56 protein-coding genes (2 of these 56 running past the window's edge) are annotated in these 57,671 nt (G+C 38.1%); 47 read left to right on the top strand and 9 right to left on the bottom strand.

Translation table 11 applies throughout. From position 1 onward, the window contains the following. From MHI04_RS02700 to MHI04_RS02900, 41 genes are all read left to right on the top strand, one after another. Window positions 1-498, top strand: partial view of an ABC transporter ATP-binding protein gene (locus MHI04_RS02700; RefSeq protein ID WP_036123689.1) — the 3' portion only. Its footprint begins 297 nt before the window's first position; only the last 498 of its 795 coding nucleotides appear in the window; its start codon lies beyond the left edge, outside the window; it ends in the stop codon at window positions 496-498. 33 nt (window positions 499-531) lie between these two features. Then, on the top strand, window positions 532-1,584 hold the full coding sequence (locus tag MHI04_RS02705; RefSeq protein WP_036123687.1) for an iron ABC transporter permease: 1,053 nt from the start codon (window positions 532-534) through the stop codon (window positions 1,582-1,584). Next, the gene (locus MHI04_RS02710; protein WP_036123683.1) at window positions 1,581-2,615 is read left to right on the top strand and encodes an iron ABC transporter permease; all 1,035 of its coding nucleotides are present in this window, start codon (window positions 1,581-1,583) and stop codon (window positions 2,613-2,615) included. The genes MHI04_RS02705 and MHI04_RS02710 overlap by 4 nt, the downstream gene beginning before the upstream one ends. A 122-nt stretch (window positions 2,616-2,737) precedes the next feature. Continuing rightward, window positions 2,738-3,787 carry an NAD(P)/FAD-dependent oxidoreductase gene (locus MHI04_RS02715; RefSeq protein WP_036123680.1) on the top strand — a complete coding sequence of 350 codons (1,050 nt, stop codon included), beginning with the start codon at window positions 2,738-2,740 and terminating at the stop codon, window positions 3,785-3,787. 199 nt (window positions 3,788-3,986) lie between these two features. Further along, complete coding sequence (gene rpmE / locus MHI04_RS02720; RefSeq protein WP_004269457.1) at window positions 3,987-4,190, top strand: 50S ribosomal protein L31; 204 nt, start codon at window positions 3,987-3,989, stop codon at window positions 4,188-4,190. Window positions 4,191-4,306: 116 nt separating this feature from the next. Continuing rightward, a complete protein-coding gene (locus tag MHI04_RS02725; RefSeq protein ID WP_036123677.1) occupies window positions 4,307-4,879 on the top strand; it encodes a thymidine kinase in 573 nt (190 codons plus the stop codon). A 152-nt stretch (window positions 4,880-5,031) separates the two neighbouring features. Continuing rightward, complete coding sequence (prfA, locus tag MHI04_RS02730) at window positions 5,032-6,108, top strand: peptide chain release factor 1 (protein ID WP_036123674.1); 1,077 nt, start codon at window positions 5,032-5,034, stop codon at window positions 6,106-6,108. Continuing rightward, window positions 6,095-6,955 (top strand): peptide chain release factor N(5)-glutamine methyltransferase, encoded by an 861-nt coding sequence (gene prmC / locus MHI04_RS02735; protein WP_271912348.1) that lies wholly within the window; start codon window positions 6,095-6,097, stop codon window positions 6,953-6,955. The genes prfA and prmC overlap by 14 nt, the downstream gene beginning before the upstream one ends. 44 nt (window positions 6,956-6,999) lie before the next feature. Then, complete coding sequence (locus tag MHI04_RS02740; RefSeq protein ID WP_271912349.1) at window positions 7,000-7,590, top strand: stage II sporulation protein R; 591 nt, start codon at window positions 7,000-7,002, stop codon at window positions 7,588-7,590. A gap of 101 nt (window positions 7,591-7,691) precedes the next feature. Then, window positions 7,692-8,726, top strand: coding sequence for an L-threonylcarbamoyladenylate synthase (locus MHI04_RS02745; protein WP_036123693.1), 1,035 nt, complete (start codon window positions 7,692-7,694; stop codon window positions 8,724-8,726). Between the two features lie 172 nt (window positions 8,727-8,898). Beyond that, window positions 8,899-9,396 carry a manganese efflux pump gene (locus MHI04_RS02750; RefSeq protein WP_036123667.1) on the top strand — a complete coding sequence of 166 codons (498 nt, stop codon included), beginning with the start codon at window positions 8,899-8,901 and terminating at the stop codon, window positions 9,394-9,396. Between the two features lie 22 nt (window positions 9,397-9,418). Beyond that, window positions 9,419-9,859 carry a low molecular weight protein arginine phosphatase gene (locus tag MHI04_RS02755; protein WP_089933002.1) on the top strand — a complete coding sequence of 147 codons (441 nt, stop codon included), beginning with the start codon at window positions 9,419-9,421 and terminating at the stop codon, window positions 9,857-9,859. 8 nt (window positions 9,860-9,867) lie between these two features. After that, window positions 9,868-11,151: a HAMP domain-containing methyl-accepting chemotaxis protein gene (locus MHI04_RS02760; RefSeq protein WP_058843798.1), complete on the top strand. Its 1,284-nt coding sequence runs from the start codon at window positions 9,868-9,870 to the stop codon at window positions 11,149-11,151. Between the two features lie 357 nt (window positions 11,152-11,508). Beyond that, window positions 11,509-11,946, top strand: a complete 438-nt coding sequence (gene rpiB / locus MHI04_RS02765; protein ID WP_036123645.1) for a ribose 5-phosphate isomerase B — start codon at window positions 11,509-11,511, stop codon at window positions 11,944-11,946. An 86-nt stretch (window positions 11,947-12,032) separates the two neighbouring features. Next, a complete protein-coding gene (locus tag MHI04_RS02770) occupies window positions 12,033-12,575 on the top strand; it encodes a TIGR01440 family protein (RefSeq protein WP_058843800.1) in 543 nt (180 codons plus the stop codon). Between the two features lie 58 nt (window positions 12,576-12,633). Next, window positions 12,634-13,875 carry a serine hydroxymethyltransferase gene (glyA, locus tag MHI04_RS02775; protein WP_036123640.1) on the top strand — a complete coding sequence of 414 codons (1,242 nt, stop codon included), beginning with the start codon at window positions 12,634-12,636 and terminating at the stop codon, window positions 13,873-13,875. Window positions 13,876-14,159: 284 nt separating this feature from the next. Next, window positions 14,160-16,319, top strand: a complete 2,160-nt coding sequence (locus MHI04_RS02780; RefSeq protein ID WP_036123637.1) for an EAL domain-containing protein — start codon at window positions 14,160-14,162, stop codon at window positions 16,317-16,319. Window positions 16,320-16,443: 124 nt separating this feature from the next. Beyond that, window positions 16,444-17,073 carry a uracil phosphoribosyltransferase gene (gene upp / locus MHI04_RS02785; RefSeq protein WP_004269470.1) on the top strand — a complete coding sequence of 210 codons (630 nt, stop codon included), beginning with the start codon at window positions 16,444-16,446 and terminating at the stop codon, window positions 17,071-17,073. Window positions 17,074-17,240: 167 nt separating this feature from the next. Beyond that, the gene (wecB, locus tag MHI04_RS02790; RefSeq protein WP_036123633.1) at window positions 17,241-18,362 is read left to right on the top strand and encodes a UDP-N-acetylglucosamine 2-epimerase (non-hydrolyzing); all 1,122 of its coding nucleotides are present in this window, start codon (window positions 17,241-17,243) and stop codon (window positions 18,360-18,362) included. Window positions 18,363-18,898: 536 nt separating this feature from the next. Beyond that, window positions 18,899-19,270, top strand: a complete 372-nt coding sequence (locus MHI04_RS02795; RefSeq protein ID WP_036123631.1) for an ATP synthase subunit I — start codon at window positions 18,899-18,901, stop codon at window positions 19,268-19,270. Window positions 19,271-19,306: 36 nt separating this feature from the next. Next, window positions 19,307-20,017 (top strand): F0F1 ATP synthase subunit A, encoded by a 711-nt coding sequence (atpB, locus tag MHI04_RS02800; protein WP_036123628.1) that lies wholly within the window; start codon window positions 19,307-19,309, stop codon window positions 20,015-20,017. A gap of 65 nt (window positions 20,018-20,082) precedes the next feature. Continuing rightward, window positions 20,083-20,307 carry a F0F1 ATP synthase subunit C gene (gene atpE / locus MHI04_RS02805; RefSeq protein WP_004269474.1) on the top strand — a complete coding sequence of 75 codons (225 nt, stop codon included), beginning with the start codon at window positions 20,083-20,085 and terminating at the stop codon, window positions 20,305-20,307. Between the two features lie 173 nt (window positions 20,308-20,480). Further along, window positions 20,481-21,002 (top strand): F0F1 ATP synthase subunit B, encoded by a 522-nt coding sequence (gene atpF / locus MHI04_RS02810; protein WP_036123625.1) that lies wholly within the window; start codon window positions 20,481-20,483, stop codon window positions 21,000-21,002. Then, window positions 20,999-21,535 (top strand): F0F1 ATP synthase subunit delta, encoded by a 537-nt coding sequence (locus MHI04_RS02815; RefSeq protein WP_036123623.1) that lies wholly within the window; start codon window positions 20,999-21,001, stop codon window positions 21,533-21,535. Before atpF ends, MHI04_RS02815 begins: the two co-directional genes overlap by 4 nt. 28 nt (window positions 21,536-21,563) lie before the next feature. Further along, window positions 21,564-23,072 (top strand): F0F1 ATP synthase subunit alpha, encoded by a 1,509-nt coding sequence (atpA, locus tag MHI04_RS02820; RefSeq protein ID WP_036123620.1) that lies wholly within the window; start codon window positions 21,564-21,566, stop codon window positions 23,070-23,072. Window positions 23,073-23,119: 47 nt separating this feature from the next. Continuing rightward, entirely contained in the window at window positions 23,120-23,977 is an 858-nt protein-coding gene (atpG, locus tag MHI04_RS02825) for an ATP synthase F1 subunit gamma (RefSeq protein ID WP_036123615.1), read from the top strand. 49 nt (window positions 23,978-24,026) lie between these two features. Beyond that, window positions 24,027-25,442, top strand: coding sequence for a F0F1 ATP synthase subunit beta (gene atpD / locus MHI04_RS02830; RefSeq protein ID WP_089932989.1), 1,416 nt, complete (start codon window positions 24,027-24,029; stop codon window positions 25,440-25,442). Window positions 25,443-25,466: 24 nt separating this feature from the next. After that, a complete protein-coding gene (locus MHI04_RS02835) occupies window positions 25,467-25,874 on the top strand; it encodes a F0F1 ATP synthase subunit epsilon (protein WP_036123609.1) in 408 nt (135 codons plus the stop codon). A 69-nt stretch (window positions 25,875-25,943) separates the two neighbouring features. Continuing rightward, on the top strand, window positions 25,944-26,183 hold the full coding sequence (locus tag MHI04_RS02840) for a DUF1146 family protein (RefSeq protein ID WP_036123606.1): 240 nt from the start codon (window positions 25,944-25,946) through the stop codon (window positions 26,181-26,183). Between the two features lie 484 nt (window positions 26,184-26,667). Next, window positions 26,668-27,987, top strand: coding sequence for a UDP-N-acetylglucosamine 1-carboxyvinyltransferase (murA, locus tag MHI04_RS02845; protein ID WP_036123602.1), 1,320 nt, complete (start codon window positions 26,668-26,670; stop codon window positions 27,985-27,987). Between the two features lie 118 nt (window positions 27,988-28,105). After that, window positions 28,106-29,008 carry a stage II sporulation protein D gene (gene spoIID, locus MHI04_RS02850; RefSeq protein ID WP_230593853.1) on the top strand — a complete coding sequence of 301 codons (903 nt, stop codon included), beginning with the start codon at window positions 28,106-28,108 and terminating at the stop codon, window positions 29,006-29,008. A gap of 37 nt (window positions 29,009-29,045) precedes the next feature. Then, a complete protein-coding gene (locus MHI04_RS02855) occupies window positions 29,046-29,723 on the top strand; it encodes a M23 family metallopeptidase (RefSeq protein WP_036123599.1) in 678 nt (225 codons plus the stop codon). Between the two features lie 156 nt (window positions 29,724-29,879). Beyond that, window positions 29,880-30,140: a sporulation transcriptional regulator SpoIIID gene (locus tag MHI04_RS02860; protein ID WP_025114760.1), complete on the top strand. Its 261-nt coding sequence runs from the start codon at window positions 29,880-29,882 to the stop codon at window positions 30,138-30,140. Between the two features lie 209 nt (window positions 30,141-30,349). After that, window positions 30,350-31,345, top strand: coding sequence for a rod shape-determining protein (locus MHI04_RS02865; RefSeq protein WP_036123595.1), 996 nt, complete (start codon window positions 30,350-30,352; stop codon window positions 31,343-31,345). A 21-nt stretch (window positions 31,346-31,366) separates the two neighbouring features. Further along, window positions 31,367-32,200, top strand: a complete 834-nt coding sequence (locus MHI04_RS02870; protein WP_058843804.1) for a flagellar hook-basal body protein — start codon at window positions 31,367-31,369, stop codon at window positions 32,198-32,200. Window positions 32,201-32,225: 25 nt separating this feature from the next. Beyond that, a complete protein-coding gene (locus MHI04_RS02875; RefSeq protein WP_058843805.1) occupies window positions 32,226-33,065 on the top strand; it encodes a flagellar hook-basal body protein in 840 nt (279 codons plus the stop codon). 47 nt (window positions 33,066-33,112) lie between these two features. Further along, window positions 33,113-33,397 (top strand): DNA-directed RNA polymerase subunit beta, encoded by a 285-nt coding sequence (locus MHI04_RS02880; protein WP_089932984.1) that lies wholly within the window; start codon window positions 33,113-33,115, stop codon window positions 33,395-33,397. Between the two features lie 55 nt (window positions 33,398-33,452). Then, on the top strand, window positions 33,453-33,896 hold the full coding sequence (gene fabZ, locus MHI04_RS02885; RefSeq protein ID WP_036124465.1) for a 3-hydroxyacyl-ACP dehydratase FabZ: 444 nt from the start codon (window positions 33,453-33,455) through the stop codon (window positions 33,894-33,896). Between the two features lie 147 nt (window positions 33,897-34,043). After that, window positions 34,044-34,427: a hypothetical protein gene (locus tag MHI04_RS02890; protein WP_036124467.1), complete on the top strand. Its 384-nt coding sequence runs from the start codon at window positions 34,044-34,046 to the stop codon at window positions 34,425-34,427. Window positions 34,428-34,536: 109 nt separating this feature from the next. After that, window positions 34,537-34,947, top strand: a complete 411-nt coding sequence (locus MHI04_RS02895) for a hypothetical protein (RefSeq protein WP_036124468.1) — start codon at window positions 34,537-34,539, stop codon at window positions 34,945-34,947. A gap of 39 nt (window positions 34,948-34,986) precedes the next feature. Continuing rightward, entirely contained in the window at window positions 34,987-35,502 is a 516-nt protein-coding gene (locus tag MHI04_RS02900) for a hypothetical protein (RefSeq protein WP_342535328.1), read from the top strand. A 58-nt stretch (window positions 35,503-35,560) separates the two neighbouring features. On the opposite strand, the gene MHI04_RS02905 is transcribed toward MHI04_RS02900, so the two are convergent. Both MHI04_RS02905 and MHI04_RS02910 read right to left on the bottom strand, forming a co-directional pair. Next, complete coding sequence (locus tag MHI04_RS02905) at window positions 35,561-36,526, bottom strand: nuclease-related domain-containing protein (RefSeq protein WP_342504133.1); 966 nt, start codon at window positions 36,524-36,526, stop codon at window positions 35,561-35,563. An 80-nt stretch (window positions 36,527-36,606) separates the two neighbouring features. Then, a complete protein-coding gene (locus MHI04_RS02910; protein ID WP_036124472.1) occupies window positions 36,607-37,032 on the bottom strand; it encodes a YwpF family protein in 426 nt (141 codons plus the stop codon). A 297-nt stretch (window positions 37,033-37,329) separates the two neighbouring features. Between MHI04_RS02910 and ssb the strand changes: the two genes are divergently transcribed. Then, a complete protein-coding gene (ssb, locus tag MHI04_RS02915; RefSeq protein WP_036124475.1) occupies window positions 37,330-37,728 on the top strand; it encodes a single-stranded DNA-binding protein in 399 nt (132 codons plus the stop codon). Between the two features lie 248 nt (window positions 37,729-37,976). Here ssb and MHI04_RS02920 read toward each other — a convergent pair whose 3' ends face one another. Both MHI04_RS02920 and MHI04_RS02925 read right to left on the bottom strand, forming a co-directional pair. Beyond that, the gene (locus MHI04_RS02920) at window positions 37,977-40,739 is read right to left on the bottom strand and encodes a DEAD/DEAH box helicase (protein ID WP_271912368.1); all 2,763 of its coding nucleotides are present in this window, start codon (window positions 40,737-40,739) and stop codon (window positions 37,977-37,979) included. Then, window positions 40,736-42,310, bottom strand: coding sequence for a hypothetical protein (locus tag MHI04_RS02925; protein WP_036124323.1), 1,575 nt, complete (start codon window positions 42,308-42,310; stop codon window positions 40,736-40,738). The genes MHI04_RS02920 and MHI04_RS02925 overlap by 4 nt, the downstream gene beginning before the upstream one ends. A gap of 205 nt (window positions 42,311-42,515) precedes the next feature. Here MHI04_RS02925 and MHI04_RS02930 point away from each other — a divergent pair, with 205 nt between their 5' ends. Further along, on the top strand, window positions 42,516-42,992 hold the full coding sequence (locus MHI04_RS02930) for a transcriptional regulator (protein ID WP_036124322.1): 477 nt from the start codon (window positions 42,516-42,518) through the stop codon (window positions 42,990-42,992). A gap of 331 nt (window positions 42,993-43,323) precedes the next feature. Further along, window positions 43,324-44,154, top strand: a complete 831-nt coding sequence (locus tag MHI04_RS02935; RefSeq protein WP_036124319.1) for a flagellin — start codon at window positions 43,324-43,326, stop codon at window positions 44,152-44,154. Window positions 44,155-44,194: 40 nt separating this feature from the next. Here the strand turns inward: MHI04_RS02935 and csaB are convergent, their stop codons facing one another. From csaB to MHI04_RS02960, 5 genes are all read right to left on the bottom strand, one after another. Next, a complete protein-coding gene (csaB, locus tag MHI04_RS02940) occupies window positions 44,195-45,274 on the bottom strand; it encodes a polysaccharide pyruvyl transferase CsaB (RefSeq protein ID WP_036124317.1) in 1,080 nt (359 codons plus the stop codon). After that, on the bottom strand, window positions 45,274-47,187 hold the full coding sequence (locus tag MHI04_RS02945; protein WP_089932974.1) for a DUF5693 family protein: 1,914 nt from the start codon (window positions 47,185-47,187) through the stop codon (window positions 45,274-45,276). Before MHI04_RS02945 ends, csaB begins: the two co-directional genes overlap by 1 nt. A 20-nt stretch (window positions 47,188-47,207) precedes the next feature. Continuing rightward, a complete protein-coding gene (locus tag MHI04_RS02950) occupies window positions 47,208-48,764 on the bottom strand; it encodes a polysaccharide biosynthesis protein (protein ID WP_036124311.1) in 1,557 nt (518 codons plus the stop codon). Continuing rightward, a complete protein-coding gene (locus MHI04_RS02955) occupies window positions 48,761-49,501 on the bottom strand; it encodes a WecB/TagA/CpsF family glycosyltransferase (RefSeq protein ID WP_342535329.1) in 741 nt (246 codons plus the stop codon). Before MHI04_RS02955 ends, MHI04_RS02950 begins: the two co-directional genes overlap by 4 nt. Before the next feature lie 364 nt (window positions 49,502-49,865). Continuing rightward, entirely contained in the window at window positions 49,866-51,716 is a 1,851-nt protein-coding gene (locus MHI04_RS02960; protein ID WP_342535330.1) for an S-layer homology domain-containing protein, read from the bottom strand. 629 nt (window positions 51,717-52,345) lie between these two features. Between MHI04_RS02960 and MHI04_RS02965 the strand changes: the two genes are divergently transcribed. The 3 genes from MHI04_RS02965 to MHI04_RS02975 form a co-directional block, all read left to right on the top strand. Further along, window positions 52,346-55,753, top strand: a complete 3,408-nt coding sequence (locus MHI04_RS02965) for an S-layer homology domain-containing protein (RefSeq protein ID WP_342535331.1) — start codon at window positions 52,346-52,348, stop codon at window positions 55,751-55,753. Window positions 55,754-55,925: 172 nt separating this feature from the next. Continuing rightward, window positions 55,926-56,321, top strand: coding sequence for a hypothetical protein (locus MHI04_RS02970; RefSeq protein WP_340809930.1), 396 nt, complete (start codon window positions 55,926-55,928; stop codon window positions 56,319-56,321). A 615-nt stretch (window positions 56,322-56,936) separates the two neighbouring features. After that, on the top strand, window positions 56,937-57,671 hold the 5' portion of the coding sequence (locus MHI04_RS02975) for a hypothetical protein (RefSeq protein ID WP_340809931.1). The gene runs 246 nt beyond the window's last position; 735 of the gene's 981 nt are visible here — the first part of the coding sequence; the start codon lies at window positions 56,937-56,939; its stop codon lies beyond the right edge, outside the window.

Consider the following 57,671-nt stretch of genomic DNA (forward strand, 5'->3'; position numbering starts at 1 on the left):
TATGGTCGCTTTCCTCACCAAGTTGGGTTTGGTTCCTTGCAAAAGGAAGACTACGAATATATCCACTGGGCGATTGATGTAACGGGGCTAAGAGAATTTAGTGATCGACCAATTGAAGCATTATCAGGTGGCCAGCGTCAGAGAGTATGGATTGCTATGGCATTGGCGCAAGGCACGGATATTTTAGTACTGGATGAACCAACAACTTATTTAGATTTAGCGCACCAGCTAGATATATTATTGCTACTGCAAAAACTAAATAAGGAAGAAGGACGAACAATTATCATGGTCTTGCATGATTTAAATCATGCGTCACGATTCTCCCACTTCATAATGGCTATGAGAGACGGCGATTTAATGGTGAACGGTAGTCCAAAAGAAGTGATGACAAAGGAAAATCTACAAAAAGTATTTAATATCGATGCAGAAATGGCTGTTTGTCCATATAGTAAAAATCCAATCTGCCTATCTTATCAGTTGTACGACATGAAGGAATAAAAGTTTAATTGAAAGTTATGAGGAGGAAGTAAAATGACTACGTCGACAGGAGTAGGAGAGCTCAACGATTTAGAGGAGCTACAGAAACGATCTCATCCGATCCGTGGAGTAGTGGCTTTAATCGTAGGAGTAATTGGATTAATATTTGCCATTGGCTTATCGATTTCTTTTGGAGCAGCAGATATTTCATTGGGTACTGTTTGGACAGCAGTTACCCATTTTTCACCAGAATTAACAACACATCAAATTATCCATGATATTCGCTTACCTCGAGTACTTGGAGCAGCATTAGTAGGTGCAAGCTTTGCAGTAGCGGGTGCTATTATGCAGGGGATGACACGTAACCCATTAGCAGACTCGGGGCTACTTGGTCTGAACTCTGGAGCGGCCTTTATGTTAGCATTGTGCTTTGCCTTCTTCCCTGGTCTGCCTTACATGTATTTAATTTTATGGTCCTTTGTAGGCGCAGGTCTTGGCGTAGCCATTGTTTATGGTATTGGCTCACTGTCAAAAGGTGGCTTAACACCGATGCGGCTAGTTCTAGCAGGTGCAGCTGTTAGTGCATTGCTTGGAGCGTTAGGAGAAGGGATTGCACTTTATTATCGTATTGGACAAGACCTAGCATTTTGGTATGCTGGCGGTGTTTCAGGTACAAAATGGAGTCATTTACAAATATTATCCCCATGGATCTTTATTGCGATGATAGGAGCACTTATCCTATCACGTTCAATCACTGTACTGAGCTTAGGTGAAGAAATTGCAGTTGGACTTGGGCAACGGACAGCAGTTGTAAAAGTATGGGGAATGATCATTGTTTTAGTTTTAGCAGGTGCAGCCGTGTCTGTTGTCGGTGCGGTTGGTTTTGTAGGGTTAATTATCCCTCATTTAACGAGATACATAGTTGGACATGATTATCGCTGGATTATCTCTTGTTCTATAGTATATGGGGCATTGCTTGTTGTGTTAGCTGATTTAGTAGCACGTATTATCAATCCACCTTATGAAACACCGATTGGCGCACTAATTGCCTTTATCGGTGTACCATTCTTCCTTTATTTAGCACGTAAAGGAGGGAAAGAACTATGAGTAACAGCTATTTAACACCGAGTCAGCTTAAGGCGAAAAGAAAAAATTTCTCCATCCTTGTTACACTCATTGTGTTAATCATTATTACCTTTATTATTAGTATGAATACTGGCGTTATTAAACTGACGCCAATGGAAGTTCTGCGCACACTTTTTGGTCAAGGTGATGCACAACAGCAACTTATATTATTTGAGTTCAGACTTCCTAGAATTGTGATTGCTGTGTTAGTAGGTATGGGCTTAGCGGTTTCAGGCGCTATTTTACAGGGCATTTCCAAAAATGCTTTAGCGGATCCAGGAATCTTAGGGATTAATGCTGGGGCAGGACTTGCTGTCATGCTCTATGTATCATTTTTCCCAACTACGAAAGCAGCACCTGTTTATTTACTGCCAGTACTGGCTTTTGTAGGGGCAGGTTTGACAGCTGTTCTGATTTATTCACTTTCTTATAGACGACATGAAGGTATTACACCAATGCGTTTAATTTTAACAGGGGTAGCTGTAGCAGCAGGGATTAGCTCGGCTATGATTGTGCTAACACTACGCCTATCACCAGAAAATTATCAATTTGTAGCGACATGGCTAGCAGGTAGCATTTGGGGCTCGAATTGGCGATTTGTGCTGTCGCTGTTACCATGGTTAATTATCTTATTGCCTTTTGTTTATGCAAAATCACGGGTATTAAACGTACTAAATCTAGGCGAATTAACAGCTGTAGGGCTAGGTGCCTCTATTGAAAAAGAGCGCCGTTGGTTATTGGCTGCTGCTGTTGGTTTAGCTGGAGCTAGTGTTTCTGTAAGTGGAGGCATTGGTTTCGTGGGTCTTGTTGCACCACATTTAGCTCGACAACTTGTTGGCGCTAAACATCAGTTTTTACTGCCAACTGCAGCTCTGTTAGGAGGATTTTTAGTGTTGATGGCAGATACAATCGGTCGTTCTATATTAGAGCCTTCAGAAATTCCAGCGGGGATTGTGGTTGCTGTTTTAGGAGCACCTTATTTCTTATATTTATTGGCGCGATTGAAAGAGTAACTATAGTTTGTGGATGGTGTGTGAATAGTATGATCCTCGTCAGAAAGAATAGACAGGCAGTAGCTTAACACAACCTCAAAACTGTATGATCGAATCGAGACAGAAGGGGATGGAGAACGGAAATGTCAGAAGAACTATATGATGTAACGATTGTTGGTGGTGGTCCAGCTGGGCTTTATACTGCCTTTTATAGTGGGATGCGAGATTTAAAAACGAAAATTATTGAATACAGCTCACAGCTTGGCGGTCGTATGTTAATTTATCCTGAAAAAATGATTTGGGATGTCGGCGGAGTAACACCTATTTTAGGGGGACAGCTGATTAAACAACTTGTTGAGCAAGCTAAAACATTCGATCCTACAATTGTTTTAAATCAAAAGGTGGAAAAATTAGAAAAGCAACAGGATGGAACATTTATGTTGACATCTTCTACAGGTGAGAAGCATTTTTCGAAAACAGTTATTTTAGCAGTGGGGTATGGTGTTCTTTCTATGCAAAAGCTTGAAATAGAAGGAGCAGACCGATTTGAAGTAACAAATTTACATTATACAGTACAGGAACTAGAGATTTTCCGACACAAGCATGTGTTAATTTCAGGTGGTGGTAATTCTGCAGTTGATTGGGCAAATGAGCTAGAGCCAATTGCTGCAAGTGTTACAGTCGTTCATCGCCGAGATGATTTTGGCGGCCATGAAAAAAATGTCTTGCGCATGAAAGAATCCTCAGTTCGTGTAAAAACGCCATATGAGGTTGTTCAATTGCATGGTGACGGTGATTTAATTCAGTATGTGTCCATAGTCAATAAAGAGACAGGTGAAAGTGAACGAGTAGAGGTAGATGCTGTCATTGTCAACCATGGTTTGAAATGTGATTATGGTGCACTTGAAGAATGGGGATTAAACATCCAAGATGAAGTAGCGATTGTCAATGAGAAGCGTGAAACGAACATTGAAGGTGTCTATGGAGCGGGTGATTTTATTGATCATCCTAGTAAAGTAAGATTAATAGCAGGTGCATTTACGGATGGAATACTAGCATTAAATAGTGCCAAGCTATATTTGGAGCCAGATGCGCCGAAAGTAGCCTATGTGTCATCACATAATATTCGCTTCAAAGAACGAAACGAGCAAATTGGGTTAGTAGACAATGATTATCGCGAAGTTCGTGGATAAGAAAGATGGAAGGTTCGTTTTTAATATTTTTTACTTGAAAATAATAAAATGACTATGCTATACTTCAAAAGTATGCAACGTGTACATATGTAGCTGACCCTTTCGACGCAAATTTTGTAGTCGACATATTCGGGCTATGTAAGGTACAGTTCGATAATACTCTGTTCCAGATGGTTCAGGGCGAGAGGAGAAAACGAATATGAAACAAGGAATTCATCCAGACTACAAAGAAGCAACAGTAACTTGCTCTTGTGGGAACACTTTCAAAACTGGTTCAGTAAAAGAAAACATCGTTGTCGAGTTCTGCAACGAATGTCACCCATTCTACACTGGCCGTCAAAAATTCGCGTCTGCTGATGGTCGCGTGGATCGTTTCAACAAAAAATACGGTCTTAAAAACTAATGTTAGTTTAATACCTGCCAAGCATGCGCTTGGCAGGTATTTTTTTCAGTAAATAATACACGTTGATGCAATACCTTTCAAAATCCACATTGACATAAAGAAAGGGAGAAGACAGAATGGCACAGCTATATTTTAAACATGGTGCAATGAATAGTGGAAAATCAATAGAAATTCTAAAAGTTGCCCATAATTATGAAGAACAACAAAAGCCTGTGATGATGTTTACTTCAGGTTTAGATACACGTGATGAGGTTGGCTTTGTTTCCAGTCGAGTAGGTTTACGCCAACAAGCCATCCCTGTTTATGAGGATACAAATATTTTTGAACTAGTGGAATCCAATACTGTCAAGCCATACTGTGTGCTTGTGGATGAAGTTCAATTTTTAAAAAAAGCACATGTTTTACAACTTGCTAACATTGTGGATAAATTGGACATCCCCGTGATGGGCTTTGGCTTAAAAAATGATTTTCAAAATGAGCTATTTGAAGGTAGCCAATACATGCTTACATATGCAGATAAAATTGAGGAAATGAAAACAATTTGCTGGTTCTGTCATAAAAAAGCAACAATGAATTTACGAGTAGATGAAAGTGGAAAGCCAGTCTACACAGGTGATCAAATTCAAATTGGTGGTAATGACTCGTATTATCCGGTTTGTCGAAAATGTCACGCACAGCCACCACTTTAAAGCCAATAGACAGGTGGATACGCTAAGAAAAAGTAGCATACATGCGAAATTTTTCTTATACTAAGTAGTGGAAATAAACATTGTAATTACTGAATAAAAGCTTCTTTGTCAAAAAGGAGCATACCTTAAAAAACTAAATAGAGGTGAAATCCATGTTTGATCGATTACAAGCAGTGGAGGATCGTTATGAAAGGCTAACAGAGCTTTTGAGCGATCCGGATATTGTGAATGATAGTAAGAAATTACGTGAATATTCTAAGGAACAATCAGATATCCAAGAAACAGTGGATACTTATCGTGAATATAAAAGTGTTAAAGAGCAGATAGTAGATACTCGTGAAATGTTAGATAGTGAAAAAGATCCTGATATGCATGAGATGGTAAAGGAAGAATTTAACCTATTAAAAGCACAGCAGGAAGAGCTAGAAGAACGTCTACGCATTTTATTAATTCCTAAAGATCCTAATGATAATAAAAACGTTATCATGGAAATTCGTGGAGCAGCTGGTGGTGACGAGGCCAATATTTTTGCGGGTGATTTATTCCGTATGTACTCTCGCTATGCGGAAACACAAGGCTGGAAAATTGATATTATGGAAGCTACACCAAACCCAATGGGCGGCTATAAAGAAGTAATCTTTATGATTAACGGACAAGGAGCCTATTCAAAATTCAAATTCGAAAATGGTGCACACCGCGTACAACGTGTCCCTGCTACCGAATCTCAAGGTCGTATTCATACATCGACGGCAACAGTTGCGTGTTTACCTGAAGTGGAGGAAGTAGATGTTGAAATCCATGAAAAGGATATTCGTGTAGATACATTTGCCTCTTCAGGTGCTGGTGGTCAATCTGTAAATACAACGATGTCTGCTGTTCGTATGACCCATTTACCAACAGGTGTTGTGGTTTCGATGCAGGATGAACGCTCACAAATTAAAAATCGTGAAAAAGCCATGAAAATTCTACGTGCTCGTGTTGCTGATATGTATATGCAAGAAGCACAAAAAGAAATTGATGCTACACGTAAATCTGCTGTAGGCTCAGGCGATCGCTCCGAGCGAATTCGCACATACAATTATCCACAAAACCGTGTAACAGATCACCGTATAGGTTTAACGATTCAAAAGCTAGATCAAATCGTCGAAGGAAGACTAGGCGAGATTATCGATGCCCTTATTTTAGAAGAACAAGCATCGAAGTTAGAGCGATTAAATGATGACTTATAAAAATGTGATGGAGGCCCTAGAGTGGGCTTCTTCTTTTTTAGTGGATAATGGTCGTGAGCAAACAGCAGCACGTATCGTCATGCAACATGTACTTGGTACAAGTTATTCAGAAGTTATGTTGCACTTACAGGATGAATTAACAGCAGCACAGCAAGTGAAATTTAAAGCGCTCATAGAAGAACATGTCAATGGCCGCCCTGTACAATATTGTGTTGGAAGTGAAGAATTTTATGGCCGCTCCTTCCTAGTCGATGAATCTGTCTTAATTCCTCGGCCAGAAACAGAGGAGCTAGTACTTGGTACAATCAATCGCCTGCCTAAACTTTTTTCACAACAAACCCTGAAGTTGGCTGATATCGGTACAGGCAGTGGAGCTATTGCTATTTCGATGAAACTGGAATGTTCAGCGCTAACTGTTATAGCCACTGATTTATCACAGGATGCACTAGCGACGGCGCAAAAAAATGCTCAACGATTAGAGGCTGATATTGATTTTAGGTTGGGCGATTTAACAGCGCCACTTGCAGGAGAAAAATTGGATGTTGTCTTATCAAACCCACCGTATATTGCCTTTGATGAGGCACAGGAAATGTCGAATGTTGTACTAGAGCATGAGCCACATAGTGCACTATTTGCTGAGGAAGATGGTCTGATTTTGTATAGAAAATTAGCTGAGCAACTACCAGCCTACATGAATAAACCAGCATTGATTGGGTTAGAAATCGGTTATACACAAGGTGAGCAAGTAGCCAAATTCTTTCAAGATAGTTTTCCACATGCGACAGTTTCAATAGAAAAAGATATTAACGGTAAGCCTCGAATGATTTTTTGTGAGATTCATGTATAAAGTTTCTTAATCTTGCCAACAATGTTGAGCAAGGAGGGATTTATATGTTAAATGAATACAAGATTATTAGATTACCTAAACAAAATATCTTTCTAGCTTTTGCTAGACTAGTATTAATCGCGATTGCTTTACAATTATGTATTTTATATATTCCATCATTAGTAGGCTTTGCCAAGGAAGCTACCAATGATGAGCAAGAAAACGATTTTCGTATACGTGTTATTGCGAACAGTAATACGACACAAGATCAGCTAGAGAAAGAGCAGCTTGTCCAAGAATTAAAGCCATACTTTATGCAAGTAGCCACTGCTGGCAATGTAGGGAGTGAGCAAATTCTTTCGCTAAAACAACAAATTGAAACAGAATTGAGCGAAAATTATCCACAGATGGATACACAGATTGTCATTGGGGATAACTTATTTCCACCAAAAAGACAAGGTGCTATACTCTATCCACAAAATGTGTATCACTCGATTGTTGTGAAGATTGGTGATGCACGTGGGGATAACTGGTGGTGCAGTATCTTTCCATCTATTTGTGAGCCTGAAAAAGAAGAAGTAAAAGAAGAAGTAAAAGAAGAAAAAGAGCAAGTAACATTCTTTATATGGGAATGGATTAAAGGACTTTTTGAATGAATTGTGCACAAATTCAGACAACTTATACACATTTTTTCGTAAGTTATAAACATTATGTGGATAATTCAGTAAAAACCAATAATTGAAGGTAGGTTTTAATGATGGAAACCGTTTGCAAGGTTGTGGACAGTAATGTGAATAGTCAGATTAATTATACACAAGCTGTGGATATCTTAAATGCGGGAGAGGTAGTAGCATTTCCGACAGAAACGGTTTATGGCTTAGGAGCAGTGGCCACAAATGATTTGGCAGTGAAAAAGATATTTGAAGCAAAAGGCCGACCTTCAGATAATCCTTTAATTGTCCATGTGGGGACAAAAGAGGAAGTAGCCATTTATATCGATCAAATTTCTGAAGTAGCCAAACAGTGCATGGATTTCTTTTGGCCCGGCCCCTTAACGCTTGTAATGCCAGCAAAGCCAAATGTTTTAGCACAAAGTGTCACAGCTGGGTTATCAACAGTGGGCATTCGAATGCCGAATCATCCAGTAGCACTTGCATTGCTACAGCAGCTTCAAAAACCGCTTGCTGCACCAAGTGCCAATCGTAGCGGTAAACCAAGCCCTACAGAGGCAGTCCATGTATTAGATGATTTGGGAGGATACATACCTTATATTTTGGATGGAGGTTCTACAGGCATTGGGCTTGAATCTACTGTGTTAGATGTGACACATGAACCTCCAGTAATTTTACGTCCGGGTGGCATTACAAAGGAAATGCTTGAGGCGAAGATAGGTCCCGTTATTCAACCAACCAATATAGAGCAGAAGCTAGAAACAACGCCTAAAGCACCAGGCATGAAATATACACATTATGCTCCAAATGCTCCTGTGTATTTAATAGATTGTCATTATGAGAAAGTCAGCGAGGCTGTTCAGCGAATGCAGCGAGAAGGACATGTAGTAGCATTGCTTGCACCAGTGAATTTTGAAGATATCAAAGCTGATTTTTACTTCTCAATTGGTGAAGCTGGAAGTAAACAAGAAATGGGTGCGAACTTATACAATGCACTTAGAGCATGTGATAAAACCGCCGCTACCATTATATTAGCAACAACAACCTCAACAGAAGGTGTAGGAGCAGCTATCATGAATAGACTTGAAAAGGCCTCTGGAGGCAAATGGTATTCATTATAAATGAATATAGTTCAGGTACATTAGCGACAAAAGACATTGATATAAATCATGTCTTTTGTCCTTTTTGTTTATCATTACAAAATATAAAAGAAAAACTATTGTGGACAATTATGATAATAATGTATTTTCGAGCATAAAATGATAAAATATTAGGGAGAGAAGGAGTGCGTTCTTGCAGGGAATTCTTGCAGGTATACTAACGTCTGTTGATGTGATTGGTCTATATGTCTTACTGCCAAATGTTAGATATCGCTTATTTTTGTCATTATGGACAGCAGCATTGCATATGCTTTTCCCGTTGTTAGGCTTTGAGCTAGGAAGCTATTTAGTTCGATTTCTATTAGAATGGGGACAATGGATTTCAAGTATTTTATTATTTTGTATTGGTATGCATTTACTATTATTCTCTCATCGAGATGAAAAAGTAACAATATCACCTGTAATTTTGGCTGTGACTGCAAGCCTAGATACCTTTTCAGTTAGTGTTTCTTTTGGTATGCTTAACTTAGAAAAAACTATTTTTATCATGAGTGCAGGCTTGAGCGCTCTAATTTGCGCTTATGGTTCATTAGTCATTGCCCGTAGAAGCCAAGTATTTTTTGGCAATAAAATTCAAATAGCTGCTGGCGTTATATTTATTATCATGAGCATTCTAGCTATTCAACAATAAATGAAATTGGAGAGTGATAAGTGTGAAAATATTATTTGTTTGTACAGGCAATACTTGTCGCAGTCCGATGGCAGAAGTTATTTTAAAACATAAACAAATCAACAATGTAGAGGTGCGCTCAGCAGGTATTTATGCCATGCCAAATGCACAAATGTCAGCACATGCACAACTAGTGTTAAATGAAGCGCAAATGTCACATCAGCATTTTGCAACGCAATTATCAATGACAGAAATGGCATGGGCAGACTTAATTTTAACGATGACGACTGCTCACAAAGACGCCGTGATTTCAAATTATCCAGAAGCTGAACATAAAGTATTTACCTTGAAAGAATATACAAATGAGGGCAGTCTGGAAAATGTAGTAGATCCTTATGGTGGCAATAAAGCAATATATGAAGCAACATTTGCAGAATTAAAGGAATTAGTTGATCAATTAATACAAAAACTTGAAAAGAATTGAGGGGCCCTATGAAAAAACAATTTGGTTTACGGCTTAAATTGGTATTATTTGTTAGTGTACTTGCGCTTATCACCTACAGTGTCAGTTTTATATTCATTGAGTTTTTACAACCTACTTTCTTCCCAGACACGAATCGAATGGTTTTTGAGGTAATTACCTACGCATTAGGTATTATATGGTCAGGTATATTAGCGGCGTTGTTAAGCGTGATCTTAATCAAACCTTTACAGCAGCTCGAACATTCAGCAATCCTTGTAGCTGAGGGGAAAATTGGACAGGATGTGCAAATGCCTAAAACAAATGATGAAATTCGATCCGTTGCTGAGGCGTTCCAACAAATGGTGTTAAATCTGCGTCAAATGGTGGAAAGTATCGATCAAAACTTTCAGCAAACAAATCAATCAATTATTCAGCTATCTGATGAGGCGGGAGTGGCAACTAGAAAGGCAGAAGGAATTGCCTCTACTGTGAAGCATATATCTGCAGGAGCAGAAGCATCTGCAACAGCTGTACAAGACACTGCCGAAGCTATTGAAGATGTGCGAGCTCTTGCAACAGAAGTAAATAGTAGAGCAGAAGCATCAGCATCACAATCAAAAGAGATTCTACATAATTTATCGACAACAACAAAGGCCATCGAAATATTAGTGAATAGTATTCAGCAAATTGCTACAGGTAATAATGAGGCACTAAAAAGTATTCATGCACTTGAAGAAAATGCTGGCCAAGTAGAACGGATTATTAGCTTAGTCGGTGACATTGCGGCACAAACAAATTTACTGGCATTAAATGCCTCGATTGAAGCAGCACGAGCAGGAGAGCATGGAAAGGGCTTCGCAGTGGTAGCTGAGGAAGTTCGCGGTTTGGCTGATGAAAGTGCGAAAGCTGTCCAAGGTATTACAGCTTTAATTCAGTCCATGCAGCAAAATGTAGAGGTGGTTGTTAAACAAATGAATGAACAAGTAGCATTTGCGACGAAGGAAGCTGATCGCGTTTCTGAAACAACGACAGCCGTTGAAGGTATGGCTTCCAACGTACATGAAATGGCAACAGCAATTGTTGAAATTTCCTCGTTAATTGAACAGCAAATGCATAATATTGAAACGACAGCTCGCCAATCACAAGAAGTTGCAGCCATTGCTGAAGAAACGTCAGCAGGTGCACAGGAAGTTCGTAGCGCCGCTGAGGAGCAAGCTTATGCTATCGAGCAGGTAGAGCATTTGGCTCAAAGTTTGAAAAAGCAATCGGAAGCATTGCATAAGATGATTCAACAATTTGATAGACAAGCATAGTTCTAAAGGCTATACATAAATGCGACGTAAAATCGGATTTATGTATAGCCTTTTTTATTAGAGAGCTTCCATCTTAAGATCACACTCTGTCAAAGTATTTATGTCCATCGTAAGTGAAAAGCTAAAAAAACTTCAGAAGATGGAATATTACAACAAAGGACCTTTATCCGAACTTATTAACATGATATTCACATTATCCACAGAAAAATGGGTTTAAAAGTGAATATTTTTATGTTAATATACAATAAATGTTCGTCTTTCAGGAGAAATCAGCATAAAAAAACAAGAAAAATCATGTTATTCTTCAGAAAGAAGTGGTACACTAAGGGTGACTATAATTCGAAAAGAGGGAACCCAGTGAGAATAGCAATTTCTTCTGATCACGGAGGCAACAACTTACGTCGTGAGATTATGCAGCTATTAGATGAACTTCATATTAGCTACGAAGATTTTGGTCCACAATCTGCGGATTCAGTAGACTATCCTGATTATGCAAAACCTGTTTCTGAAGGTGTTGCTAATGGAGAATTTGATAAAGGTATTTTAATTTGTGGCACAGGAATTGGTATGTCCATTGCTGCTAATAAGGTGAAGGGCATTCGTTGTGCATTAGTGCATGATGTATTCAGTGCCAAGGCAACACGTTGCCATAATGACTCAAATATTATAGCCATGGGTGAACGTGTCATTGGTCCAGGCCTTGCACGTGAAATCGTCCAAACTTGGCTAGAAACAGAGTTTGAAGGTGGTCGTCATACACGCCGCATAGAAAAAATTGCCGAGCTAGAGCAATAATTGTTTCATGATTCCATATATGGCATTCGTCAAGGATGTCCTATATGGCATGATTTTATTGGATATAGATGAAGGAGCTGAGCTTAATGGTAGTAAAACAAATACGAACGCATTTGACTCAGTTACTCAGTGAGTTTGAAGAGCAGGTAACGTTACGACCTCATACAATTTTTGTTGTAGGGTGCTCTACATCTGAAGTGATTGGTCAGAAAATTGGCACAGCAGGGGCATTGGAAATAGCTGAAGCCATTTATGAGCCGTTACAAGAATTTGCATCGAAACATCAATTACATTTAGCATTCCAAGGCTGTGAGCATATTAACCGCGCTATTACTATGGAGGCATCAACGGCTGAACGATTTGGCTATGATGAAGTAGCAGTAGTTCCAGTACGTACAGCAGGTGGATCGATGTCTGCTTATGCCTATACACAATTTGCTAATCCAGTGGTTGTTGAAACAATACAGGCACATGCAGGTATTGATATTGGACAAACATTAATTGGTATGCATTTGAAAGCAGTAGTTGTTCCCGTTCGAACATCAGTGAAAATGGTGGGAGAAGCGATTGTTACGGTTGCAACAACACGTCCAAAGCTAATTGGCGGAGAACGTGCAATATATAAATAAGTACCCTTATTATAAGTGGTATAGATAATTAACGATACTTTAGGAGGCTTTTTCAAACATGGCATATGAAAAATTAGCAGTACAAGACAAAGCAGTATTAGACGGAATTCTTGCAGAAAAAAAACGTCAACAAGCAAATATTGAATTGATTGCATCTGAAAACTTTGTTTCCGAAGCGGTTATGGAAGCACAAGGATCAGTACTGACAAATAAATACGCTGAAGGCTATCCAGGTAAACGCTACTACGGTGGTTGTGAACATGTAGACGTAGTAGAAAATATTGCACGTGATCGCGTGAAAGAAATTTTTGGAGCAGAATATGCTAATGTACAACCACACTCTGGTGCACAAGCAAACATGGCTGTTTACCATACAATTTTAGAACCAGGTGACACAGTTCTTGGTATGAACCTTTCTCATGGTGGTCACTTAACACATGGATCTCCAGTAAACTTCTCTGGTATCCTATATAACTTTGTGGAATATGGTGTAACGAAAGAAAATCAAGTAATCGATTATGAAGATGTACGTCAAAAAGCATTAGAACATAAACCAAAACTGATCGTTGCTGGTGCTTCTGCCTACCCACGTGAAATTGACTTCTCTAAATTCCGTGAAATCGCAGACGAAGTGGGTGCATACTTCATGGTGGATATGGCACACATTGCTGGTCTTGTAGCTGCTGGTGAACATCAATCACCAGTGCCGTATGCTGATTTTGTTACATCAACAACGCATAAAACATTACGTGGACCACGTGGTGGTTTAATTCTTGCTTCAAAAGAATGGGAGCAAAAATTAAATAAATCTGTATTTCCAGGAATTCAAGGTGGTCCATTAATGCATGTCATTGCTGCAAAAGCTGTAGCATTTGGCGAAGTATTACAACCAGAATTTAAAGACTATGCAAAGCAAATTAAAGCGAATGCCAAAGCTTTAGCAGAAGTACTAATTGCTGAAGGCGTTGAAATCGTTTCTGGTGGTACAGATAACCACCTATTACTGTTAAATGTAAAATCACTTGGTTTAACAGGTAAAGTAGCAGAGCATGCACTAGATGAAGTAGGTATTACAACGAATAAAAACACAATTCCTTACGATACAGAATCGCCATTTGTTACTTCTGGTATTCGTATCGGTACGCCAGCTGTTACTTCTCGCGGCTTTAAAGAAGAGGATATGAAAGAAGTTGGAGCAATTATTGCTGCGGTTCTTAAAAATCCTGAAGATGAAGCAGTTAAAGCAGAAGCAAAAGATCGTGTAAAAGCATTAACAGATAGACACCCATTATACGCATAATAGAAATGAGAGGGCTGTGTTTAAAGTACATTTGTTACTTTAAATACAGCCTTTTATTTTGTGAATTTAGGACTAAACTATAAAAAACATATTTTTTCTGAAAAAATAGAATAATCATCTTGTTTTTGAATAAATTTACATAAAATAGATAAGTAGGGTTTTATTATAATAGTTTAAGGACAGATAATGTCCTAGAAAAGAAGTTTTTTTTCATAAAGGTGAAAATTTATTTGAATTTTATGTACAATGGAAATGGGATGAAGTGATAGAGATGGAGGGATTGGATGGTCACTAAATCATTAGACATAGAAAATGATGTTTTATTAAGTAGCATTCGTAAATTAGGGGATAATTCGAAAGAAAGCTACGTTATTTTTGATGCGACAAATCATCATGGCATACTAGCGTGTAATGATTCATTTTGTATGCTTACAAATGCTTCGCGTTCACAAATCCTAAATACTGATTATTTTTCATGGCTCTCTATAGATGAAAAAAAGACAACCATAAAAATGATAAAAGAAAAAATACATAACGGCATAATGGTCCAGGCAAAGCTCTATCATAATGGCATTAATAAATCGCCCTTTTGGGCAGAGATACAAGCATTACCATTTTGCAATGAGGCTAATCGTACGAAATATGTTTTAGTGCTTGTGAAGGATGTAACGTATTACCGTACTGAAGACTTCCTCATGAGATTAGAAAATGATATGTATAAGGCCATCGAGCGAGATAGCACTCTTGAACAAAAGATGAAAATTATTTGCCGTGGACTGGATGATTTTTTTACGCCGAATATTGCAAGTATGGTTCTGGTAAAAACAGAGTCCAATCAATTACAAGTTTTCACAGGTAATGATCCGGAGGAAAGTGTGCCAAGATGCTGTGAAAACAATGCATTTTTTATTGAAGTAATGCAATCAGGAAATGCTAGGCTCGTGGAAAATTTAGATGAAGTAAATATCCCTGAGGAACATAAACAATATGCTACATTATTTGAAAAGCCGTATGGATGGTTTGTACCTATACGCAATCAACAACGGCAAGTGATAGGGCTATTTTCGATCTATTTTCAAAAAACACGAAGCGACCAAATGTCTTTTAAAAATATGCTTCAAAAAATGGGGTCACTTGTTGCGTTGGCTGTTACCTATGCTCGAACTCAAAAAAAAATTTGGGATTTAGCCTACACGGATATTACAACGGGTCTACCTAATCGTCATAGCTTTGTTAATTCGATTGAAAAAGAAGTGGAGCATGGTTTAAGCGGTTTTATCAAAATATTAAAACCAAGTGAATTTCATCAAGTAGTGGAACTTTACGGGCGTGAGGTTGGAGATGAGCTTTTAAGGCAACTCGCTAAAAGGTTGGAGCAAGACAAGCCAGAAGATAATGAATATGTTGCTAGATTTACAAGCTCTAGTCTCATTATGTCTACGTTGGCACACAATGAAAATTTACAGGAGTATGATAAGCGGATAAAGGAAACAATTCGTCAGCCCTTTATTATAGGGGGAAAGCAAATCTATATCACGCTAAAAACAGGAATCGCTTCCTATAATAATGACACAAAAATCATTGATGCGATTCGCTTTGCTGATAATGCTCTTTCCTTTGCAATTGATAGACCAGGTACACATACTGAAATTTTTACAACAGAAAAAAATGATGTGCTTATACAGAAAATGACGGTTTTAAATCATTTATCACAAGCAATCAAAAATAAAGAAATTACAGTCCATTTACAGCCTAAGGTAGACTTACGTAATGGTGAAATACACAGTATTGAGGCACTGGCACGGTGGATTTCTCCAAAACTAGGCTTTGTGTCACCAGCCATCTTCATTCCAGTAGCTGAGAGTACCGGGAAGGTTCTGGAAATAGATGTTCTTGTTTTAGAGACTGTGCTTTCATGGCTTTCAGAACGTCAACGGCTAGGAAAGAAATTAGTGAAAATTGCAGTTAATATCTCACCTGATCATTTTTACTATACGCATTTCGTTCAGGATACACTGAAACTTGTTCAAAAATATAATATTGATCCTAGCTATATTATTTTAGAGGTGACTGAAAATATTGGTTTAGTAGACTTTCAATCTGCCTTTAAAATTATTCAAGAATTAAAAAGCTATGGTTTTAAAACATCAGTAGATGATTTTGGAACAGGTTTTTCATCATTAAGCTATCTACAACAGCTACCCTTCACTGAATTAAAGATTGATCGTAGCTTTATTAATGCGATTGAAGATGCGGCAACACTTGCGATTGTACGCTCCATTATTCAGTTGGCATTAAACTTAGGGATGATTTCAGTTGCAGAGGGCATTGAAACGGAAGAGCAGGTAGAAATTTTACGTGCACTAGGCTGTACAGTAGGACAAGGCTATTTTTATTATAAGCCAATGCCCATTGAACAAGTAGATAAAATTCTTGATCAATAGCTTATTTTTGACAAATATAAAATAACAAAAGGAGTCGTCCTAAATTAATTTTTGAGGCGACTCCTTTTTTCTGTTATACTAGTTGAGATAAAAATGAAATCCGAACGGTGAGGAGAGAATCCCTTTGAGCAAAGTCTATGTATTTGATCATCCACTAATCCAACACAAATTAACTTATATTCGCGACAAGAACACAGGAACAAAAGAATTTCGTGAGCTAGTAGACGAAGTAGCAACACTTATGGCGTTTGAAATCACACGTGATATGCCAGTAGAAGAAATTGAAATTGAAACACCTGTAACAATTGCCAAAACAAAAGTACTTTCTGGTAAAAAGCTTGCGATTGTACCAATTCTACGTGCAGGTATCGGTATGGTAGATGGCGTATTAAAGCTTATCCCAGCGGCTAAAGTTGGTCATATTGGTCTTTATCGTGATCCTGAAACGTTAAAACCAGTTGAATATTATGCAAAACTTCCAGCAGATGTGGAAGAGCGTGATTTCATCATTGTAGATCCAATGCTTGCAACTGGTGGTTCAGCAGTGGAAGCCATCCACTCACTGAAAAAACGTGGAGCTAAAAACATTAAATTCATGTGCTTAATCGCTGCACCAGAGGGTGTAAAAGCTATTCAAGAAGAACATTCTGATGTAGATATTTATATTGCTGCACTCGATGAAAAATTAAACGATCATGGCTATATTGTACCTGGTTTAGGTGATGCCGGAGACCGTCTATTCGGTACAAAATAAAAATCAATACATGTAATTTCCTCATTTAGGAAACTAATAACTTGTGAAAGCGTCCTTCAAATTGAAGGGCGTTTCCTAGTATGTGTAGGCAAGTACGTCTATTGATGACCATTAATAGATGTAGTTGACCATTTCATACAATAACAAAAAGGACGGTGCAGATCGTTTTGATAAAAAAATGGAAAGTAATGACGATTTTTGGTACAAGACCAGAAGCAATTAAAATGGCTCCTCTCGTTTTGGAGTTACAAAAGTATCCTGAGCAAATAGAATCTATTGTAACCGTAACAGCACAGCATCGCCAAATGCTCGACCAAGTATTAGAGACATTTAACATAACACCAAACTATGATTTAAATATAATGAAGGATCGTCAAACATTAATTGATGTAACGACAAACGCATTACAAGGCTTAGATAAAGTAATGAAAGAAGCACAACCAGATATCGTTTTGGTACATGGTGATACAGCAACAACCTTCATTGCGAGCTTGGCGGCATTCTATAACCAAATTGCTATAGGGCATGTGGAAGCGGGCTTACGTACATGGAACAAGTATTCACCATATCCAGAGGAAATGAATCGTCAGCTAACAGGTGTGATGGCAGATTTACATTTTGCTCCAACGGAAGTATCTAAAAAGAACCTGCTAGATGAAAATAAAAATCCAGACACGATTTTTGTGACAGGAAATACAGCCATTGACGCATTAGCAACAACGGTCAGTGAGCACTACACACACCCTGTATTAGATAAGATTGGCGAAGATCGCATGATTTTATTAACGGCACATCGTCGTGAAAATCTGGGTGAACCAATGCGCCATATGTTCAAAGCGATTACGAGAATATTAACAGAGCATGAGGATGTTCAAGTTGTATATCCAGTGCATATGAATCCAGCTGTTAGAGAAATTGCGAATGAAATCTTAGGAGACAATGAACGTGTACATTTAATAGAGCCTCTTGAAGTGTTTGATTTCCATAATTTTGCGGCAAATTCATATATGATTTTAACGGACTCAGGTGGCGTACAAGAAGAAGCACCTTCATTAGGGAAACCAGTGCTTGTTCTAAGAGATACGACAGAACGTCCAGAAGGTATTGAAGCTGGCACATTAAAGCTAGCAGGAACGGAAGAAGAAACAATCTATGCCTTAGCAAAGGAATTACTAACAGATAAAAATGCCTACGAAGTAATGGCGAAAGCATCGAATCCATATGGAGATGGGCATGCATCGAAGCGTATTGTTGAGGCACTGCTAGAATTTTTACAAAGAACTAATTAATGTACTATATTTAATTCGGAAAAATAAGTCTAATGTACCTATTGAAATGGGTAAGCTAATTTACGAGCATAATCATGTCGTAAATTAGCTTTTTTTTCGTGTGAGAAGGTTGGGAACTTTTGAAACTATGAAATTTCATACACAAATTTGTCAACAATTTGACAAGAGTATATAGGCTGTGAAGTTTTTCTCCTTTACCAATTGACTTCAAATATCACCTATTGTATGCTTACAAAGGGTAAGAATGATAAGGGTTTCAGTTCATAAATAGGACGTTGAAACACTTGTTATATCAACTTTCTACTAAATTGACAGTTCAAAATAAAACTGTCGATTTGCAACGTTTTGTGCGTTTCGGTTTTTACCGAGTCGGTAAGGGGTGTAAGTTATTTTTGGGCATTTACACCTGTAATTGAAATGACTCTCCCATTACTATTCCGCTGTGAGTAGTGTCTTTCACTGCTCTTTTCTGATTTCACATAGTGGTCAGCAAACGTTTTCATTACTCGAAAAAATGATTCAGGAGATTATAACCAATGCTAGATTTGCATCACATTTTTGCTGTGCAGAAGAGGGCGTTATTTTTTTTGCTTGCACTCTGCGCATTAGGCTGGGGGTTTACTCCCTATCAAACTGTTTTTGCGGGCATCGCAATAGGTGCATTTTTTGGTACGTATAATTTTTGGATTCTAGTTCGCCGTATGGAGAAGTTTGACAGATCCATTAGTGAAGGGAAGAAGATAGGCTCACTTGGTACAGCGCTTCGCTTTGGATCAGGTGTTGCGGCAGTCGCAATAGCCATTTCGTTGCCAAACTATTTTCACTTAATTAGCACGGTTATAGGGCTAATGATTCCGTACGTTTTTCTCTTTGTCGAGAGAATTGTGTCACATGTAAGGAACCGCTAATGTGCTTTAAATTAGAAAGAGAGGTGAAAAATAACAATGAATCATGAAGCTCCGTTACTAGAAGTCGGTTTTTTAACATTTAACTTATCAACAGTTATGATGTTACTAGTTGCAGCAATTATCGTATTTTTAATTGCCTTTATTTCAACTAGAAGCCTAAAGTTAAAACCTACTGGTATGCAAAACTTTATGGAATGGATTATGGATTTCGTTAAGAATATTATTAAAAGCAACATGGACTGGAAAACTGGTGGTCGATTCCACGTTCTAGCCATTACGCTAATTATGTTTATCGCAGTATCTAACTTACTAGGTCTTCCATTCTCTATCGTCTATGATCATCAGCTATGGTGGAAATCACCAACAGCTGACCCTACAGTTACGATGACATTGGCAGCAATGATTTTAGTCTTAACGCAATACTATGGTGTTAAAATGAAGGGTACAGGTCATTATGTTGGTACATTCTTCAAACCAATGTCATTCATGTTTCCGCTGAAAATAGTAGAAGAATTTGCAAACACATTAACATTAGGTTTACGTCTTTACGGTAACATTTACGCGGGTGAGATTTTACTTGGCTTACTTGCAGGTTTAGCATCATCAGGTGCTGTGGGATTCATCGGGGCAATCGTTCCTATGATGGCATGGCAAGGTTTCTCAATTTTCATCGGCTTTATCCAAGCCTTTATCTTCACAATGTTAACAATGGTTTACATGGCTCATAAAGTGAGCGATGACCATTAATATAAAGCATATATCCTATGCTTGAATCACAAAAAAACAAACAATTCCAAGGAGGAAATTTTCAAATGACAGGTTCATTAGGTTTATTAGCAGCAGCAATCGCAATCGGTTTAGGTGCACTTGGTGCAGGTATTGGTAACGGTCTTATCGTATCAAAAACAGTAGAAGGTATCGCTCGTCAACCAGAAGCTCGTGGCGTTCTTCAAACTACAATGTTCATCGGGGTTGCATTAGTTGAAGCCCTACCGATCATCGCAGTAGTAGTAGCATTCATCGTAATGAACAAATAATTCAGTTGAACACTGAATTTTACTAGTGGCGAAGCAGGATTCACCAGATGAAACTTCGCCCTTCATTTTGGAACGGATAAAAGCTATGTGTAAATATAGCTTTTTAAAATAGGTAGTTTTTTTAATCATTAAATTATGTTGAAGTTAAAGCTCTTGAAGGGAGTGAAACAATCGTGTTTTTAGATTATCTTGTACTAGGTGCAAGCGCTGGTAGTTTTAATAGCGGAGACATCATCGCAACATTAGTTATCTTCATCGTGTTAATGGTATTACTTAAGAAATTCGCTTGGGGTCCACTTATGGGCATCATGCAGCAACGTGAAGAATTAGTAGCGAGTGAAATCGAAGCAGCTGAAAAAGCGCGCAAAGAATCGCACCAATTTTTAGAAGAACAAAAGAGCCTTCTTAAAGAAGCTCGTACGGAAGCACAATCGATTGTTGAAGGCGCTAAGAAACAAGGCGAACTACAAAAAGAAGAAATTCTTACTGTAGCGCGCAATGAAGCAAACCGCTTAAAAGAATCGGCTTTACGTGAAATTGAGTCTGAAAAAGAAAAAGCTATTGCAGCAGTACGTGATGAAGTCGTTTCATTATCTGTACTTGCAGCATCTAAAGTCCTTAGCAAAGAGATTTCTGAGGCAGACAACCGTGCTCTAATTGAAGAGACGATTGCGAAGGCAGGCGAAGCTCGATGAGTAATTCAACTGTAGCAAAACGTTACGCTCAAGCGCTTTTTGAATTAGCGCAACAAAAAAACAATCTTACTGAAGTTGGAGCAGACTTAAACGAACTAACAAAAGTAATGAAAGAATCTCCTGATTTTTTAACGCTTTTAAGTGCGCCTAAGTTCTCCATCGAACGTAAAAAACAAATGGTAGCTGAAATCTTCACTGGTGCAACACCAGAAGTTTTACACACGGTTCAACTTCTAGTTGAGAAAAAACGTGTAAACGAGATTAAGCTAATTGCCAATGCATATGCTGAGCTTGCTGCACAAGCACAAGGTATGGCAGATGCAACAGTATTTTCAACACGTGCACTTTCTGCAGAAGAAAGCGCTAATATTTCGACAGCATTTGCGAAACTTGTTGGAAAACAATCATTAAACATTACAAACGAAATCGATCCAACTTTACTTGGTGGTATTCGTGTTCAAATCGGTAACCATATTTATGACAGCTCAGTAGTTAACAAACTAGAGCGTCTAAAACGTGAATTAATCGGTTAATAATTTAGAAATGTGAGAGGTGACATACATGGGCATCAAGGCTGAAGAAATCAGCAGTCTGATTAAACAACAGATTGAGAATTATGAATCTGAACTTAAAGTAAGCGAAGTTGGTACAGTTATCCGTATTGGTGACGGTATCGCTCTTGCTCATGGCCTCGACAACGCCATGGCTGGAGAGCTTTTAGAGTTCTCTAACGGTGTTATGGGTATGGCTCAAAACCTAGAAGAAGGTAACGTTGGTATCGTAATCTTAGGTCCATACACTGACATCAAAGAAGGCGATGAAGTTCGTCGTACAGGTCGTATCATGGAAGTACCAGTTGGTGAAGAACTGATTGGTCGTGTTGTAAACCCACTTGGTCAACCAGTGGATGGACAAGGTCCTATCAACGCTACAAAATCTCGTCCAATCGAAAGCCCAGCTTTCGGTGTAATGGCTCGTAAATCAGTACACGAACCACTACAAACGGGTATTAAAGCGATTGACGCATTAGTGCCAATCGGTCGTGGTCAACGTGAGTTAATCATCGGTGACCGTCAAGTAGGTAAAACATCTGTAGCAATCGATACAATCTTAAACCAAAACGGTGAAAACATGATTTGTATCTATGTTGCAATCGGTCAAAAAGAATCTACTGTACGTGGTGTTGTTGAGACTTTACGTAAACATGGTGCTTTAGATTATACAATCGTTGTAACTGCAGCAGCATCTCAACCTGCTCCATTATTATACTTAGCACCATTTGCTGGTGTTTCTATGGCAGAAGAATTCATGTTACAAGGTAAACACGTTTTAATCGTGTATGATGATCTTTCTAAACAAGCATCAGCTTACCGTGAACTTTCACTTCTTCTACGCCGTCCTCCAGGTCGTGAAGCATACCCTGGTGATGTATTCTACTTACACAGCCGCTTACTTGAACGTGCTGCGAAGTTAAATGAAACTTACAACTGTGGTTCTATCACAGCTCTTCCATTCGTAGAGACACAAGCTGGGGATATCTCTGCATACATCCCAACTAACGTAATCTCAATTACTGATGGTCAAATCTTCTTACAATCTGACTTATTCAACTCAGGTGTACGTCCAGCGATCAACGCAGGTCTTTCAGTATCACGTGTAGGTGGATCAGCTCAAATTAAAGCAATGAAAAAAGTTGCGGGTACACTACGTCTTGACTTAGCTGCATTCCGTGAGCTTGAATCATTTGCTCAATTCGGTTCAGATTTAGATAAAATTACACTTGCTAAACTTGAACGTGGTAAACGTACGGTTGAAGTGCTTAAACAAGACCTAAACAAACCACTTAAAGTTGAAAAACAAGTTGCTATCCTATATGCATTAACTAAAGGTCATTTAGATGATATCCCAGTACAAGATATCGTTCGTTTCGAAAACGAATTCTTAAGCTGGTTAGATTCAAACCACACTAACGTTCTAGATCATGTTCGTACTACAAAAGAGCTTGCTCCGGATGCGGATTATGAAGCAGCAATCAATGCATTCAAGAAAACATTCGCTAAATCAGAATAAGTTCTAGCTAGTCACTTGATTAAAAAACAAAAGGTGGTGAAATACCAGTGGTAAACTTACGCGAAATAAAAGGTCGTATTAATTCAACAAAGAGTACGAAACAAATTACGAAAGCGATGCAGATGGTTTCTTCTTCAAAGTTACGTCGTGCAGAGCAAAATGCTAAAGCTTACGTTCCTTATATGGAAAAAATCCAAGACGTAGTAGGCGCGATTGCAGCAGGTACAAAAGACAGTGGACACCCAATGTTAACTGCTCGTCCTGTAAAGAAAACAGCTTACTTAGTCATTGGTTCTGACCGTGGTCTAGCAGGTGCTTACAACTCAAGTATCCTACGTCAAGTACAACGTACAATTAACGAGCGTCATAAATCAAAAGACGAATACGTTATTTTAGCAGTAGGTCGTGTTGTTCGTGATTACTTTGTGAAACGTGATCATAATGTCATCAGCAGTGTTGTTGCTCTTCCTGACCAACCAACATTCGCTGATATTAAAGAAATCGCTCGTAATGCTGTTGGTATGTTCATTGACGGTACGTATGATGAGCTTTATATGTACTATAATCACTTTGTCAGCGCAATTGCTAACGAAGTGACAGAGAAAAAACTTCTTCCATTAACAGATATCGCACCTGTAAACAGTAAAGCTTCTTATGAATTCGAACCATCTGGCGAAGCAATTCTTGAAGTATTACTTCCACAATACGCGGAAAGCTTAGTTTATGGCGCATTATTGGATGGAAAAGCAAGTGAACATGCTTCTCGTATGACTGCTATGAAAAATGCAACTGATAATGCATCTGATCTTATTGCAGATCTTTCATTGCAATATAACCGTGCACGTCAAGCAGCGATTACACAAGAAATTACAGAAATCGTTGGTGGAGCTGCAGCCTTAGAATAGGCTCAGCTCACCAATGTCGTATAAGAATACGATAGGAGGGTACACAGTAATGAATAAAGGACATGTTATTCAAGTAATGGGTCCAGTTGTCGACGTAAAATTCGAAAACGGCCAATTACCAGCAATCTATAACTCATTAACAGTTAAGATTGAACGTCCTAATGAAGAACCAACAACTCTTGCATTAGAAGTTGCACTTCATTTAGGCGATGATTCTGTTCGTACAATTGCAATGTCATCTACTGATGGCTTACAACGTGGAGCAGAAGTAACAGACTTAGGAAAAGCTATCTCAGTACCAGTTGGTGAAGTGACACTAGGTCGTGTATTCAACGTACTTGGAGAAGTAATTGACTTAGGTGAAGAGATTCCAGCAGATGCTCGTCGTGATTCAATTCACCGCGAAGCTCCATCTTTCGATGAACTTTCAACTACAGTTGAAATTCTTGAAACAGGTATCAAAGTAGTAGACTTATTAGCACCTTATATTAAAGGTGGTAAGATCGGTCTATTCGGTGGTGCTGGTGTAGGTAAAACAGTATTAATCCAAGAATTAATTAATAACATCGCACAAGAGCACTCAGGTATCTCTGTATTTGCTGGTGTAGGTGAGCGTACTCGTGAAGGGAACGACTTATTCTTCGAGATGAGCGATTCAGGCGTTATCAAGCAAACAGCGATGGTATTCGGTCAAATGAACGAGCCTCCTGGTGCACGTATGCGTGTAGCTTTAACTGGTCTTACAATGGCGGAATACTTCCGTGATGAGCAAGGCGCTGACGTACTTTTATTCATCGACAATATCTTCCGTTTCACACAAGCAGGTTCAGAGGTTTCTGCCCTATTAGGTCGTATGCCTTCTGCGGTAGGTTACCAACCAACACTTGCAACTGAAATGGGTAAACTACAAGAACGTATCACATCTACGAACAAAGGATCTGTAACTTCTATCCAAGCGATTTATGTACCAGCCGATGACTATACTGACCCGGCTCCAGCTACAACTTTCGCCCACTTAGATGCAACTACTAACCTTGAGCGTAAATTATCAGAAATGGGTATCTACCCTGCGGTTGACCCATTAGCTTCGACTTCTCGTGCATTATCACCTGAAATCGTAGGCGCTGAGCACTACGCAATTGCTACTGGTGTACAACGTACAATCCAACGTTACCGTGAATTACAAGATATCATTGCAATCTTAGGTATGGATGAGTTATCTGATGAAGACAAACAAACAGTAGAACGTGCTCGTCGTATTCAATTCTTCTTATCACAAAACTTCCACGTAGCGGAACAATTCACTGGTCAAAAAGGTTCTTATGTACCTGTAAAAGAAACTGTTCGTTCATTCAAGGAAATCCTTGATGGCAAATGGGATCACCTTCCAGAAGATGCTTTCCGTCTAGTTGGTTCTATTGATGAAGTAGTTGAAAAAGCGAAAAGCATGGGCGTAGAGGTTTAATACTAGGGACGAGGAGGAAAAAATATGAAGACAGTTCAAGTCAATATTGTCACTCCCGACGGCCCAGTATACGATTCTGAAGTATCAATGGTAATCGCTAAAACAACTTCAGGAGAAATCGGTGTTCTTGCAGGCCATATTCCAATGGTTGCTCCACTTGCAATTGGTGCAGTGAAGCTGAAAAAAGAAAACGGTTCGACTGATATAGTTGCTGTAAGCGGTGGTTTCATTGAAGTTCGTCCAGAAAAGATCTCAATTTTAGCGCCTTCTGCTGAAATTGCTGAAAATATCGATGTTCAACGTGCTAAAGAAGCCGTTAAACGCGCTGAAGGACGTCTTCAAAGTAAACAAGACGACATTGATTTCAAACGTGCTGACCTAGCATTAAAACGTGCGTTGAATCGTATCAACGTTCATGAGGGTAATATCTAATTCATTTTTAACGGGCAGATATAGTATCTGCCCGTTTTTTAAGGTGAAGTAAATTGAAGGAGGGGTAGCATGGAACTGTATGAAGCGATAGGACAAGAAGCATTACTGGGCATTTTATCTCATCTGTTTTTTATTGCTATTACTTTTTACGCATTACAAGCTTTTATGGTGGAGAAACTATTTAAGAAGAATCGAGTATTTCAAATTCAACTTATTTATATTTTACTCAGTATTACGATAGGCTCAGCAGTATCTAATTTCTTTCTCCAAATATCTAGCTGGTCAGGCAAACTTCCCTATTTATTTTAAAGTAATCGTTGTTAAATACTATAAGATTTATGCACCTACATGCTTCAAAGGACTTTATAATACCATTTGTGTGGCCCTTTGAACTATGTATAAAAATCTTTCGTACCAGTTTTGCCTTGGCATCATTACAGCTTACGATGCGTCTGTTATTGGTAAGACGCACGCTAACAAAATATGTACATGATGCATTCATATAGTAAAGGGAATATTTTACTGAATGAAGATAAAATAGGTTTTTTGTGCATATATCTTTGGGTATGTATTGAAAGTGAACGGGTTATTGGTCATTCACAAAAAAAAAATGACAGCGTACAATAAATAAATAGCAAAATATCTAATAATGCCTTAAAATAGTGATTTGGACGCTTGAACGAGCGTTAGAAAAGTTGTACTATAGAGTTGTTTGTTTACTGATTATGACATTATACTTCTTTTTAAAATAAAAATTCGATAGGTTAATAGATTGAATTCGGAGGGACATAGGGTGGATAAAATAATAGTGACTGGCGGCCAAAAACTACAGGGAAAAGTACGTGTAGAGGGCGCAAAAAATGCAGTGTTACCAATCCTTGCGGCAGCTTTACTTGCTTCAAAAGGAGAAAATGTAATTAAAGAAGTCCCTAATTTAGCAGACGTCTTTACAATAAACGAAGTACTTAAAAGTTTAAACGCAGCAGTTACATATATACCTGAAGATAATGCCGTATATATAGATGCAACTAAAGAACTTTCAAGTGAAGCTCAATTTGAATTTGTTAGTAAAATGCGTGCATCTATTTTAGTGATGGGTTCTCTACTTGCTCGTAATGGATATGCTCGCGTAGCACTACCAGGAGGCTGTGCAATCGGTTCTCGTCCAATTGAGTTACACTTAAAGGGCTTCGAAGCTATGGGTGCAAAAATTTCATTTGGTCACGGATATGTAGAGGCAAAAACGGAAGGTCGTTTAAAAGGGGCTAATGTGTATTTAGATTTCCCTAGTGTTGGTGCTACTGAAAATATTATGACAGCCGCATCTTTAGCAGAAGGGACAACTGTAATTGAAAATGCTGCGAAGGAGCCCGAAATTGTCGATCTTGCAAACTTCATCAATAGCATGGGCGGTCGTGTAATTGGTGCTGGTACAAATACAATACGTATCGAAGGAGTCGATACATTATATGGAGTAGAGCACCATATTATTCCCGATCGTATTGAGGCTGGTACATTTATGGTGGCAGCAGCTATTACGAAGGGTGATGTAGTCATTGAAAATGCTGTTCCTGAGCATATGACAGCTTTAATTGCTAAGATGCGTGAAATGGGTGTAGAGATTACTGAACTGGATGAGGGAATCCGTGTACGTGCTCCTCATACATTAAAAGCTGTTGATATTAAAACAATGCCACATCCAGGCTTCCCAACAGATATGCAATCACAAATGATGGCATTAATGTTAACTGCGGAAGGTACGAGTATTATTACAGAAACGGTATTTGAAAATCGTTTTATGCATGTTGAGGAATTCCGTCGTATGAATGCTGGTGCTAAAATAGAAGGACGTTCTGTGTTTATCGAGGGGCCGGTTAATCTTCAGGGAGCTGAAGTAATGGCAACGGATTTACGAGCTGCGGCTGCCCTAATTTTAGCAGGTCTTGTATCTGAAGGAATAACACGTGTGACGAAGCTACATCATTTAGACCGTGGTTATGTTGATTTCCATGGCAAGCTAGCATCGCTTGGTGCCAACATTGAACGTATTACTGAACTTACTGAAGAAGTAGTGACAGTTGAAGACACAATAATTGAATTACCTACAAACTAAATGGATTTCTCAACCCTTTGCTTTTGGAGCAGAGGGTTTTTTGTTTGCTCATAACTTTAAGAGATCTAGCATATTATTCCTTATGAAAAAATGGATGATTAGTATAGGTGTCATTTGTTTGATTGGAGTATTATACATGCTTCCTGTTATAGGGCTTAGTGAAAGACGGGAGGCTGTCAAACCTCTAACTAGTGATGAGAATGCCTGTGAAATATTTATAGAAGTGGAGGGACAAGAGGAAAAAATCCCTTTGGAAACGTATATTACAGGTGTTGTTGCAGCGGAAATGCCTGTTTCTTTTAAAAAGGAGGCATTGAAAGCCCAAGCGATTGCAGCACGCACATACGCACTGAAAACGACAAATTACGGTAAAACTGCAATTGCTCCAACTGTGGCAAGGCAAGTTTTTTATGATGAGGAGCAAAGAAAGGCGAATTGGGCTAGCAATTTCCTGGGAAATGAAAAGAAAATTGTCGAAGCAATCAATGAAACGAAAGGACAAGTTCTTCTTTATAATAAGGAACTAATTACAGCCATGTTCCACTCGACAAGCAATGGTAAAACAGAAAGTGCCTTTGGCTATAGTGGGAATGATATTCCATATTTGAAAAGTGTTGCAAGTATCTCGGATCAAGCATCACCGAAGTTTGAGGCTCAGCAAGAATGGACATTAGCACAATGGAATAAGTTGTGGCCTGTACAGTGGCAAGCTAGTGATTTTAATCGTATCCAGCTATTTTACAATGAGTCAGGGCGAGTAGAGCGTTTGCAGTTAGGGAGCAATGTCTGGACTGGTAGAGAGGTTAGAACACTTCTTGGCATACCATCAACTGATTTTACAATTGTCTATGACGCGAAGACAAGAAAGGTCCATGTGACAACCCAAGGTTATGGTCATGGCGTGGGCATGAGTCAATATGGCGCTGAGGCAATGGCAAACGAAGGGAAAACGGCTGCCGAAATTTTACACTATTATTATCAAGATATTGAAATAAAAAAAATAGATGCATGTTTAAAATAACTTCTAGTTGTTCACACTGCAACTAGAGGTGATGAAAATGAGAGAGGATAAAAACAATAAAACTTCTCAAAACCAAAATCCAAATCAAAAGGAAAATGGTCAATTACAAAAGAAACCTTGGTTTTGGCCAGCAGTTTACACAGGTGGTGCACTAGTTCTAGCAGGATTGTTATTTGGTTACAATAGTCTCGTATCAAAAGTAGAAGAGGCTCCTTTACCAGATTTAGCGGAAGTTGATCCAGGTCCTGTAGTAGAAACAAATGCACGTACTGAAAACATGAAGTACCCATTCAAAGAAGAGAGTCTTAGTAAAGTACAAGTTTTACAAGAGTTCTACGAGTTAGAGGCAAATGAAGAGTCCCGTGAAAATGCACTAATGGTATTTAATCAAACATTTACAACGTCTTCTGGTATCTCTATCGCTATGAATGGTGAAGAATTTGAAGTACTAGCTGCTATGAGTGGTAAAGTACTAGAGGTAAAACTAGACGCATTTACAGGCAATAAGATTGTAATTGAGCATCCAAACGGTATGCAAACACATTATAGCTCTGTAAAGGATATCGCTGTTAAAGAAGGCGATGAGGTTACACAAGGTCAGGCATTAGGAAAAGCAACTGATAACGAGTGGAATCAAGCGGCTGGCGTCCACATGCATTTCGAAGTTCTTGAAGACGGAAAATATATTAATCCGAAAAAATTACTAGCTTTTTAATTCGAAAAGCTAGTAACGCATAAAAAGTCAGCATTTTATCAGGAAAATGCAAAAAATGTTCTGAATAGCTTTGTCCTTACATAAGGTGAAGAAATGCGCAAATGTGCATCTGATTGCCAAAGCATTTTGTGAAATTGTGTGGAAAGGACGAAGAAAGTGCATGAGCACATTCGGAAGCGCTGCATACGCCTCGGTGAATTACTGATTGAGACGCGTGAGACTGTGCGTGTCCTCGCGAAAATGACTGGTTATTCAAAAAGTACGGTGCACAAGGATTTAACAGAGCGATTACCAACAATTCATGAAGGATTAGCTGACCAAGTGAAAGAAATACTCGCCTACCATAAGGCCGTACGTCATATTCGTGGAGGAGAAGCAACGAAAAACAAGTGGAAAGAGAGAGCGAGTCAAGACTGATTCGTTCTTTTTTATTGTCTTGGAAATGTATTTATGACGAATTCTATGGAATAGTAATTCTATATTATAGCCGTTCATAACCTGAAAAGAAAACAGTCCCATTCACTAAATTTAGGTGAAATTACCAATAGAATATGATAAAATATTCTAGATAAAGAGATAAAATGAACGTTATGTAGTTGGAACTGGCGGGAAGGAGAAATTATAGAATGTTTTCGAAAGATATTGGCATTGACTTAGGAACTGCGAACGTATTAATCCACGTTAAAGGTAAAGGTATCGTCCTAAATGAACCATCTGTGGTGGCGATTGACAAAAAGACAAACAAAGTATTAGCGGTAGGGGAAGAAGCTCGCCAAATGGTAGGGAGAACGCCAGGTAATATTACAGCAATTCGCCCACTAAGAGATGGAGTCATTGCAGATTTTGATGTGACAGAGGCGATGTTAAGACATTTCATCAATAAATTAAATGTAAAAGGATTTTTGGCGAAGCCACGAATTTTAATTTGCTGTCCAACGAACATCACAAGTGTTGAGCAAAAAGCAATCCGTGAAGCCGCAGAAAAATCTGGCGGTAAAAAAGTATATTTAGAGGAAGAACCAAAAGTAGCTGCTATCGGTGCAGGCATGGATATCTTCCAACCAAGTGGTAATATGGTAGTCGATATAGGTGGCGGAACAACAGATATCGCAGTTCTATCAATGGGTGATATTGTAACAAGTGAATCCATTAAAGTAGCAGGAGATGTGTTTGATAACGACATTTTGCAATATATTAAAAAAGAATATAAATTGCTAATTGGTGAACGTACAGCAGAAGCAATCAAGATGACAATTGGTACAGTTTTCAAAGGTAGCCGCAACGATACAATGGATATTCGTGGTCGTGACATGGTAACAGGTTTACCACGTACTATTACAATTCATTCCGAGGAAATTGAACGAGCATTGCACGAGTCTGTAGCGATGATTGTCCAATCAGCAAAAAATGTCTTAGAAAAAACACCACCTGAGCTATCAGCCGATATCATTGACCGTGGCGTTATTATTACGGGTGGCGGTGCACTATTACATGGAATGGATCAGCTATTAATAGAAGAGTTAAAGGTACCTGTCTTCGTTGCAGAGAGACCTATGGATTGTGTAGCAATTGGTACGGGAATAATGCTAGAAAACATTGATCGTGTGCCAGCATCCTTATAAAAATAAAATGAGGTGATTTCTTTGTTTAAAGGGTTTTATACAGTTGCAACAGGTATGATCACGCAACAAAGAAGAACAGAATTACTAACAAATAATTTATCAAATGCGAATACACCAGGATTTAAAGCAGATCAATCAACTATTCGCTCATTTCCAGACATGCTAATGTCTAGTATTGGTAAAACAAATGCTCCCGCCAATCAACAAGCAGGCGCTGAATATATGAGTCAAGTAGGAGCTTTAAATACAGGAACATATTTACAAGAAACATTGCCAAATTACATACAAGGCCAAATCTATAGCACTGATTTTACAACAGATATGGCGCTAATTGATGGAAACTTACCACAAAACGAAGATGGGATTACGGGGTCAATTTTCTTCCGTCTAGAACATCCAGCTGGTGGTGAGGCCTATACACGTAATGGTAATTTCACATTAGATGGTCAAGGCTATTTAGTAAACGGGCAGGGTCTATACGTACTCAATGATGCAGGACAACGTATCCAGCTTCCAAACGATGATTTTCGCCTCGATGAAAATGGAGCCATTTTTGTAAACGATCAGCAAGTAGCACGAGTTGGCGTATCATATGCTGCTAATCCGAACATGCTACGTAAACAGGATAATGGTCTTATTCGTACAGAAAATGGTGAGAACTTACCAACAGCCTATGGTGCGAATGGCGTTTCCTTTACGCTACGTCAAAACTTTTTAGAAGGTTCAAACGTAGATTCTGGTCGCACAATGACAGATTTAATGACAGCCTACCGAGCATTCGAAGCAAATCAAAAAGTATTACAAGCTTATGATCGCAGCATGGAAAAGGCAGTGAATGAAATCGGGAAAATCTAACGGGCGAACAGGAGGCGTTTTATAAATGCTACGTACAATGATGACAGCAACGAACACAATGGGTCAATTACAAAATAAACTAGATACAATTAGTAATAATATTGCTAATAGTAGTACAACCGGTTATAAAACGAAGGAAGCATCCTTCAATGAACTACTTTATCAGCAATTTAACAATGATAAGCAGGACCGAGCTGAACGCCAAACACCAGTTGGTATTCGCTATGGATCTGGTGCCATGCTTGGACAAATTAAATCCAATGAAAAGCAAGGCTCATTACAAACAACGAATCGAGATTTAGACTTTGCTTTCACAAAAGCAAAACAATATTTCAATATTTTAATGCCAAATGGTGAAAATGGAACTGAAACAGTGTATACTCGACAAGGTGACTTTTATTTATCTCCGTTGAATAACGGAACAGTAATGCTCGTAACGGCAGAGGGTTATCCCGTAGCCAATGCAGCAGGACAAGCTATTACATTACCAGATACTGTTCAAAAGTTTGCCGTTCGAGATGGTGGTGTTTTAGAAGCATCTTATCCAAATGGTGATATCATTCGTACGGATTTAGCTGTAACAGAATTCCAAAAGCCACAATTAATGGAACATGTTTCTGGTTCTTATGTTGGTTTACCAGACAATCTAGCTGAACTTGGCTTTACACAAGCGGAAGTTCTGACAGAGCTTGTGGGTGCGAACCGTCAGCAAATTGGCATGCAAAGTGGTACACTAGAAATGTCCAATGTAAACCTCTCAAAGGAAATGACAGAACTAATACAAACTCAACGTTCTTATCAGTTCAATGCAAGAGCGGTTACATTAGCAGATCAAATGCTAGGACTAATTAACGGCATTCGATAAAAAGTCATCCAAAAACACATAGTTAGGAATGAAGAGGAGTACAATCTATGACAAACGATTCACGTCGACGTTCTGTGCCGACACAAGAAACCGATACGCAACCAGAAAAGAAAGAACGCCGCTCAAATGGAGAGCAACGCGAGGTTCGCTGGGTGCAAATCCGACTGATTCCGATTTGGTTACGCATTGTAATTGTTCTCGTCTTAGTCGTTGCTGCCGCAGCATTAGGCGCAATGTTTGGCTTCAGTGTGATTGGAGAAGGCAATGCTATGGATATTTTTAAAAGGGAAACATGGCAGCATATATTTGATATTATGAACGGTAAAGAATAGCAATATTCTTTACCTTACTTTGTGTATACATACTTAATTTCGAGGGGGAAATTACATGTTAACAGCAGAACAAATTCAAGCAATTTTACCACATCGCTATCCTTTTTTATTCGTTGATCGCATTGTTGAATTAGATGAAGGTAAACGCGCAGTAGGTTTAAAAAATGTTTCGATCAATGAAGACTTCTTTAATGGACACTTCCCAGGCTATCCTGTAATGCCAGGTGTATTAATTGTAGAGGCATTAGCACAAGTGGGTGGAGTCGCTTTATTAAATGCAGAAGAATTCAAGGGACGTTTAGCCTTTTTAACAGGTGTGGATAATTGTCGTTTCAAGCGTCAAGTAGTTCCTGGCGACCAACTTAAATTGGAAGTAGAATTTGTTAAACTTCGTGGCGCAATGGGTAAAGGTCATGGTATAGCGACTGTAGATGGAGAACTTGTATGTGAAGCCGATATTCTATTTGCGATTGGACCTGAACAGCCTAAACAAGCCTAATTTGCATTTGTAGACCAAAAGATATAAAATAGATAAAGTCAAGTTAAAAGTTGATTAGTAGGTTCTTAAATTGCAGTGGCGAAAAAGCGTTTGGGAATTGAAATAGATGTAATTTTTAGGTTTTACAAACGTAGGAGGATTATTAAGATGTATAAGGAATTGTCTTCAGGTATTAAAATTAGCATTACTCGTTCGATTTCGACATCTTTTGAAGCATACTTAGCAAGTATTGGTTGGGATGAAGAGCGCTTTTCTATGGAAGACTTCATTGCAAGCTGGCAGACTTATTTTCAGGAGAATGCCGCATGGATCGAAAAAATCCCTGCTGATATATTGTTGAGTGCACAGTTTCATGAAGAGATGGCACAAAAAATCGATGAGGTCATTGCTAAAATTTTAAATGAAGAACCAACAGCGCAGCAGATCGAAACAATCGAGGCATTGCAAAAAGAGCTAGGCACAAACTATAGCTATGACTGTAAAGCAGAAGCAGCATACATTGAACAAGTATTAAAAGAAAAACAAAAATAGTTTGTACAAATATCGGATAGTTCCCTCCTTTCCCGGGCAATCTATGTAGGATCACAAATACACACGATGTATTTGCTGACATAGTACCCAAGAAAGGAGGTTTTTTACTATGTGGAAAATGTCATTTTTAACCATTATTCTTGCAACTGTATTCCTTGGAGGATGTAACTGGGGAAATAATGCAGTCGAAGATCACCCTGTTCGAGACGTCGAAAATGACGTTCGTCGTGGTGTAGACAATGTGGAAGATGCATTAGACCCGAATAATCGTGACGATGCATACGATCGCAACGTAGATGGTACTAACCGAGGTACTGTTAACGAAAATACAACATTGCCTGAAGCGACAACACCTGGATCAAATGCCGATATCAACAGTACAAACGGCTATGACAACGTACCAAATGCTAATGGTGTAAACGGTGTTGAACGTAATGACAACGTAAACAATAATAATGATATTGTCGACGATAAAGTCAAAGACACTGAAAAGTACCGTGATGGTATGAACAACCGATAACATAAAAAAGAGTGTTTCCTAAATGGAAAACACTCTTTTTTGATAAAAAGAAGCAAATACACGCGGAAGAAAGGTAAATACTCGCGGAAGAAAGGTAAATACTCGCGGAAGAAAGGTAAATACACGCGGAAGAAAGGTAAATACACGCGGAAGAAAGGTAAATACACGCGGAAGAAAGGTGAATACTCGCGGAAGAAAGGTGAATACTCGCGGAAGAAAGGTGAATACTCGCGGAAGAAAGGTGAATACTCGCGGAAGAAAGGTAAATACTCGCGGAAGAAAGGTAAATACTCGCGGAAGAAAGGTAAATACTCGCGGAAGAAGAGTGAATACTCGCGGAAGGAAGGTGAATACTCGCGGAAGGAAGGTGAATACTCGCGGAAGGGAGGTGAATACTCGCGGAAGAAGAGTGAATACTCGCGGAAGGAAGGTGAATACTCGCGGAAGGAAGGTGAATACTCGCGGAAGGAAAGTGAATACTCGCGGAAGGAAAGTGAATACTCGCGGAAGGAAGGCGAATACTCGCGGAAGGAAGGTGAATACTCGCGAAAGTGAAGTGTATGCCCCATGAGCATTGCAAATATTCTCGCCAGTGAAGCGAGCCAATCAACCCTCAAAAAAATCTCTTCATGTAATCCAATAAATTTTCAGGTAAATGGTAAACACGATTTTTATAGGTTCCGGTATAAGGGAACTGAAATTTCTGAAGCAATCGTGTAGCTGTATCGATAGAATCAATTTTGAAAAATTTACGTAACTGTTGATTAGTAATAGAATGGCTAACCAATAGTTGATAATCGAGCATGGCTTCTGCAAAAATTTCTATACTCCGATAATGACAAAATGAACATTTCCAAATGCCCCGATAGAAATACATATTATGTTGATAGGAACATTTAGGACAAAGCACACCATGCCGAAATCGTGATGGGGCAATCGAAGTTTGAATGTGAGGAATCGTTTGTTTGGAGAGAAGCCCTTGAACCAGTTGAGCTAATTGATCATCTGTTAGCATTTTTTGAGGATGCTTTTTAAAAAGTGACTGGAGATGTTGATGAAGACCTGACACATGAAAAATAGGGAGCGCTTTAGAAGGATTAACGATGATCGCTGAAGAGTTTGCTATAACAACGGCACCTTCAATGGGGAGTGAGTAAGAAAGACTTTTAAGAAAACGCATATGACGCTCAGTTTGGGTAAACGCATTTGGAAATCCTTCTACTGTGCCATCTGCCTTTGTGCGTGTACATTGATGTGTGAGTTGATTAAATTCTAGTCGACCATGAATATTTTTAATTTCTAAAACGAAGATAAATTGAGGGCAAATAAAGAGTGTATCAAGCTGATGCATATGTTGAGCAGTGTTCTTGAGACACAAATTATGTAATACGAAAAAAGTATTTGGACATAGTAATTCATGCCATTCGCGGTCCACTTTTTGTTCACCAGCAAAACCTGCATCCAGTCGGCGATATTGTTCCTGATAATAGTGAAACTCAACATCATTCTTTAAAAGCCTCCTCATCACAGCCTCAAGCCATAATAATTTTAAAGGCTTCTCTCTGATAGCAATAACCAAATATAACGCTCCTTTTTAAATTGTATTGTACTGAAAAATGGCAGCTTGTCCAATAAAAAAACGATGCAAAATTCGCATCGCTAATCATTTTTTAATTTTGGTCGCTGCTTCATATCTTTCGTAAAGCGCTCCAGTAAATCCTCTAGGGATACACCCTCAGCAAGTAGCTCGGAAAGCAATTGTTCAGCATATTTAGAGCGTTTAATTTTGAGTGTTCCTTTTAGTAGTACTGAAACATGATCACCAATTTCTTGAACTGTATGTACGATTACCTGAAAAGGAGCGGGTTCATTATCTGGAAATGAAATAACTGCACGGACATTGCAGACTGTAGCATTTACTAAGAGTTCATCAAAGGTTGAGCGATATTGTTTTTCCATAAACAATTCTAGTATCCAAGATTGATGGCTGTTTTCCTGATTAATAATAATGCCATCGACTAAAGGGAATGGTTGTACGCCATCTTTCGTGACAAGGTCAAAGGAAAGCATTTTAAATGTTTTCATTATGTATATTCCTCCTAAGTCTGTCATTCTTTTATTATAACACATGAAGTAGTGGCTGTTTGTTATGTGCACCTGTGACGATATTTTAAAACCTGCGAAAATGCTGATTTCATGAAATAGCATTTGCCATTACAGTCCAAAGCATTCAGCTAGAAAATTAAAAAAAATTAGCAAATTAAAAATGCTAATTTACCCAATTTATGCTGCAAAACAGAAGGAAATTTATAATATCGGATTTTGCCAATGCGGATATCCTTTTGTAAGATGAAAGCAATCCAACAGAAAGGTGGTGAACGAATGAATCAAGTCGGACTGGTCGGAAGGTTTACGAAAGATCCGGTGTTACGTTACTTATCTGGAAATCGTGTACAGACTCATTTTTCATTGGCCATTAACCGCAATTTTAAAAACAATCGTGGAGAAGTAGATGCAGACTTTATTTTCTGTACAGCTTGGGGAAGGCTGGCAGAACATATCGTCAAATATTGCGGTAAAGGCTCTTTAATCGGTGCAAATGGTCGTATTCAAACAAGATCATTTGTAAATGAAGAAAACACTAAGATTTTTATGACAGAGGTGGTTGTAGAAGATATACGATTTTATCATCTCAAACAAAGGAATAGTGACGAAACGGCTATTGTACCGCCACAGCCACCGAATGAACAGGAAGACTTAAAAGATTTTGTTTTACCATAGACAAGCTATTTACATACGGAGCAAGAGAAATATCGTTGTCTGATCCGCCATTCTCCTTATATTTCTTGCACCGTAGCAACAGAAAGGAATGATGTATACACATATTAAAAAGACATTGCTGAAGACCGCACAGCAATGGATGTTTTGACACAACTAAATAAGAATGTTTGAAGTAAGTAGGGATAAGAAGTAACGAGGTTCCACTAAAAGAGCGCCAAGAACAATGTAGCTCTTGGCGCATCTAATTACTATATGTCCAATGTTATTAGATCACGAAGTTCTTGATCTTCTAACTCGGTCAACCACTGGCTTGATTGAATGAGTTCTTCGGATAATGCAGATTTCTGCACCAGCATTTTATCAATTTTTTCTTCAATTGTACCGATGGTTACAAATTTATGGACCTGCACAAATTGTGTCTGCCCAATGCGATAAGCACGATCAGTTGCTTGATTTTCGACAGCGGGGTTCCACCAGCGATCTGCATGTAAAACATGATTAGCAGCTGTTAAATTAAGACCTGTTCCACCTGCTTTTAAGGAAAGAATAAATATAGGGAAGTCTCCTGCCTGAAAAGCCTCTACTAAGCGGTCACGCTGCTGCTTAGGCATAGCACCAGTTAAAAACGGTGCATCCACATTGTATAGTTCACTTAAACAATGCTGTAGCAATTGCCCCATTCCGATATACTGTGTAAAGATAAGGCATTGTTCGCCATTGTCCACAATCTCTGCTGCCATTTGTACAATGCGCTCTAGCTTAGTCGAACGTGCAAGCATTGTTTCGGCATCCTCGAAAGATTCCTTTAAATATAAGGCAGGATGATTACATAGTTGCTTTAACTTACTAAGCATCTTTAAAACACGTCCCTTTTTTTGAAAACCTGTTAACTGCTCTAGCTGATCGAGTGTCTCTAAAATATATCCTTCATAGAGAGAAGCTTGCTCGGCTGTTAATGGACAGTATTCGTTCGATTCTAGCTTATCTGGTAAGTTAAGCTGTAAATGGGGATCACGCTTTGTACGACGCAATAAGAAAGGTTGAATTTTAGCTCGTAACTTCTGCTTATGTGATTCAGATTCGTCTCGTTCAATAGGCAAAATAAATTCTTCATTGAAGCGGCCAAAGCTACCTAAATAACCCTTATGAATGAAATCAAAAATAGCCCATAGCTCAGATAAGCGGTTTTCTACAGGTGTTCCTGTAAGGGCAATATGATGGTCTCCTAACAATTTACGAATGGCTCTTGATTGTAAGGTCTGCATGTTTTTTATATTTTGAGCTTCATCGAGCACAACAGTTGCCCATTCTATATTCTGTAAAAATTCAGTATCCTGCGACACAGTACCATAGGTTGATAAAATAACATGTGGTTTTTCGGCAGTCACTAGCTCTTTAAAATCCTCATCCTTAGCTCGATTTGTCTGATAATGCGTATGCACAATCAGTGAAGGGGCAAATCGAGCGAGTTCTTTTTGCCAGTTACCGAGGACTGAGGTTGGACAAATAATAATGGTTGGCTTCGTATAATCAGCTGCTGTCTCATAAATATGAAGTAAATAGGTGATTAGTTGCACCGTTTTCCCAAGTCCCATATCATCGGCTAGACATGCACCAAAACCTTGTTCGCGCATAAAGATTAACCATTCAAAGCCCTCTTGTTGGTAAGGACGTAATTCGGTTTGTAAGGATAAAGGAATCGGTACTGCTGGCAAGCCCTTCTTCTCCAAAAGCTGCTCCATATATGATTTTAATGATTGTTGTATTTCCAGTGCGAAAATTGGATCATCTCTTAGCGCATCATCGGCATCTTCTTCGAGAGGAGCAGACAAGTCTTCGGGTAATTCTCTAAACAACAATTCTCGAACAGTCCAACTTTCATCTTCTGCCTGCTGCATTAGTTCACGCATTTCGTGCATCCAATTGGCATCGACTCGGAACCATTCCGTACCTATACGAATAAATTCACGTTTCTCATCCACCAGCTTTTTAAATTGCTCAGCTGAAATCGTTTGCCCATTCATAGAAAATTGCCATTTAAACGTTAAAATATCATCTAATCCTGCTACCTTCTTTGTGGAGACATTGTTAGTTGTTACACGTACACGTAATTTGGATTGTTTTAAATCTTTTAGCCATGCAGGGAGTACAACATCAAAACCAAGTGCCTGTAATCTGGCGAGATCCTCACGTAAAAAAGACCGTACTTCTGAGTCCTCCAATGTCACACGAATAAAGGTATCACTTCTGATATCGTCATTGGATAGAAGATTCACAATTTGTTGTTGCTGTTGTTCAATTTCAGTGGCGAACATTCGCCATTTCGTAGGAAGCGCCTCTTCAATTGGTAAGGATTGCTTACGAATAGCAGGAGTCCAGTAGTTTTTTGTCGTAGCAGTGCTGAGCACTGTTTCTAATAACCAGACATCGGCTTCATCTTCTGGCTCACTTAACCGTAAAGAAACTGAAACTGCACCGGCTTGACGAGCTTGATCCAATGGCCAGCCACCACGTAAGAAAAAGGGTAGAAGTTTTGGTAAATCAGCTAGTATTAGACCAACTTGTGAAAGCTTTTGCTGAACAGCTATTTCTAATAATGCTGTATCGATGTGATCAATAGGAAAAGTTAGCGAAGAAAAATCTTCCGCAATGACAGCGTATGACCAAAGTGAGGGCTCCTGCCAGTATTCCTGTAACGCCAGTACTTTTCCGAGCCATTCCTTACTTTCATCATTTGCACCAAGCCAATTAATAAAGGGATGTTGGAAGCTTGATGAAAAAATATCAAGTAATTCAGCAGTAGAAACCTCAATCGTGAAATCAGTCCGATTGGTTAATAAGCCATAGACATTTGCTTCATAGGTAAAGAATAATGAAGAAATTAATGTATCAGCGTCGATTGTCGTACCATTTGCAGTAAAACCCTGCAATGTAAAATATCCTTCCCGTGCTACATCAATACGAAGCTGTTGAGTTTGGGAAAAGGGGGAAGGAGCATTTATTGTCATCATACTAAGTTTCCTTTCTCAATTTCTTCTTGTAACGCACGTAATCGTTTATATTCTGCACGAATGGTTTGCATATATGTTTCAAAATAAGCTGTTTTGCCAGCTCGTTTTGCGGCACTACGCATACTTTTCCAAATACGCACAGCTTGCTTATAATTCATACGTGATTTTTGTGAAATTTCAGCCATTGCATAGACATGGTATAAAGGTAAAACAGTAGCTGGTTCAATCTGTAAGACGTCCTTTAATCCACACATTTCTAAATAGGATAGAGATGAAGGATTTAATTGATGGAGAGCAGCCCATTCACGGTAACGTCCTTTTTTAATTAAAAACGATGAAAATGGCTGAAGCCCATACACACCAAATGCACTGTATAACATTGCTTCCTCTTCCTCAGTAAGCTGTATGTCATCAAATAAAAGCTGAAATTGCCTTACGTACTGGGCTCTTTGAACGACTGGTACGACTTCCTGTAGGAAGGCTTCAGTCAAAGGTAATATAGCTCGTAAAATGACAGCTAATGAATAGGACTCACCAGCACGTTGAGCAAAAGTAGCCAGTTCAAATAAATCCTGCATTTGCGGTAAATCAATCTGTGCCAAATTTTCGAGCAGCAGATCCTCCTTTTGTAATAACACATAAAATAATAGCTTTAATGATTGCAAAGAAATTTCTTCCGAACGGTTTTCTAGATTATTTAAATAAGTTAATTCCTGCTCGCGTCGAGGCTTCTCATAAAAAAGCACTGCCCAAAGCAGCATATATAGACGAAGTCGATGGGCAAACAGCCCTTGTCGTTCTAATAAAAATTCCCTTACTAGCTCTTGAATGGCATCATAAAAAGGATCAGTCGCAAAAAGACGTGACCGATTCGTTAACTCAGTAAGAATGCTTTCAAAGGATTGCATGCTTTGATCGATAAAGTATTTCATATATGGAGAATCTAATGAATGCCCAGCTGTTGCATTTAAATGCCGCCATATAGTATTTAAAATAGCTAATTCCATATAGAGCTTATAAAGGGGCTGCCATTCACGTTCAAAGGGCATATGTCGGCGAAGACGCTCCAATGCATCTGTTCTTACAGCAGAAAGCCCATAGCCCTCTAATACTCGGCCAGATGGTAATAAGCGCTTCATTACTTCATCAACCATCATCGACCAGCTTTGTGGTCTACGTTCTTCTGCTAAGGTTTTTAGCTGGACCGATTTTTGAGCACGCCAAGTACTCGACCAATTTTGCACGGAGTCAAAGTATTGGTAGAGAGCGAGTAAAGCACCTACTTGATGTCGACACCATTTAGGTTGTGGACAGTTACAATGTAGCTCTTCCTTGTAAAAATCAATTTCAACAGAAGCGGGTCTGACATCCTGAACACTTGCATATAATATAGAACTTGTTCCATTAAAACGTTCAAAAACAATGGATTTATTTCTTACAGAAAAGACAGCACGACGCACTAGTTCTTCATCTTCCGTAGAGGAAGGATGTAGCCCTTGTTCAGCTTCTTTTAATTTAGTCAGCACAAATACTTGATGTTCTTTAGCTATTTGCGATATAGACAATGCCATAACCTCACTCCTTTCATCATGTATGGCTATGTTTAACATTGTTAATTGTAAGAATGAAAAAAAGACTGTCCTTCCATTATACGATTAAAATGCAGTAATGATAAGCTGAATGATCAGAAAGAAAAAAATGAATTCAAAGATAGTTAACAAGCCAATTGATTTGTGTTAAAATCTGAATAATCAGATAACTAAGGAGGGATGAAGGATGATGCAAGTTCAATACATGAAGCCGTTTTACACAAAAGTTACTGGAGACAAATTACGTCTCGTATTTGCTTATCAATATTTCTCTATTTTAAAAGAGAATGAGATTTTCCATTTCATTCCTATAGAAGGTAAAGAGATGATTATCAACATGAAGACACAGCAAATTGAAAATTTATCTGAGGTTTTTGTTTTCCAAAAAGGAAATCGTTTTATCAGATTACCACTTTATCAACTACTGCTTATTACGAATGTTCATGAGCATCTAGCACCAATACTTGAAAGCGCAACACCGAAGAAACAAATTCCACTTGTTTCATCTGTGACGGTTGGCGAAATCGATCAGCTTATCGCAGAACTAGAGGAGAAAAATTTTGATTATTTAATTGATCAAACATTATTGGAGAACGATAAAGAACTCTTTTTCGAACTGCTACAGCAAAAGAGCCATCAACTTGGAGGTTTAACAATTGAATAGATGGAATGCCCAGTAAGCACCTACTTTTCAGAAATGATAAGCAGGTGCTTTTACTAAAATTTGGCATGTACCTCCAGAAGGAGAAGAATTGTATTCCAACACAAGCTACTGTCATATTGCCACAAAGCTGAATGAGCGACTTGCAAGTCAGCTAATCATCATCGCTCGTAATGACTATAGGTTCACTAAAAAATCTGGACACTATTAAGCTAAAAGGAGTCATGTGCCTATAAATTGTTAATAATACATAAAAAATTAGCAATGATTCCCATAATGGTGATTAATAGAATAGAGAATAGGCCGATATACATATTAAGAAGGTGGTGAAAGCATGCTTGGTAAGTGGTCAGCTACGGGGATGTCGATCCTGAATAATATGAATCGGCATCAAAGTGCGATGAGTAAAGCTATGCTACGCATTTCGTCGGGGTATCGAATCAATAGTGCAGCGGATGATCCAGCTGGATTGGCGATTTCTGAAAAAATGCGTTCTCAAATTCGGGGATTGAATATGGCGGCTAAAAATATACAGGACGGCATTTCTCTCGTGCAGACAGCAGAGGGGGCACTGAATGAGACACATGCGATGATTCAGCGCATGCGTGAATTAGCAGTGGAGGCAGCCAATGACACATTAACCGATGATGATCGTGAAAAATTAGAGCTGGAGTTCCAAGAATTAAAGAAGGAAATTCAGCGCCTCTCTACGGATACAGAATTTAATACGAAGACATTACTCAATGGAGATCATGAGACAAATAGCATTAAAATTCAAGCAGGGGCCAATGCAGGGCAGCATATAGAATTATTTATCAATGGTATGGGCTCTGAAGCACTTGGTTTGAAGGATGTGTCCATTGCTACTCGAGAGGATGCAGATAAAGCCATCTCTTCAATGGATGAGGCTTTAAAACGTGTATCTAATGAGCGTTCTCGTCTAGGAGCGTACCAAAACCGTTTGGAACATGCTTATAATGCTAATGTTAACACCGCAGAAAATTTACAAGCGGCAGAGTCTCGTATTCGAGATGCAGATATCGCTAAAGAGATGATGAATATGGTGAAGGCTCAAATTTTGATGCAGGCCAGTCAATATGTCTTAGCTATGCATATGCAGCAAGCACAGTCTGTTTTAAAATTATTAGAAATCGGAAAAAAATGATGAATTTCAATATTAATTGAAATTCATCATTTTTTCATGTTTATTGTGAAAAAACCTCAATGGCTAATTTCGCCGTTGCTGTTGCTTCATTTTGTAAGGGTATGATAGCCTGACGCATATTTTCTTGAACCGTCGTAAATGATTCAAGGATTGTGACGGCTTGTTCAAACAATGTCACACCGTTCCAATCATCTGCTTCGACATGACCAATAACTGGTTGACTGACAATGTCAGCAAACGCATCGATTTTTGGATCGTACGAGATGGCGATAAAAGGAGTCGCATAGATTGCAGAAAAAATGAGAGAATGTAGTCGCATCCCAATTAATAATTGAGATTGTCCAATTACTGCGATTTTCTCCTCTATGGATAAATCGGCTGGCGCAATCAAACTTTTCTCCTTCATTAGTGCAGCTACTTCCTGTGATGTTTTTAAATCATGCTCACCATGCATAGGTAAGAAGACAATTTGCTCACCTTGACGTACTAATTCGTCTAGGCTATGCGCAATTTTTTCTTTGTACGCTATGGCGGATGGCCAGTCACGCACACTTACAGAGATATAGCTATCTGCTGATAATGTGACACTTTCGAGCCATTCACTATGAAAGTCACTACCGTTAAGTCCCATAACGGGGTCTGGCACAAGCTTAGCCTCTTTTCGTACACCAATCTCTGTTAGAAGAGCTTGAGAGGCTTTATCTCGGACTGTAATTTGCTCTACCTTATTAAAGACAGAGCGAACAATGAATTTACTTAGAGAGTGATTAATCGGGCCCATGCCTTGGGCGTAAACAAATACTGGTTTTTTCAACCATTTTGCTATTTGGATAACGCCCGCATAGTAAGGAATGGTTTTCATTCCTGTTTGATCCTGCATAAGGCTACCGCCACCGCTGATAAGTCCATCTGCCCTTTTAAGCAATTGGCGTATTTCTTTCATTTTCCAACGATTCACGGCTTTGACACCGTATGTTTGCTCAGTAGCTGCTGGATTATTGGATAATACCGTGATTTCTATATCATGCTGCCACTTTTTTAGAGAGTGGATAATGGACAGCAGGATGGCATCATCGCCAACATTATCAAATCCATAATAGCCAGATAAAACAACGTGCATTATGACCACCTCGCGATTGCCTTAGAAACCCAACGATAACCAATTTTGAAGATGAGGATAAACACTAATCCTACTACAAGGCCAAGAGATACGCTGTATAGTGTACGCAAGACAGAAACAGCTACTGGAATGTGTAGGTGGGTAAATGTATTGACGATGGATAGGAATCCGATAACACCTGGTACAAGTAGGATACTACCCCATTTGCGATTAATCCCCATTACATATAACGCTAAAATAAAGAATGGGAAACCAATTAAAAATTCCTTCGTCCTTGGTCGAACATACAATGTATTTTCGAGCCATTGTCTAAAGGCTAATTCCATATCACTGACAGAGCCAGAGTTACCTGTACGGCTAATGTAAAATAAACCGATACCTGCGACAACCACTAGTAATAGCACATGCCAATATTTTAGTTCTTTGTTTAACAATGTGACGGTATTCGATAAAGATTTTTTGATGTTTTGCTCAGCTAGTCGGTTGATCTCAATTACAGTAAATAATAATACACCCATAATTGGAATGAGATAAACAAGCTTAACCCCTTTAAATACGGCAAATCCTGTCATAAAGGCATTACCATTTAATAAGCCAATGACAATGATAATCCCAATAAGGCTAATGGCTACGGCCTTCACATATTGCACCAAGATTTTAGACATTTTCGTAGAGCCTTGCGCTGATTTGATGACTGCATAGGTTGGTGCAAGGACTGCAATAATTAGTGCAAATGCTTGTAAGAATAGAGTACTTTTTAGAATAAAGTACGCAATAGCTAGTAACGCCATAAAGCCAGCTGCCGCTATACGAAGAGGCACCCATTTTACTAACTCTGAAACGATAAAGATAAATAAAATACCTGCTAATAATACGGTTGCTGTGACCCATGCTGGAACGGCAACTTTATCAAATAGCTTTGGTTCACCTGGTTGGAAATGATCGGGCATTGTCTCATGAACACCATTTAAGTATTCAATCGTGTCTTCTATATTATCTTTGGCATTGCCTGTTGTTTTAATATGATAGAAGATGGAGCGAATATTACGCTCTTTGACAGCTCGTGTTGTACGGTCAATACTTGCATTTAACTTTAATTTTGTTTCTCTGTTGACATTGATACTATGCAAACGAATCATATGATAATCCGTCATTTGAGCGATTTTACTTTCGCCTTTGAGCGGGTTGCTTTCAATTGTGTAGAAGTAATAGCCAGCATCACTTAATTTTTCAACTAATTGATTGCCATCTTCTTGTCCAAATCCAATGGCTTCATCGCCTTGGCCAAGCAAACGACCAGCAGAAGCATCTTTTAACGCTAGTAATTGATTTACTATTTTTTCATTAGCTACTTCATTATCTGCATTTTCCACTTTAAAGATGTGGGCTAGTTCATGCTTACTAATCATATCAATCGCAGGCTGATCGTAGCCAATTGGTGTTTTTAAATCAAAATTGTGGTTAGAAGCAGGGAGGAAATAAAAAGCTTCTTCTCCTATTTGTACTTCCTCTGGTTCCATGCTTTCCATGATAAGCTTCTGATAGCTTTCATTTTCAGGCACTCGAATATAATAGCCACCCTTAGTGATATCAATAGCATCTTTATAAGGTGTAAATAATAATTGCGCTGCTAATTCGCTTTCTTTATAAACCGTAATTAAGTTTTGTTTTTCCATTTCCTTTAATGTTAAAGGCTCTAGACTTACCGTATTCAGTCCAGCATCCTTTAAGGAGGAAAGAATTTCATCCATTGTTAAATCGCTATTTTTTTCTGCGGTTTGTATTTCATGATAGGGAATGACAATTTCATAAGCATTATTCGATTGCTCTGCATTCCACCTCATCATCATACCTGTGGAGGAAACGATGAGTAAAAGAACAATGATTCCCCAAAGCCATTTCTGTTTCGACATAAGTGTCCTACCTCTCTTAATTATGAAAATCTTTTTCCGATAACAGGGATTTTCTTTAAATCTTGTTTATGGATTGCTTTCATCACCCATAGAAGAAGGAAATAAAGAGCTCCTCCCACTATGATTGCAACAGTTAGATAACCCATCGCCAACATTCGAGACCAATGTGTAAAATCAAGCCAAAGCGTTGGTAAACCAACGGCTGCCCCCATTACAATGGAAGACACAATCATTTTTACCGTATCTTTTCCAAGAACAGTGAAGCGAATCATACGATAAATAAAGACAGAATTCACAATAAATAACACTAAGTACACCAACAACGTTGCATATGCAGCACCATCTAAACCGAATTCTTGAATAAAGAAGATGTTCGCAAACACCTTAAGGACAACTCCACTCAAAATAATGATGGCTCCTGTTTTGGCAGCATTCATGCCCTGTAAAATACCTGTTCCAAGTAGTGTCAGGGATGTAAAGACGGAGCTAAGGTTAATGATGGCTAACATTAAGCTTCCCTCTAAGTCTTTGAAAAGAGCTAGATTTAAAGGCAAGGTTAAGGCTAGCAGCCCGATAGCAGCTGGCCAAGAAATAAGATGTGTCATACGATGTGTTCGTTCAATAATACTGCGTGTTTCATTCAATTTACGTTCTGCTAGCTTCGTTGTAATCAGCGGCACAAGTGGTAAGATAATTGAAGAAGCGAAAACCGTTGTGATTTGAACTAATGTCAGTCCTCGACCATAAATCCCGTAAAGGAAGCTAATCTCACTTGCATCTGCTCCAGCATTTCTTAAGCCATATGTGACCGTGAAGGAGTCAACGAAATTAAAAAGTGCCATTGTTACAGAACCAATTGCAATGGGTATGGAGATTTTTAAAATGGTTTTACTGTATGTGGAAAAATCCTTACTAGAATATTTCTCCTTGCTCGTCACTTTTACCGAAGAACGGAAATATTTAAAGAGTAAATAGAAAAGTGATCCAAGTGCACCTAATACAGAACCTGCCATAATACCACCAGCTACGATATCATTGGAATAATCCATCGCAACTAAGAAATACGCAACAATTAAAATTAAAGCGACACGTACTAATTGCTCAATCACTTGTGAGATGGCAGTAGGTCGCATATCCCCAAAGCCTTGGAAAAATCCTCGATAGACAGCCATATAGGGAGCAACGAGTAGTGTTAGGGCTACAATGATTAATGCAATCTCCGTTGAAGGGCCACCAAGTGCATTCGCTATCTGCTCTGAAAAGCCGTAAATGATTGTAAAACTAATGACGCCAAAGGATAATGCAAGGATTCTTGCAGTCACATAAATTTTCTTAATTTTGGCAGTATCCATACTCGTCCTAGCTTCCGCAATCAGCTTAGAAATAGCGATAGGGATACCAGCAACGGATAAATACAGTGCCACCATATAGACAGGATAAACAAGACTAAAGATACCGAGTACTTCATCACCAGCAATATTTTGCAGAGGTATACGGAAAATACTACCGATTACTTTAGAAAGTAATGTTGCAATTGTTAAGATAAGCGTACTTTTGACAAAGGTTGACTGACTCATTTTGTTTTGCCCTGACCTTTAAGCTTTAATGCAAAAACCTTTAAAGCAAAGCGAGGGAGAACGAGCATTCTGCCAAAACGACTTGGCTGACGCAGCACTCGGTAGAGCCACTCCAAGTTTAACTTTTGCCAAATGACTGGTGCACGCTTTACAGTGCCAGCGATCACATCGAAGGAACCACCTACACCGATAAATACACCCTTTGAAAACTTATCCAGATTTTCTGTAATCCATTTTTCCTGTCTTGGAACACCTAATGCTACAAACACGAGATCAGGCTGTAATGTCGCGATTTCATTTGCAAAATCATTATTATTCCAGTCGAAGTAACCATCATGATAACCAACGACATCAACATTCGGGTAGTTTTTATGAATATTCGCAACCGTCTTTTCGATTGTTTCTTTTTGTGCACCTAATAAATAAATTTTAAAATGCTTCTGCTGACCTACTTCCAGCAGCTGTACCATCGTATCATAGCCTGTTACACGTTCTGGCAGTGATTCACCAAGGATTTGTGCAGCTTTAACGACACCAATGCCATCCGCACAAATGTAGGTCGCCTGCTGTAAATAATTCATTACAGTGGCATTTTCATTTGCCTGCATAACAACTTCTGGATTGGCTGTTACAACGAAAGTCTTTTCTTGCTGTTCAATACGATGAACGAGTAAATCAACAAACCCTTGCTGATTAATATGTAAAAAGGGTACGCCCATAATTGTTACATGCCTCATATAGTGTTCAAACCTTTCTGTAATTCCTTTTTCACTGCAATCTATCATACCATAAAAGCAATATTGACAGGAAGTTTTCGTATAGGGGTTTAGTCGTTATGGAAGAGGGTATATCTCAGACAAGGGAATGAAAGCGGAAAGGGATGTCGATAGTCATAGTCGAGTAACGCCTATTACTTAGCATGATCGATGAAACAGCTGAATAAGCATAAAATTGTACTAAATTCTAGGAGAATTTTTTCATAATCCTAACATATAATTTTGAGTTTCTTCTATTATATAGCGATCAAATAGTAGGACAAAAATGAACAATAAAAAGAGTGCGCAGCAATGTCGCACTCTTTTTTAGATAATCGCAATCGAATCATTTTTTTACAATATAATCACCATGCACCCAGCCTGTTTTGCCGTTGTAGATTACCTGATACCAAGCACCATTTTTTATGAACTCACCTTTGTCATCGACTTCACCAATAATAAAGCCATTCGGTTTCACTGTTCCTAAAATAGCGCTTGTAGTGGAAGGTTCACTTCTGACATTGAGGGTGATATTCATGTTAACAATCTGTAGACCATTTTCAAGCATGACATAATCATCAAATACCCAGCCTTCTTGTCCATTAACACTTACTTTGAACCAGCCACCATTTTCGCCAAGGACTTTAAAGGATGTATCCTTTGGTAAATTCGTAATGATTGAAGCATTATCAGTTGTAGTCGGGTATGTTCTCATATTGAGATTAATCGTAGCCTTGCCTGTTGCTCCAGCTAAACCTAAATCCAACGCATATTGCTTCGTTGGGCTTGGTAATGATGGCGCGGAAGACTGACTTTGATAAGCAGGTACATCAAACACCAAATTAGTTGTTGTATGAGCACCAATTAATTCGTAGATGTCATAAATCTTTTTCGCCTGAATGACTGCCCACATCACATGCGTAGCATATTGGTGAACGGTTGGATTTTCAGGATTCCAACGCATTTTATACAATGTGTCTTGCCCCTTGCTAATATACTGATCCTTTACAAATTGAGCACCACCAATAATAGCATCCTCAACAGTAAACCAACCATTTGCATAGGCACGCTCAGCACCATACTTATTAGCATCTGCATCAATAGCACCAATACCATAAGCATTGTAAGTTTTCTTAATCGCTGTTAATTTTTCACGATTTTCTGCGGTCACCATCATCGGTTTACCATTAGTATCTAAACCAACCTCGATACCTTTAATGAGTGAAGAGCCACCATTGGCTGTTTCATGTAAGGCATGGGACACCAAATAAATGGCATTGACATTGTTATCGACACCCGCCTTTATAAAGGCATCAGCTGTATTCGCTAAGCTTCCTTTATTCGCAAGTACCTTATCATTCAGTTCCTTTGCACTAAGGTTATTCACCACAGTAGATAATTTTAAAAATTGATAATAAGATGGGCTATCCTGCATAAAGCTTTTTGGGTGCACATAGTATGACACTAGTGCCTCGCTAGCCGTGAAAATGCCTGCACCATCGACCTTTGGATTATTCTTCGCCTGATTACGTACCACCGTTGAGTAATCGTGTGAGTAGTTCGTCGTAGTGTATTGCTTACCACCTGTTTCAGGTGTTTCCAAATGGATTAAACGATAGAGCACAGTAGCTGCCTCGGCACGAGTTGTTTGGGCAAGAGGTGCAAATTGATTATTAGGCTTCCCGACAAGTAGTCCTGTCGTGACGACAGCTTGTACATCTGCATAGGCCCATTTGGCAATACGAGCATTATCACTAAACGTAATAGGGGAGGAAGTTGTGTTGATGTTTTGATAATGGAGAGCCCTTTTTAACATAGCCGCCATTTCCTGACGGTTAATATGATCATTCGGGTTAAACTTACCTTGTTCATCACCTTTAATCAGTCCGTGATAGCTTGCCTGTTCGATGACCCCATAATACCAGTCGCCCTTCTTAACATCTGAGAAGGTTGCATTACTAGAAGCAGCTGGTAGATTAAGTGTTCTAACTAGAAATGCAGCAAACTCAGCACGAGTAACAGCATCATTCGGACGATAATTGCCGAATTCATCACCTTTCATTAAATCGTTGGTAATAAGATAGTTCATTTCATGGTAGGCCCAGTGCTTCGAAAGATCTTCTGCTGAAGCGGAAGTAGGCGCCAGATATAACATTCCAGCAAGCACTGCCCCGTAAAGAGGAAATTTACGTTTCATTTTTTAAGCTCCCTTCAATAGCTGATGATGTTCTATCAAACTATCAAAAGTGTAGCATAAAAATAGCCAATCTATCATTACAACATGAGGACAGATAGAGACTGCTTTTCATTAATATAGTAGAAACTCTTGAAAAGTCTGGATTTTACAGAAAAGTACAAACAGTATTACTGTAGCTTTACAAATATTACTAAATTATTACGGGAGTCTTTAATTTTTGACAATTTAGTAACCATTCTAGAAAACACTTGGTTATTAAGGAGAGTCAGGTATAATAGGTAACGGAACTATATGTTACCAATCCAAATAAGGGGATAAATAGATGGGAGATTTCCTACTGCTATAAAATACCACACTAGGTATGGTAAAAAAATCTTCTATAACTAAATTTATGTCCCAGTGCTTGAATTATGGAAAAAAGAGTGTTATATTATTGTAGAAAGTGAATAAGCTTACTAGAATGGTATTCTACTACTCTTTTTCTAGTAACTTTACTAAGAAAATTTGCTTTAGTTTTGAATTATTCAGGAAAGCTATAATACATAAATTTAGGCAACTAATTATGGTGGTACTATAGTTTTCATTGGAATAATATCAATTTTTAGGAATATTAGGGAGGAATACAAATAATGGCAAAGCAAAACAAAGGCCGTAAGTTTTTCGCGGCATCTGCAACAGCTGCATTAGTTGCATCAGCAATCGTTCCTGTAGCATCTGCAGCACAATTAAATGATTTCGATAAAGTTTCAGGGTACGCTAAAGAGGCAGTTCAAGCTTTAGTTGACAGTGGTGTAATTCAAGGAGATGCTAACGGCAACTTCAACCCAACTAGCACAATCACTCGTGCACAAGCTGCAACAATCTTCGCAAATGCTCTAGAATTAGAAGCTGAAGGTTCTGTAGACTTCAAAGACGTAAAAGCTGACGCTTGGTACTACGATGCAATCGCTGCAACTGTAGAATACGGAATCTTTGAAGGTGTAAGCGCAACTGAATTTGCTCCTAACAAACAATTAACTCGTTCAGAAGCAGCTAAAATTCTTGTTGAAGCTTTCGAATTAGAAGGTGAAGCAGATCTAGGTCAATTCGCTGACTCTTCAACTGTTAAACCATGGGCTAAATCTTACCTTGAAATCGCAGTAGCAAACGGCGTTATCAAAGGTTCTGAAGCAAACGGTAAAACAAACTTAAACCCAAATGCTGCAATTACTCGCCAAGACTTCGCAGTTGTATTCTCACGTACACTTGATACTGTAGATGCAACTCCAAAAGTTGACAAAATCGAAGTAGTTGACGCTAAAACTTTAAACGTTACTTTAACTGATGGTACTAAAGAAACTGTTACTTTAGAAAAAGCTCTAGAGCCTAACAAAGAAACAGAAGTTACTTTCAAAATCAAAGACGTTGAGTACACAGCTAAAGTTACTTATGTTGTAACTACAGCTACTGCAGTTAAATCTGTATCTGCAACTAACCTTAAAGAAGTAGTAGTTGAATTTGATGGTAAAGTTGATAAAGAAACAGCAACTGAAAAAGCAAACTACTCTTTAAAATCAGGTAAAGTAATTAAATCAGTTAAACTTTTAGACGATGAGAAAACAGTTGTACTTACATTAGAAGATAGACTAAACAACAATAAAGTTGATGCAGTTAGCGTTTCTAATGTAAAAGCTGGAACTTTAACTATTACAGCTAAAAATGTAGAATTCAAAGCAGTTGATAACGAAATTCCAACTGTTAAAGAAGTAAAATCTTTAGGAACAAAAGCTCTTAAAGTTGTATTCTCAGAACCAGTTGATGATGTAAAACAAGGAAACTTCACTTTAGACGGTAAAGCTTTCTACGGTAAAGTTACTGTTACTGGAAATGAGGTTGTATTAACTCCTTACAGCACATCAGCATTAGCAGTTGGTACTCATTCATTACAAGTTTCTCAAATTAAAGACTTTGCAGGATTCACTTCTCTTACATCTACAACTGAATTTACTGTAGTGGAAGATAAAGATGCTCCAACAGTAACTGAATCAAGTGCTACTCTTGAAACACTTACTTTAACATTCTCAGAAGATGTTGATCCAGACTCTGTTTCAGCTTCTAAAGTATTCTGGAAATCAGGTTCTGATAAAAAAGCTGCTAAATCTGTAGAGCGTGTTGAAGGCAATAAATATAAATATACTTTTGAAGGAGTAAACACTCTTCCAACTGGATCTGTAACAGTTTATGTTGAAGGAGTAAAAGATTACTCTGGTAATACAATTGCTGCGGATACAAAAGTAGTTGTTTCTCCACAAGTTGATCAAACTCGTCCAGAAGTTAAGAAAGTAGAAGTTAAAGATTCGACAACTTTAGTTGTGACTTTCTCGAAAACATTAGGTTCTTCAGCTGGAAACAAAAACAACTATACTGTTCTTGATAAAGACGGAAAAGTAATTTCTGTTAAAGAAGCAGTATTATCTAATGATAAAAAATCTGTAACAGTAAAGCTATATAAAGAGTTATCAGATGGTAAAAACACATTAGAAGTTAAGAATGTAAAAGATAATACAAAATTAGAGAATACAATGTTAGATTATAAAGAAGTTATTGAAAATGCTGACAGAGTAGCTCCTACAATTGATTCAAAATCATGGAACACTTCTGAAAGACGAGTAGTTATTAAATTCTCTGAAAAAATGGATGTTGAAACATTATCTAACTACTCTAACTATCTTGTAGATATTAATGGACAATTACGTTCATTAAACAGCGATATTGCTAATATCGATGTATTACATGATGGAACTACTGTTGCTATTACATTCTCTGAAAAAATTGCTAATGAAACTGTTGAATTCGGGAACACTTCAATCGCAGGTAAAGCAATTATCAAACAATTACGAGTTCTTTCAGTTAAAGACGTTGCAGGTAATGTATTAAAAGAATTTACTGATAATAAAAATGGTAACCATATTGATTTCACTAAAGATAATTCAAGTTTAGCACTTGGTGAATATAAAACAATTGGTAGTACGAAATACTCTGCAGCATTAGTTGACAGAAAAACTGTTGAAATCAAATTTAATGCTGGAATCGAAGATGTAAAAGCTGGCGGAATTACTTTAGCAGCAGGTAGCACAAATACAATTTCTTCAATTGAAGCAAATGGTTCTTCAACTGTTAAAGTGAAATTTGATAAAGAAATTAATGCTGACGCTTCTAATTTCGAATTAGATGTTAATTTTGCTAAATTAGTTACTTTAGCTGGTGATTCATTTACTGGTACTGATGTAATCAAAGCAACTACAAATCTATTAGATAAAGTTGCTCCTGAAGTAGATGGAGAAGCTAATTATGTTACAGATCAAGTGAATAAAACAATACTTGTTCCATTCACTGAGACAGTTACACTAAATGGGGCTACTCCTGAGCTAGCTGCAAATGATTTTAAAGTTGTACGTTATGCTGATAGAAAAGAACTAACTGCAGGTTCTGATTATACTGCACAAATTTCTGGTGATGGCAAAGGTGTTTTAATTACAATTAAAGCAGTAGATACTACAGTAGGTGGTTCTGTTTACTTAGTTGATGTAAAAGAAAATGCTAAATATATTTCTGATACGTCTGCTGCTAAAAACTTCATTGCTGCTGAATCAACTCGTGAATCGAATAACAAACTTGATTTTGGTAATAGTATTACAGCAACAGTAACTGGTAACTATAAAACAGCTGGAGATGCTGCTAAGATTGAAGCTGGTGAGAATTTAGTATTTACGTTCACTTCTGAAGTCGATCCTTCTGTTATTGCCGGTCTTACAGGTGATTTTGCAGCTGTATTCGCACCAGAAGCTACACCTGCAGCAGCTGACGGATTTACTGTAGCTGATTCTACGGATGCTACAGGAAAAACAGTTATTACTGTAACAGCTGAAGCTAATTTTGCAGGTGCTACTATTGCAACTTTCAATACAGACGGAACAATTACTATTTCTAAAGCTAATCTTAAAGATAAAGCTACAGGAAATATTCCTGCAAACGATTTAGTAATTGATTTCAAGTAATAATTTTAATAAAGGAATGTGACTAGCATTTCTTAATAGAAAGGTTTTGTAGAGAGTTACTCTCTACAGAACCTTTTTCTATTTCTAAAATTCATTATTATATGATGAGTTTTATAGAATCCTTCAACCATATGTTGATGAACTATATCCACCATAAATTTTTGAAGAATATATGGAAGGTATCGAGTTAGACATTCCTACTGAAACTATAGAAAAGTTAAAAACTTTATATGAAGATGCTCAAAAAGCAGAAAATGATGAGAATATGGAGCTGTCTGAAAAGTTATGGGATCAATTCCATGATACTTTTAGTCAATTCTTTAAGCCAATCACATTTGAAGAATTCATGTCTGATTATGAATTCGAAGTTAGTGGAGCTGATAAAAAGCAATTAAAACAGTTCTATGAAGAAGCCGTGGCTTTTGATAACGAAAATGATATTGAAAAGGCTACTGAAAAATGGGGAACATTTTATAAAATTCTAGCCCCTTATTTTGCTGCAAGTAAAGAAGTTCTAATCTCGGCTTCTAAACTAACAATAAGCAGCAAAGTTTACCTTTCAAAATAAGTAATAAATCTACGAGTAAATTAAATTATTTGTAAATTTTTCAATCTTAATTTTTGAATATATTCCATAAATTTGTATTTTTAGGTTCTTTACAATAATTACTTTGTATTTGTCAAAGTGTTTTGGGGAAGATTTCTAGGATACTATATGGTTGTAGTATGGATAGATAGTGGTAGGAGATGTAGATAATCGCAATAGACGTGATCTAATTGCAAATAACCGCGGAGCTTGTTTGTAGCATGATAGACATTGTTTTCTAAATGCTATAAGTTCTAGGTCGTAGTTTTTTACTATATCCTCTCGAAGGTACTCTTCACGGCAATTTAACGTTTCTTTCTTCTCTAAAAATTTCTTCAAAATAAGCCTCCTTTTGTCTCGTGAAATTGGCGTACAGACTAAGTAGTGTTATAGTCGCTTTAATCTTATTAAACGGAAGTTATTATAAGTAAATAATATTAATTTTTTATATATATTCCAAATATTTACTATTCATTTAGATATGTAGGAAATCTCAATGTATGTATAATAATAGAATATATATAATGTTATTCAAATGAAATTATAACTTTGTTCCTATTTCCCAAAATGTTATATTATAATCTTAGGAGGGATTATATGCCAAAAATATTTATTACAAGCAAAGGGAATAGTGGGGTAATATACGACGCCGAGGATTTTAGAGGGATTGGCTGTATATTAGGTGTTTTTGCTGTATTAACAGTTGCTTTAGGAATAATAGGTACAATTATAGATGCTGTAGCAAACTTTATGATTAATTTGTATGAAACTTTGGGAGAATCCCTTAAACCAGTGTATGAGTTTATGATTATGAAAATATTAGTTTTACCTTCTACTTTTGATATCTTCTTTGATATTCTTTCTGAGAATCATTTTACTAAAGCACTTATTTTTAGTGTATTAATTCTAATTTACATATTTTCACTTCACATTGTATGGAATAAAAGCGAACTACTAAATGTTTACTGTATTGCTAATATATTTATCCTTGCTATAAGGGTCGTTTTCTCTTTATTATTTGCTTTAATTGCTTTTGCAGCAGATGAGACTGAACAAATACATACTAATTCTTTTATTCAAACTGATTTCAAGTTACATATACTTGAAAATGAAAATAACATTAGATATAACACTCATATTTTTACGGATAAAGAAGTTAACGAAGGAAATGCATTTCCGGACGCAAATTCTGAAAAACAATATAAAGAGGTATTTTGGGTAGCTTTTGGTGAAAATAAGGAACAGATTGGTGTTCATTCTAAATTCTATACTAATTTTGTAATTCGTGGTCTCTCTATGAATTCTATAGATAAGGTGGATCGATACCAAACG

Source organism: Lysinibacillus sp. FSL K6-1151 (genome assembly GCF_038630755.1).
GTDB classification, from domain to species: Bacteria; Bacillota; Bacilli; order Bacillales_A; family Planococcaceae; genus Lysinibacillus; species Lysinibacillus fusiformis_D.

Bases quoted from the DNA above. Each gene is read 5' to 3' on its own strand.
- MHI04_RS02710 (WP_036123683.1), top strand. From the start codon at position 1,581: ATGAGTAACAGCTATTTAACACCGAGTCAGCTTAAGGCGAAAAGAAAA.
- atpB (WP_036123628.1), top strand. From the start codon at position 19,307: ATGAATCATGAAGCTCCGTTACTAGAAGTCGGTTTTTTAACATTTAAC.
- MHI04_RS02770 (WP_058843800.1), top strand. From the start codon at position 12,033: ATGGTAGTAAAACAAATACGAACGCATTTGACTCAGTTACTCAGTGAG.
- MHI04_RS02920 (WP_271912368.1), bottom strand. From the start codon at position 40,739: ATGATGACAATAAATGCTCCTTCCCCCTTTTCCCAAACTCAACAGCTT.
- MHI04_RS02910 (WP_036124472.1), bottom strand. From the start codon at position 37,032: ATGAAAACATTTAAAATGCTTTCCTTTGACCTTGTCACGAAAGATGGC.
- MHI04_RS02745 (WP_036123693.1), top strand. From the start codon at position 7,692: ATGGAAACCGTTTGCAAGGTTGTGGACAGTAATGTGAATAGTCAGATT.
- MHI04_RS02715 (WP_036123680.1), top strand. From the start codon at position 2,738: ATGTCAGAAGAACTATATGATGTAACGATTGTTGGTGGTGGTCCAGCT.
- MHI04_RS02795 (WP_036123631.1), top strand. From the start codon at position 18,899: ATGCTAGATTTGCATCACATTTTTGCTGTGCAGAAGAGGGCGTTATTT.
- MHI04_RS02930 (WP_036124322.1), top strand. From the start codon at position 42,516: ATGATGCAAGTTCAATACATGAAGCCGTTTTACACAAAAGTTACTGGA.
- rpmE (WP_004269457.1), top strand. From the start codon at position 3,987: ATGAAACAAGGAATTCATCCAGACTACAAAGAAGCAACAGTAACTTGC.
- MHI04_RS02950 (WP_036124311.1), bottom strand. From the start codon at position 48,764: ATGAGTCAGTCAACCTTTGTCAAAAGTACGCTTATCTTAACAATTGCA.
- atpD (WP_089932989.1), top strand. From the start codon at position 24,027: ATGAATAAAGGACATGTTATTCAAGTAATGGGTCCAGTTGTCGACGTA.
- csaB (WP_036124317.1), bottom strand. From the start codon at position 45,274: ATGCACGTTGTTTTATCTGGCTATTATGGATTTGATAATGTTGGCGAT.
- MHI04_RS02945 (WP_089932974.1), bottom strand. From the start codon at position 47,187: ATGTCGAAACAGAAATGGCTTTGGGGAATCATTGTTCTTTTACTCATC.
- MHI04_RS02880 (WP_089932984.1), top strand. From the start codon at position 33,113: ATGACAAACGATTCACGTCGACGTTCTGTGCCGACACAAGAAACCGAT.
- MHI04_RS02960 (WP_342535330.1), bottom strand. From the start codon at position 51,716: ATGAAACGTAAATTTCCTCTTTACGGGGCAGTGCTTGCTGGAATGTTA.
- MHI04_RS02835 (WP_036123609.1), top strand. From the start codon at position 25,467: ATGAAGACAGTTCAAGTCAATATTGTCACTCCCGACGGCCCAGTATAC.
- MHI04_RS02935 (WP_036124319.1), top strand. From the start codon at position 43,324: ATGCTTGGTAAGTGGTCAGCTACGGGGATGTCGATCCTGAATAATATG.
- MHI04_RS02725 (WP_036123677.1), top strand. From the start codon at position 4,307: ATGGCACAGCTATATTTTAAACATGGTGCAATGAATAGTGGAAAATCA.
- MHI04_RS02970 (WP_340809930.1), top strand. From the start codon at position 55,926: ATGGAAGGTATCGAGTTAGACATTCCTACTGAAACTATAGAAAAGTTA.
- MHI04_RS02740 (WP_271912349.1), top strand. From the start codon at position 7,000: ATGTTAAATGAATACAAGATTATTAGATTACCTAAACAAAATATCTTT.
- MHI04_RS02895 (WP_036124468.1), top strand. From the start codon at position 34,537: ATGTGGAAAATGTCATTTTTAACCATTATTCTTGCAACTGTATTCCTT.
- MHI04_RS02705 (WP_036123687.1), top strand. From the start codon at position 532: ATGACTACGTCGACAGGAGTAGGAGAGCTCAACGATTTAGAGGAGCTA.
- MHI04_RS02840 (WP_036123606.1), top strand. From the start codon at position 25,944: ATGGAACTGTATGAAGCGATAGGACAAGAAGCATTACTGGGCATTTTA.
- MHI04_RS02760 (WP_058843798.1), top strand. From the start codon at position 9,868: ATGAAAAAACAATTTGGTTTACGGCTTAAATTGGTATTATTTGTTAGT.
- fabZ (WP_036124465.1), top strand. From the start codon at position 33,453: ATGTTAACAGCAGAACAAATTCAAGCAATTTTACCACATCGCTATCCT.
- MHI04_RS02780 (WP_036123637.1), top strand. From the start codon at position 14,160: ATGGTCACTAAATCATTAGACATAGAAAATGATGTTTTATTAAGTAGC.
- prmC (WP_271912348.1), top strand. From the start codon at position 6,095: ATGATGACTTATAAAAATGTGATGGAGGCCCTAGAGTGGGCTTCTTCT.
- MHI04_RS02965 (WP_342535331.1), top strand. From the start codon at position 52,346: ATGGCAAAGCAAAACAAAGGCCGTAAGTTTTTCGCGGCATCTGCAACA.
- MHI04_RS02890 (WP_036124467.1), top strand. From the start codon at position 34,044: ATGTATAAGGAATTGTCTTCAGGTATTAAAATTAGCATTACTCGTTCG.
- MHI04_RS02815 (WP_036123623.1), top strand. From the start codon at position 20,999: ATGAGTAATTCAACTGTAGCAAAACGTTACGCTCAAGCGCTTTTTGAA.
- prfA (WP_036123674.1), top strand. From the start codon at position 5,032: ATGTTTGATCGATTACAAGCAGTGGAGGATCGTTATGAAAGGCTAACA.
- MHI04_RS02955 (WP_342535329.1), bottom strand. From the start codon at position 49,501: ATGAGGCATGTAACAATTATGGGCGTACCCTTTTTACATATTAATCAG.
- atpE (WP_004269474.1), top strand. From the start codon at position 20,083: ATGACAGGTTCATTAGGTTTATTAGCAGCAGCAATCGCAATCGGTTTA.
- MHI04_RS02855 (WP_036123599.1), top strand. From the start codon at position 29,046: ATGAGAGAGGATAAAAACAATAAAACTTCTCAAAACCAAAATCCAAAT.
- atpA (WP_036123620.1), top strand. From the start codon at position 21,564: ATGGGCATCAAGGCTGAAGAAATCAGCAGTCTGATTAAACAACAGATT.
- MHI04_RS02875 (WP_058843805.1), top strand. From the start codon at position 32,226: ATGCTACGTACAATGATGACAGCAACGAACACAATGGGTCAATTACAA.
- MHI04_RS02925 (WP_036124323.1), bottom strand. From the start codon at position 42,310: ATGGCATTGTCTATATCGCAAATAGCTAAAGAACATCAAGTATTTGTG.
- MHI04_RS02865 (WP_036123595.1), top strand. From the start codon at position 30,350: ATGTTTTCGAAAGATATTGGCATTGACTTAGGAACTGCGAACGTATTA.
- glyA (WP_036123640.1), top strand. From the start codon at position 12,634: ATGGCATATGAAAAATTAGCAGTACAAGACAAAGCAGTATTAGACGGA.
- ssb (WP_036124475.1), top strand. From the start codon at position 37,330: ATGAATCAAGTCGGACTGGTCGGAAGGTTTACGAAAGATCCGGTGTTA.